Annotated in this window: 50 protein-coding genes and 1 pseudogene (1 of these 51 running past the window's edge); 16 read left to right on the top strand and 35 right to left on the bottom strand. The window is 68.7% G+C overall.

Annotation, left to right across the window (positions count from 1 at the left end; genetic code table 11):
- The 17 genes and pseudogenes from V8J36_RS17040 to V8J36_RS16965 form a co-directional block, all read right to left on the bottom strand.
- Positions 1-583: the start of a hydantoinase B/oxoprolinase family protein gene (locus V8J36_RS17040; RefSeq protein WP_336468522.1), read on the bottom strand. The gene continues 983 nt to the left of window position 1, outside the view; only the first 583 of its 1,566 coding nucleotides appear in the window; it begins with the start codon at positions 581-583; its stop codon lies off the left edge, out of view.
- A gap of 2 nt (positions 584-585) precedes the next feature.
- Positions 586-2,661, bottom strand: coding sequence for a hydantoinase/oxoprolinase family protein (locus V8J36_RS17035; protein WP_336468521.1), 2,076 nt, complete (start codon positions 2,659-2,661; stop codon positions 586-588).
- The gene (locus V8J36_RS17030) at positions 2,661-3,428 is read right to left on the bottom strand and encodes an IclR family transcriptional regulator (protein WP_336468520.1); all 768 of its coding nucleotides are present in this window, start codon (positions 3,426-3,428) and stop codon (positions 2,661-2,663) included. Before V8J36_RS17030 ends, V8J36_RS17035 begins: the two co-directional genes overlap by 1 nt.
- A 7-nt stretch (positions 3,429-3,435) precedes the next feature.
- On the bottom strand, positions 3,436-4,710 hold the full coding sequence (locus V8J36_RS17025; protein ID WP_336468519.1) for a TRAP transporter large permease: 1,275 nt from the start codon (positions 4,708-4,710) through the stop codon (positions 3,436-3,438).
- Positions 4,707-5,276 (bottom strand): TRAP transporter small permease, encoded by a 570-nt coding sequence (locus V8J36_RS17020; RefSeq protein WP_336468518.1) that lies wholly within the window; start codon positions 5,274-5,276, stop codon positions 4,707-4,709. The genes V8J36_RS17025 and V8J36_RS17020 overlap by 4 nt, the downstream gene beginning before the upstream one ends.
- A 68-nt stretch (positions 5,277-5,344) precedes the next feature.
- A complete protein-coding gene (locus tag V8J36_RS17015; protein ID WP_336468517.1) occupies positions 5,345-6,334 on the bottom strand; it encodes a TRAP transporter substrate-binding protein in 990 nt (329 codons plus the stop codon).
- A 275-nt stretch (positions 6,335-6,609) separates the two neighbouring features.
- Positions 6,610-7,161 (bottom strand): MFS transporter, encoded by a 552-nt coding sequence (locus tag V8J36_RS17010; protein ID WP_336468516.1) that lies wholly within the window; start codon positions 7,159-7,161, stop codon positions 6,610-6,612.
- An 82-nt stretch (positions 7,162-7,243) separates the two neighbouring features.
- A pseudogene (locus tag V8J36_RS22890) lies at positions 7,244-7,507 on the bottom strand (oligopeptide/dipeptide ABC transporter ATP-binding protein); the annotation flags it as partial.
- A gap of 142 nt (positions 7,508-7,649) precedes the next feature.
- The gene (locus tag V8J36_RS17005; protein ID WP_336468515.1) at positions 7,650-8,138 is read right to left on the bottom strand and encodes an ATP-binding cassette domain-containing protein; all 489 of its coding nucleotides are present in this window, start codon (positions 8,136-8,138) and stop codon (positions 7,650-7,652) included.
- A 21-nt stretch (positions 8,139-8,159) separates the two neighbouring features.
- Positions 8,160-8,411, bottom strand: a complete 252-nt coding sequence (locus tag V8J36_RS17000; protein WP_336468514.1) for a hypothetical protein — start codon at positions 8,409-8,411, stop codon at positions 8,160-8,162.
- A 109-nt stretch (positions 8,412-8,520) separates the two neighbouring features.
- Complete coding sequence (locus tag V8J36_RS16995) at positions 8,521-8,874, bottom strand: hypothetical protein (protein ID WP_336468513.1); 354 nt, start codon at positions 8,872-8,874, stop codon at positions 8,521-8,523.
- Positions 8,871-9,269, bottom strand: coding sequence for a nuclear transport factor 2 family protein (locus V8J36_RS16990; protein WP_336468512.1), 399 nt, complete (start codon positions 9,267-9,269; stop codon positions 8,871-8,873). Before V8J36_RS16990 ends, V8J36_RS16995 begins: the two co-directional genes overlap by 4 nt.
- Positions 9,270-9,273: 4 nt before the next feature.
- Entirely contained in the window at positions 9,274-10,743 is a 1,470-nt protein-coding gene (locus tag V8J36_RS16985) for a 4-hydroxyphenylacetate 3-hydroxylase N-terminal domain-containing protein (protein ID WP_336468511.1), read from the bottom strand.
- 10 nt (positions 10,744-10,753) lie between these two features.
- A complete protein-coding gene (locus V8J36_RS16980) occupies positions 10,754-11,689 on the bottom strand; it encodes an ABC transporter permease (RefSeq protein WP_336468510.1) in 936 nt (311 codons plus the stop codon).
- A gap of 1 nt (position 11,690) precedes the next feature.
- Positions 11,691-12,770 (bottom strand): putative B6 ABC transporter permease subunit 2, encoded by a 1,080-nt coding sequence (locus V8J36_RS16975; RefSeq protein WP_336468509.1) that lies wholly within the window; start codon positions 12,768-12,770, stop codon positions 11,691-11,693.
- Positions 12,767-14,323 (bottom strand): putative B6 ABC transporter ATP-binding protein, encoded by a 1,557-nt coding sequence (locus tag V8J36_RS16970; protein ID WP_336468508.1) that lies wholly within the window; start codon positions 14,321-14,323, stop codon positions 12,767-12,769. Before V8J36_RS16970 ends, V8J36_RS16975 begins: the two co-directional genes overlap by 4 nt.
- Positions 14,323-15,348: a putative B6 ABC transporter substrate-binding protein gene (locus V8J36_RS16965; protein ID WP_336468507.1), complete on the bottom strand. Its 1,026-nt coding sequence runs from the start codon at positions 15,346-15,348 to the stop codon at positions 14,323-14,325. The genes V8J36_RS16970 and V8J36_RS16965 overlap by 1 nt, the downstream gene beginning before the upstream one ends.
- Before the next feature lie 318 nt (positions 15,349-15,666).
- Between V8J36_RS16965 and V8J36_RS16960 the strand changes: the two genes are divergently transcribed.
- On the top strand, positions 15,667-16,320 hold the full coding sequence (locus V8J36_RS16960; RefSeq protein WP_336468506.1) for a FadR/GntR family transcriptional regulator: 654 nt from the start codon (positions 15,667-15,669) through the stop codon (positions 16,318-16,320).
- 33 nt (positions 16,321-16,353) lie between these two features.
- Here V8J36_RS16960 and V8J36_RS16955 read toward each other — a convergent pair whose 3' ends face one another.
- Together V8J36_RS16955 and V8J36_RS16950 are read right to left on the bottom strand one after the other, a co-directional pair.
- Entirely contained in the window at positions 16,354-16,860 is a 507-nt protein-coding gene (locus tag V8J36_RS16955; protein WP_336468505.1) for a flavin reductase family protein, read from the bottom strand.
- A 16-nt stretch (positions 16,861-16,876) separates the two neighbouring features.
- Entirely contained in the window at positions 16,877-17,533 is a 657-nt protein-coding gene (locus tag V8J36_RS16950; RefSeq protein ID WP_336468504.1) for a FadR/GntR family transcriptional regulator, read from the bottom strand.
- A 453-nt stretch (positions 17,534-17,986) separates the two neighbouring features.
- On the opposite strand from V8J36_RS16950, the gene V8J36_RS16945 reads away from it, so the two are divergent.
- The 11 genes from V8J36_RS16945 (at position 17,987) to V8J36_RS16895 (ending at position 31,365) form a co-directional block, all read left to right on the top strand.
- Positions 17,987-19,462, top strand: coding sequence for a 4-hydroxyphenylacetate 3-hydroxylase N-terminal domain-containing protein (locus V8J36_RS16945; protein ID WP_336468503.1), 1,476 nt, complete (start codon positions 17,987-17,989; stop codon positions 19,460-19,462).
- Positions 19,463-19,476: 14 nt separating this feature from the next.
- Positions 19,477-20,511, top strand: coding sequence for a leucyl aminopeptidase (locus V8J36_RS16940; RefSeq protein WP_336468502.1), 1,035 nt, complete (start codon positions 19,477-19,479; stop codon positions 20,509-20,511).
- Between the two features lie 13 nt (positions 20,512-20,524).
- Positions 20,525-21,439 carry an ABC transporter permease gene (locus V8J36_RS16935; RefSeq protein WP_336468501.1) on the top strand — a complete coding sequence of 305 codons (915 nt, stop codon included), beginning with the start codon at positions 20,525-20,527 and terminating at the stop codon, positions 21,437-21,439.
- Between the two features lies 1 nt (position 21,440).
- Complete coding sequence (locus V8J36_RS16930) at positions 21,441-23,477, top strand: ATP-binding cassette domain-containing protein (RefSeq protein WP_336468500.1); 2,037 nt, start codon at positions 21,441-21,443, stop codon at positions 23,475-23,477.
- Positions 23,478-23,554: 77 nt separating this feature from the next.
- Positions 23,555-24,637 (top strand): extracellular solute-binding protein, encoded by a 1,083-nt coding sequence (locus tag V8J36_RS16925; RefSeq protein ID WP_336468499.1) that lies wholly within the window; start codon positions 23,555-23,557, stop codon positions 24,635-24,637.
- Positions 24,638-24,885: 248 nt separating this feature from the next.
- Positions 24,886-25,995 (top strand): ABC transporter substrate-binding protein, encoded by a 1,110-nt coding sequence (locus V8J36_RS16920; protein WP_336468498.1) that lies wholly within the window; start codon positions 24,886-24,888, stop codon positions 25,993-25,995.
- Between the two features lie 56 nt (positions 25,996-26,051).
- Positions 26,052-26,711 carry an isochorismatase family protein gene (locus tag V8J36_RS16915; protein ID WP_336468497.1) on the top strand — a complete coding sequence of 220 codons (660 nt, stop codon included), beginning with the start codon at positions 26,052-26,054 and terminating at the stop codon, positions 26,709-26,711.
- On the top strand, positions 26,704-27,567 hold the full coding sequence (locus tag V8J36_RS16910) for a hypothetical protein (protein WP_336468496.1): 864 nt from the start codon (positions 26,704-26,706) through the stop codon (positions 27,565-27,567). Before V8J36_RS16915 ends, V8J36_RS16910 begins: the two co-directional genes overlap by 8 nt.
- On the top strand, positions 27,564-28,979 hold the full coding sequence (locus V8J36_RS16905; RefSeq protein ID WP_336468495.1) for an amidase: 1,416 nt from the start codon (positions 27,564-27,566) through the stop codon (positions 28,977-28,979). Before V8J36_RS16910 ends, V8J36_RS16905 begins: the two co-directional genes overlap by 4 nt.
- Positions 28,976-30,286, top strand: a complete 1,311-nt coding sequence (locus tag V8J36_RS16900; RefSeq protein ID WP_336468494.1) for an amidase — start codon at positions 28,976-28,978, stop codon at positions 30,284-30,286. The genes V8J36_RS16905 and V8J36_RS16900 overlap by 4 nt, the downstream gene beginning before the upstream one ends.
- Complete coding sequence (locus V8J36_RS16895; RefSeq protein WP_336468493.1) at positions 30,286-31,365, top strand: AbrB family transcriptional regulator; 1,080 nt, start codon at positions 30,286-30,288, stop codon at positions 31,363-31,365. The genes V8J36_RS16900 and V8J36_RS16895 overlap by 1 nt, the downstream gene beginning before the upstream one ends.
- 6 nt (positions 31,366-31,371) lie before the next feature.
- Here the strand turns inward: V8J36_RS16895 and V8J36_RS16890 are convergent, their stop codons facing one another.
- From V8J36_RS16890 to V8J36_RS16875, 4 genes are all read right to left on the bottom strand, one after another.
- A complete protein-coding gene (locus V8J36_RS16890; RefSeq protein WP_336468492.1) occupies positions 31,372-32,298 on the bottom strand; it encodes a LysR family transcriptional regulator in 927 nt (308 codons plus the stop codon).
- Positions 32,299-32,353: 55 nt separating this feature from the next.
- The gene (locus V8J36_RS16885; RefSeq protein ID WP_336468491.1) at positions 32,354-33,028 is read right to left on the bottom strand and encodes a DUF1028 domain-containing protein; all 675 of its coding nucleotides are present in this window, start codon (positions 33,026-33,028) and stop codon (positions 32,354-32,356) included.
- Between the two features lie 91 nt (positions 33,029-33,119).
- Entirely contained in the window at positions 33,120-33,536 is a 417-nt protein-coding gene (locus V8J36_RS16880; protein ID WP_336468490.1) for a RidA family protein, read from the bottom strand.
- A gap of 107 nt (positions 33,537-33,643) precedes the next feature.
- Positions 33,644-34,894 (bottom strand): flavin-containing monooxygenase, encoded by a 1,251-nt coding sequence (locus V8J36_RS16875; protein ID WP_336468489.1) that lies wholly within the window; start codon positions 34,892-34,894, stop codon positions 33,644-33,646.
- A 289-nt stretch (positions 34,895-35,183) separates the two neighbouring features.
- Between V8J36_RS16875 and V8J36_RS16870 the strand changes: the two genes are divergently transcribed.
- The gene (locus tag V8J36_RS16870; protein WP_336468488.1) at positions 35,184-36,188 is read left to right on the top strand and encodes a class I SAM-dependent methyltransferase; all 1,005 of its coding nucleotides are present in this window, start codon (positions 35,184-35,186) and stop codon (positions 36,186-36,188) included.
- A gap of 10 nt (positions 36,189-36,198) precedes the next feature.
- Here V8J36_RS16870 and V8J36_RS16865 read toward each other — a convergent pair whose 3' ends face one another.
- Positions 36,199-36,987 (bottom strand): acyltransferase, encoded by a 789-nt coding sequence (locus V8J36_RS16865; RefSeq protein WP_336468487.1) that lies wholly within the window; start codon positions 36,985-36,987, stop codon positions 36,199-36,201.
- Between the two features lie 55 nt (positions 36,988-37,042).
- Complete coding sequence (locus V8J36_RS16860) at positions 37,043-39,202, bottom strand: glycosyltransferase (protein ID WP_336468486.1); 2,160 nt, start codon at positions 39,200-39,202, stop codon at positions 37,043-37,045.
- Between the two features lie 221 nt (positions 39,203-39,423).
- Here V8J36_RS16860 and V8J36_RS16855 point away from each other — a divergent pair, with 221 nt between their 5' ends.
- Complete coding sequence (locus V8J36_RS16855; RefSeq protein ID WP_336468485.1) at positions 39,424-41,589, top strand: glycosyltransferase domain-containing protein; 2,166 nt, start codon at positions 39,424-39,426, stop codon at positions 41,587-41,589.
- Between the two features lie 12 nt (positions 41,590-41,601).
- On the opposite strand, the gene V8J36_RS16850 is transcribed toward V8J36_RS16855, so the two are convergent.
- From V8J36_RS16850 to dctP, 8 genes are all read right to left on the bottom strand, one after another.
- Entirely contained in the window at positions 41,602-42,483 is an 882-nt protein-coding gene (locus V8J36_RS16850; RefSeq protein WP_336468484.1) for a glycosyltransferase family 2 protein, read from the bottom strand.
- Positions 42,480-43,673 (bottom strand): hypothetical protein, encoded by a 1,194-nt coding sequence (locus V8J36_RS16845; RefSeq protein WP_336468483.1) that lies wholly within the window; start codon positions 43,671-43,673, stop codon positions 42,480-42,482. The genes V8J36_RS16850 and V8J36_RS16845 overlap by 4 nt, the downstream gene beginning before the upstream one ends.
- 109 nt (positions 43,674-43,782) lie before the next feature.
- A complete protein-coding gene (locus tag V8J36_RS16840) occupies positions 43,783-45,639 on the bottom strand; it encodes an ABC transporter ATP-binding protein (protein ID WP_336468482.1) in 1,857 nt (618 codons plus the stop codon).
- A 286-nt stretch (positions 45,640-45,925) separates the two neighbouring features.
- Positions 45,926-47,449: a malonate--CoA ligase gene (locus V8J36_RS16835; RefSeq protein WP_336468481.1), complete on the bottom strand. Its 1,524-nt coding sequence runs from the start codon at positions 47,447-47,449 to the stop codon at positions 45,926-45,928.
- A complete protein-coding gene (locus tag V8J36_RS16830) occupies positions 47,446-48,768 on the bottom strand; it encodes a malonyl-CoA decarboxylase (protein WP_336468537.1) in 1,323 nt (440 codons plus the stop codon). Before V8J36_RS16830 ends, V8J36_RS16835 begins: the two co-directional genes overlap by 4 nt.
- 42 nt (positions 48,769-48,810) lie before the next feature.
- A complete protein-coding gene (locus V8J36_RS16825) occupies positions 48,811-50,124 on the bottom strand; it encodes a TRAP transporter large permease (RefSeq protein ID WP_336468480.1) in 1,314 nt (437 codons plus the stop codon).
- Positions 50,124-50,672, bottom strand: coding sequence for a TRAP transporter small permease (locus tag V8J36_RS16820; protein WP_336468479.1), 549 nt, complete (start codon positions 50,670-50,672; stop codon positions 50,124-50,126). Before V8J36_RS16820 ends, V8J36_RS16825 begins: the two co-directional genes overlap by 1 nt.
- Before the next feature lie 81 nt (positions 50,673-50,753).
- On the bottom strand, positions 50,754-51,746 hold the full coding sequence (dctP, locus tag V8J36_RS16815) for a TRAP transporter substrate-binding protein DctP (protein WP_336468536.1): 993 nt from the start codon (positions 51,744-51,746) through the stop codon (positions 50,754-50,756).
- A gap of 155 nt (positions 51,747-51,901) precedes the next feature.
- Between dctP and V8J36_RS16810 the strand changes: the two genes are divergently transcribed.
- Positions 51,902-52,630 carry a GntR family transcriptional regulator gene (locus V8J36_RS16810; protein WP_336468478.1) on the top strand — a complete coding sequence of 243 codons (729 nt, stop codon included), beginning with the start codon at positions 51,902-51,904 and terminating at the stop codon, positions 52,628-52,630.
- Positions 52,631-52,661: 31 nt separating this feature from the next.
- Here the strand turns inward: V8J36_RS16810 and V8J36_RS16805 are convergent, their stop codons facing one another.
- The gene (locus V8J36_RS16805) at positions 52,662-53,759 is read right to left on the bottom strand and encodes a ParB/RepB/Spo0J family partition protein (RefSeq protein WP_336468477.1); all 1,098 of its coding nucleotides are present in this window, start codon (positions 53,757-53,759) and stop codon (positions 52,662-52,664) included.
- Between the two features lie 4 nt (positions 53,760-53,763).
- Positions 53,764-55,137, bottom strand: coding sequence for an AAA family ATPase (locus tag V8J36_RS16800; RefSeq protein WP_336468476.1), 1,374 nt, complete (start codon positions 55,135-55,137; stop codon positions 53,764-53,766).
- Positions 55,138-55,674: 537 nt separating this feature from the next.
- Here V8J36_RS16800 and V8J36_RS16795 point away from each other — a divergent pair.
- Complete coding sequence (locus V8J36_RS16795) at positions 55,675-56,853, top strand: replication initiation protein (protein ID WP_336468475.1); 1,179 nt, start codon at positions 55,675-55,677, stop codon at positions 56,851-56,853.
- Positions 56,854-56,889 lie beyond the last annotated feature (36 nt).

Below are 56,889 nucleotides of genomic sequence, written 5' to 3'. Positions count from 1 at the left end.
CGTTCAGCCGCTGCGAGGCGATCATCCCCGACGAGACCTGGGCCCCCAGATCGCCCAGCAGCGCATCGGGGGTGCGCACGTTGCGGGTGATCATCGAGAAGAGCGTCGCGTTCGGCACGCCGGCTTCGTAAAGCTTCAGCACCGGGATCCAGAGGCCTTCCTCGTGGATGTCCCGCGCGCCCGAGCCGATGCCGTAGCCGCCGATGTCGGTGTGATGGATGGTCGAGCCGGCGTAGCCGATCAGCCGCTCGCCGCGGAAGATCGGCGACAGCACGGTGATGTCGAAGAAATGCCCGGCCGACATCCACGGATCGTTGGTGATCAGCACGTCGCCGGGCTTCAGCGCGGCCACGTCAACATGGCCCAGCAGGTTGCGCGCCGCCGCGGCCAGCGAGTTGATGTGCCCCGGCGTCCCGGTCACCGCCTGCGCGACCATCCGCGCCCGGGCATCGAAGATGCCATTGGCAAGGTCGCCGGCCTCGCGCACGATCGGCGAAAAGGCGATGCGCTGCAGCGAGCGCGCCTGTTCCGAGACGATCCCGATCATGTTCGACCACAGGATCTGCAGTTCGACGCCATCCATGTTCAGTGCTCCATCATCTTGTCGGCAACGAGGCTGCCATTGGGGTGCAGGCGGACCGTCCAGCCGGGCAGGACGAAGATAGTGGTCTCGCGTTCCTCGACGATCACCGGACCGGTGATCGCCGCGCCCTCGACCAGCTCGGCCCGGGCATAGACGGCGGTCTCCATAGGCCTGCCGCGGAAATGCACGGTGCGGCTGCGCGGAAGCGGCGCGCTGCCGCCGCGGGCGGCGGTGGCGGCGCTGCGCTCGGGCAGGCGGCCGCGGGCGGTGACGTGCCAGTTCACCACCTCGATCCCCATGTCGTCGAGCTTCAGCCCGTATTGCGCGACATATTCGGTCTCGAAGATCCGGCGCATCGCCTCGGGGTCGAGGGCCGCGCGCGGGTCGAAGGGCAGCTCGATGCGCAGCTCGGACTGCTGGCCCTGATAGCGCAGGTCGGCGCCGAAGACGAAGCCGATGTCGGCGGGGGCAAGGCCCGCCTCGCCAAGCGCCGCCGCGCCTTCCTCGCCCATCTGGCCGACCAGCGCCGCGACGGCGGCAGGGTCCAGCGCGGCCAGCGGCGCCAGCTGGCTGCGCACGAGGTCGATCTGCGCGGGCGTCACCAGCGTGCCGAAGGCCGACAGCACCGAAGCCAGCGGCGGGTAGATCACCTGCCGGCTCTCGATCAGGTCGGCCACCAGACAGGCATGCACCGGGCCCGCGCCGCCGAAGGCCAGCATCGGCAGGCCGCGGTAATCGACTCCGCGGTCGGTGGCATGGGTGCGCGCTGCGCCCGCCATCTGCTCGCAGACCACCTCGTAGATGCCCCAGGCGGTCTCTTCGGGGGTCAGGCCGATCCGCGCGCCAAGCGCGCCGACCGCCGCCCGCGCGCCCTCGGCATCCAGCTTCATGTCGCCGCCCAGGAAGCGATCGGGGTCGAGAATGCCCAGCACCACGTCGGCATCGGTCACGCAGGGCTCGGTGCCGCCGCGGCCATAGCAGACCGGGCCGGGGATCGAGCCTGCGCTTTCCGGCCCGGTGCGCAAGAGGCCAAGCTCGTCGACCCAGGCGATCGAACCACCCCCTGCCCCGATCTCGATCATGTCGATCGAGGGCACGGTGATCGGCATCCCCGATCCGGGCTTGAAGCGATAGCGGCGGTCGACCTCGAAGGTGCCGGTGACCAGCGGTTCATGGTTCTGGATCAGGCAGGCCTTGGCGGTGGTGCCGCCCATGTCGAACGAGATCAGGTCGGGCATGTCGAACATGCGCGAGAAGTAGCAGGCGACCAGCGCCCCCGCGGCCGGGCCGCTTTCGATCATCCGGACCGGCAGGGTGCCGGCCTTGCCCGCGCCGATCACGCCGCCGTTCGACAGCATGATCAGCGGCTGCTGGGCAAAGCCGCGGCGATCGAGCTCGGCGATCAGCGCGTCCAGATAGGGTCGGGTGATCGGCACCGTGTACGCATTGATCGCCACGGTAGAGGTGCGCAGGTATTCGCGCATCTGCGGCGCGATCTCGGAAGAGAGCGAGACGAAGATCTCGGGCGCCTCGCGGGCGAAGACCTCGGCGATGCGGGCCTCGTTCTCGCCGTTGCGATACGCGTTCAGCAGGCTTACTGCCACCGACTGGATGCCGCGGTCGCGGCAGGTGCGGGCGATGGCGGCGATCTCCGCCTCGGCCGGGATGCGGCTGACGGTGCCGTCGGCCAGCACGCGCTCGTCCACGACCCAGGTGCGCTCGCGCGGGATCAGCGGCTCGGCGAATTCGATCTGCGGATCGTACATGTCATAGCGGTGCTCGTCCCGGATATAGAGGATGTCCGAGAAGCCCTTGGTCAGGATCAGGCCCACCGGCGGGCCCTTGCGCTCGATCAGGGCGTTGGTGACGACGGTGGTGGCATGGACCAGCACGTCGTTCACGTCGACCGGGCCGATGCCGGCGCGATCCATCACCAGCCCCACGCCGCGGAAGAAGCCGTCGAGCAGGTTGCCGTGGGTGGTCAGGGTCTTGTCTACGAAAGTCCGCCCGTCGTCGGCCAGAAGGACCGCGTCGGTGAAGGTGCCGCCGATGTCGATGGCGAGGGAATATCTGGTCATCACTTGGGATCCGTGTTGCCGAGTTGGATGGACAGCCTGCGCGTGACGTCGCGCAGCGCGGTGACGAAGGGCTCTTTCGCCGGGGCACCGATCGAGGCCGTGGGTCCGGCGATGGTCAGGGTCGCGGCCATGCGGCCGGTCATGTCGAAGACGGGGGCAGAGATCGCGGTGACCCCGGGCAGGGTCTGGTTCGGGGCCTCGGCCCAGCCACGGGCGTGGACCTCGGCGACCTCGGCGGCGAATCGGCCGGGGTCAAGCGGCGTTTCATCGGTCCAGGCGCGCAGCGCGCCTTCGGCCAGACGCGCCCCGCCGAAGGCCATCGCGACCTTGCCCTGCGCCGAGGCGTGGAAGTCCAGAAGCGCGCCGGGCCGGGTCACGATCTCGACCGGCTGCGACGAGCGCACCATGTCGAGAATCCGCATCCCTGTAGGCTCCATCTGCGACAGCGAGACGGTGAAGCCGGTGGCCTCGCTCAGCTCGACCATCAGCGGGCGGGCGTCGCGCAGAAGGTCGGTGCCGTCGGCCAGCGACTGCCCGAGGTGATAGAGCTTGTAGGACAGCCGGTAGCGGTCGGTCTCCAGGTCCTGCAGCACGTAGCCGAGCTGCAGGAGCGTGCGCAGGAAGCGGTGCACGCGCACCTTCTGGATATCAAGCTGGCGCGACAGGTCCGCCAGCGCGACCGGGCGGCCGATCTCGACCATCAGCTCTATGACCCGGAAGGCCATCTGCGTGGACTGGTTGCCCGACTTGTCGAATTCGAAGCTCATGCGGACCTCACTTCAGAAGGCTGGGAAGGAACAGGGTCAGCGGCGGCGCCGCGACCGTCAGGAACAGGACCAGCACCGCCAGCCCGATCAGCGGCAGCGCGGCGCGGGTGACCTCTTCAAGGCTGACGCGGGCGATGGCTCCGACGATGAACAGCACCAGCCCCACCGGCGGGGTCACCATGCCGATCATCAGGTTCAGCACGATCATGATGCCCATCTGCACCGGGTCGAGCCCCATCAGCGGTGTGACCTGCGCAAGGATCGGCATGATCAGGATCATCGCCGCCATCGGTTCGAGGAACAGGCCCAGCACCAGCAGCAGCAGGTTCAGCATCAGGATCAGCACTGCCGGGGTCTCGCTGACCGACAGCATCGCCGCGGCGACTTTCTGGGGGATGTTCTCGATTCCCATCACGAAGGCGGTGACGCTGGCCATGGCGATCACCAGCATGATCCCGGCCGACATCGTCGCGGTCTCGAAGAAGCTGCGCTCGATCTCGCGCAGCGACAGGCTGCGGTAGAGCAGCCCGCCGATCAGCAGCGCATAGACGCAGGCGACCGCCGCGGCCTCGGTCGGCGTGAAGATCCCGCCGCGGATGCCGCCGACGATGATCACCGGCAACAGCATCGCCGGGATCGCGCCCACGGTGGCGGCCCGCCGCTCGTGGCGCGGCAGAAGGGGCGCGGCGGGGTGGTTCTCGGCCCGCGCGCGCCACAGCACATAGAGCGTGAGCAGCCCCGCCAGCGCGAAGGCCGGGCCGATCCCGGCCAGGAACAGGTCCCCGATCGAGGTGCCCGTCAGCGCGCCATAGAGCACGAGGCTGAGCGAGGGCGGGATCATCGGTCCCAGCAGCGAGCCGACGGCGGTCAGCGCTGCCGCATAGGCAGGCCGGTAGCCGTCGCGCACCATCGCCGGCACCATCACGCTGCCGATCGCCGAGGCCTCGGCCGTCGCGGCACCCGAGACACCGGCAAAAAGCAGGCTCGAGATCACGTTGACCACGGCAAGCCCGCCACGCAGCCGGCCGACCAGCATCTGCGCGAAGCGGACGATCTGCTGGGTGAGATTGGCCGCATTCATCAGGTTGCCGGCGAGGATGAACAGCGGGATGGTCAGCAGCACGAAGCTGTCGATCCCCGCGATCATCCGCTGCGGCATCGCCAGCAGCAGGTGCAGATGGCCATGTGCCAGCAGGTAGCTGATCGACGACAGCCCGAGGCTGATCGCGACCGGAATCCCCAGCGCCAGCGCGAAGGTGAAGGTGGCAAGGATCAGGATCACAGCTCACCCCCCCGCACGGCATCGGCATCGGGGCCCTGCGGCGCGGGCAGTCCCTGCCCGCTGCGCCACAGCCCGAGCTGCCGGACGAGATCCACGCCGATGCGCAGCGCCAGCAGGCCCAGCCCCAGCGGCAGCGCGAGATAGACCCAGAACATCGACGGGATCGGCATCGCCGTGCCGAAGAGGTCGCCCAGCAGGAAGCGCAGTGCCGGGATTGGCTGGCGCCCGGTCTTGAGCGCGTATTTCACCCCGTAGAGCACCAACGTGCACAGCAGCGCACAGGAGGCCAGCGAGCCCGCGATGGCCATCGCCAGCGCCACCCGGCGCGAGACGGCGTCGCGCAGCATGGTGACGGCGACGATCTCGCCGCGTTCGTAGGCAAGGATCGCGGCCAGGAAACTGCCCCAGATCAGCAGGTAGCGGCAGACCTCTTCGGCCCAGATCAGCGAGGTGCCGAAGACGTAGCGCAGAACGACCTGGACGATCATCAGCGCCAGCAGGATGACGAGCATGGCCACCGTGACCGCGCGGATCGCGGTCCCGTGGAAGGTGCGGATGCCGGACAACGGCTCCTCCATCGATTTGGATCAGTTGCCGGGCCCGCGCGCGACGCGGGCACCGGGCCGGGCTTGGCTCAGTTCGTGCTCTGGGCGTGGACCGCCTCTGCGAACTTGCCGATCAGGGGGTCCTTGCCGATCCAGGCGTCGAGGACCGGCTGCATCTTCGCGCGCATGGCATCCGGGTCCTTGATTTCGGTGATCGTGACGCCGTTCTCTTCGAGGAACGCGCGCACGCCGTCCTCGTCGGCCTTGGCCATCGCGTATTGCTCGGCGATGACTTCGTGGCCGGACTCGGTCAGGGCGGTCTGGATGTCGGCGGGCAGACCGTCGAAGACGCTCTCGCTCATCATCAGGACGCCAGGCCAGAAGTAATGGCCGGTGAGCGTCACGCTCTTGGCCGCCTGATAGAGGCTTTCGGCCTTGATCGAGGACAGGTTCATTTCGACCGCGTCGATGGTCCCGGTCTCGAGCGCGGAATAGACCTCTCCGAAGGCCATGCCGATCGGTTGGGTGCCAACGGCCTCCCATGTCGCCTTGTGCAGCGGCGTGGGCACGATCCGCGTCTTCAGCCCGGCGAAGTCCGCGACCGAGGCGACGGGCTTGCCGCGGGTCAGGAAGTGGCGCTGCCCGGCCTCGATGTAGCCGAGCCCCTTGATGTCGCTGGTGGCCAGAGTATCCAGCATCTCCTGCCCGACGTCCGAGGCCAGGACCTTGGCCATGGTGTCGTAGCTGTCGACGAGGAACGGCAGTTGCAGCGCGTCGAACGCCGGCGCGTCCAGCGTCAGCGGGATCGTCGGCACCGAGACCAGCGCGCCGTCGATGGTTCCAAGCTGCACCCCCTCCAGAAGCTGCTTGTCGTCACCGAGCTGGCGGTCGCCGTAGACCTCGATCTTCACCTTGCCTCCGGTCTTCGCCGCGACCTTGTCCGCGAAAAGCTGGAGGCCGCCCTGGAACAGGTGGGTCGAGGCGGCCGCATGGCCGAATTTGAAGGAATAGTCCTGCGCTTGGCCCGCTGCTGGCAACAACAGAGCCATCGCGGCGAAGACGCCGCAACGAATGTTCATGGTATCTCCTCCCTTGCGTTACGATATTCGTAATGCTATTTCAAAATACGTTATGACTATGATTCGTGTCAACGCGCGCCCCGTGCCGCGGCTGCCGACATGACGGCGCGTCCCACCGGAAATGTCAGATCTTTGCTCCCCGCCGATCCGCGCGGGTCGCGGCGGATTTTCGTCCCGTTTCCGGGCGATGGCCGCCCACGGCTGTGGCGGCCTCGCCGGCCGGTAGCCGCGGTAGCGCAGCACCACCTCATACTTTCGGATGAATGTCGGGGACCTCAGCCGCGTCGACGGACATAGACGGCGACGCCGCCCATCGCCGCGCGAAGCACCGCGCCCACGCCAAGGAAGGCCGCGCCCAACCCGAGGCTGTGGCCCATACGTCCGAAGACCGCCGGGCTGACGAAGGCGATGCGGTGCCCTGAACACCGCGCAAGCCAGACGATGGCGCCGCCAATCAGCCGCCCGATCGTGCTGCCCCCCGACATCCACATCGCGCAGCGCGTGATCGCCTCGTTGCGCTTGGGCCCCGCACCCTCGGAGACGAGGACTTGGAAGGACGAGGCCATGATGATGATCGCCGCCCCCATCAGCGCCTGCGACATGGCCTGAAGCGGGGTCGCGGCAAAGAAGACCGTGAGCCCGATTGTGGCCATGAGGAACAGCGATCCGGCCTGCAGCATCCGCATCGGCCCGATGGCGTCGATCCTCTGGCCGAGCGGCATCGCGATGACCAGCGGCAGCGCCGCCTTCAGCGTGACCATCTGCCCGATCAACGCAGTCGAGGCGCCAAGCTCGTCGGTGTAAAGCGGGAAATAGGGCTGCGCCACGCCGACGACGCCGAAGAAGACCTCGCCGCCATGGACGCCAAACCGGGTGAATCGTTCTGTCGACCTGGCGGCAGTCGGCCTCGCGGGTCTTCGAATGGGCGGCGAGCACGGGCTTGCGCTCGCGGCAGAGCGCGGTGGCCCTAAGGCAGCGCGAGCTCAAGGCGCAGCCCGCCGGCAGGTCGAGCGGGCTTGGCAGTTCACCCTGCAGCGGCGTCGCGACACGCGCATCCTCGATCATCGGATCGGGCACCGGGGCCGCGGCGATCAGCGCCTGGGTGTAGGAATGCGCCCGGTCGCGGAGGATCTCGTCGGCAGGGCCGCATTCGACGATCTCGCCCGGGTGCATGACCTTGATCCGGTCCGAGATGTAGCTGACCGTCAGCGGGTCGTGCGAGATGAAGACGAAGCGGACGCCGAGGTCACACTTCAGGTCCACCGTCAGGTTTACGATCTGCGCGCGCGCCGAGATGTCCAGCGCCGAGGTCGGCTCATCCGCGACGACGACCACCGGTTCCAGTGCCAGCGCGCTCGATGGCCACGCGCTGGCGCTGCCCGCCCGAAAGCTGACCCGGGCAGCGCCCGACATAGAACGGATCGAGCCCGACCTGAGCCAGCAGCCGGCCCACCCTCCCGACCCGCTCGGCCCGGGTGCCGCGCCCGCGCACCTCGAGCGGCTCGGACAGGATGCGGTCGACAGTCATCTCAGGATTGAACGAGGCAACCGGGTCCTGGAAGATCATCTGCGCCATCCCCTCGACGAAGACGTCGCCAGACGTCGCGGGGTCGAGCCCCAGCAGCCGCCGCGCGAGCGTGCTCTTGCCGCAGCCGCTCTGGCCGACGATGCCCAGCGTCTCGGCCCGGCGAAGGCAGCACGCGGCGTCACCGACAGCCTGCACGGTGCCGGTGTCGGTGGCGAAGCGGGTCCGCAGGTTGGGCACCTGCAGCAGGGCGTCATCGACGGGCCGAAAGAAGGTCATGGCAGGGGGCTCTGTCCGGGATCACTTGCGGGAGCGGGGGGCAAGCACCTGGCGGATGCCGTCCGACAGGAAGTGAAGGGCGACGGCAATCGGCAGGACGATCAGCTCGGGCAGGGTCGAGATCCACCAAGCCTGTCCCAGGTGCATCTGCCCGTCGCGGATGACGTCGCCCAGAGAGCGCGCGGGCGGCATGATCCAGAGCCTCAGGAAAGAGAGCCCTGGCTCGACGAGGATCGTGTCCACCGTGAACAGCCGTGACGCGCCGTCTTCCAAGGCGGCTTTCCTGCCCCATCGGCCCTCGCGACCACGGACTCCTTATCCGGCACGACCCAGGCACAGTCTCGACCACGGGTGTAGCGCCGGGCGGAACCGTCCCGGGCGGTCACCCCGCCGCCGCGCGCATCGCCAGCGCGCGAAAATCGAGACGCCGTCCTTCGGCGTGCAGCCGCGGCTCGGGCCCGCAGAGCAACCCCTCGACCGCCATCTCGACCCCGCGCGTGTTCAGGATCGAGACCGTCTGAGTCGCCGCATCGAAGCGCAGCGGCAGCGCGACCTGCCCGTCCTCGGCGGCAAAGCGCAGCACGTACCAATGGGCCAGCGTCACCTCACAGGCCACGCCCGCGGGTTGGGCGATGGTGACCGGGGCCGCCACGGGCCCCGCCAGCGACAACGCGGGTGCCCCGAGCAATCCGGCAAAGCCAAGCGTGCGCGCGATCGGACGCAGGCACCGGATCATGCCGCCACCTGCGCGCGAAGCTCGTCGAAGTCCCAGAAGTCGGTGCTGCGCCGGATGCGGCCGGCCTCGATCTCGAAGAGATGCACGCCACGCAGCGCCACGCGGCGGCCTGCAGCCTTCAGCGGCCCCAGATCGCGGACCAGCGTTCCGGTCATCAGGTAGGTCACGACGACCTGCGACCCGGCGCGGACCGGGCGCTCGGTCTCGAACCGCAGGTCCCTGAACATCGCCAGGAACCCCTCGAGCCCCGCGCGCAGGGCCTCGGGCCCGCTGCGCGCCTTGCCCGATGCCGCCTCGACATGCGTGCCGTCCCCGGCATACAGCGCCACCGCTGCCCCGGCATCGCCCGCGTTGTAGGCCCGGTAGAAGGCCGCGATCAGCGCGTCCTGCTCCACGGCCTCAGATCCCCGCCAGATCGCGGGCCAGACGCACATGGTCGGCGCGCTCGTATTCGTTGAACAGCCGCAGCCGCAGGCTGGGCGCGGCACCTGCGTTCACATTCTCGAACAACGCCACACGGCCGGCATGGGACGAGGTCGTCAGGTCCCAGACGAAGTTCATCACCCGCTCCTTCTCCATCCCGGTGACGCCATGGCCGGGCAGAAGTTCCGCCAGGTGGTGGCCGATGTCGGGATTGCCGAAGGCCTTCTTGCCGAAACGCATCACCAGCCCCTGCCCGCACAGCTCCTGCAGCGTGTGGATGATGTTGGGATAGTGCTGGATCGAATACATCCGGCCCGCGGTCAGCAGCGGGATGTCGGGCGCCATCACCCCGTTCTCGGTCGGGCGGGCCTGCGCCTCGGCCGCCAGCACGAAGGCGCGCAGAGTCTGGGCATACTGGATGATATCGGCCACCAGCGACTGAACCGGCTGGATCTTCCCGGTGCCCAGCACGTCAAGCACCAGCTGCGCCGTGCCCACGAACAGCTGCGCCTTGACCATCAGCCGGGTCAGGATGTGCCAATGCGCCCAGTTGCAGGTCTTGCCGTACATCGTGACCAGCTGCGGATCGCCAAGGTTGAAGATCCGCTCCTTCGGCACGAAGACGTTGTCGAAGATGCAAAGCTGGTCGGCCTCTTCTCCCTTGTGGTTCAGCGGGTGGTCGAACGGGTCCGCGCCCGGGTTCGACAGGCATTCGCGACTGACCAGCTTAAGCCCGTCGGTCGCCATCGGGACCGATCCCCAGATGCAGCTTTCCGGCGGCGTGCCCTCGTAGGCGAGATTGGTGAAGAACAGCTCGTTGGTCTGCGCCGCGATCGAGCCCACGGATTTCGCGCCAGAGATCCAGACGCCGTCCTTCGACACCTTCTTCACCCGCAGAAGCGAGGCCGCCTGCGCCAGCGGCTGCGAGCGGTCGTTCTGCGGCCCGGTCAGGCTTTCGGCGCAGGTGATGTTGTTCAGTCGCCCGTATTCCATGTACCGCTCGATGTTCTCGGCGAAATCGGGCTGGCAGCCGTCGAAGGCCGAGACGCGGGACTTGAAGGTCGGCAGGAAGGCCCATAGCCCCATCGCGATGGTCGGGCCCAGATCCGGTGGGCGGCCATAGGTGCCCGCGGTCTTCTTCGCCGTGTATTCGATCATCATCCGCCGCTCGACCAGCTCTTCGGGCGACATCGGCGCCTGCCACGAGCGGGTGACGATTTTGCCGACCTTCGGTTCGTAATAGGTCGTCGCCTCGGCATGGGCGGCGTCGAACTGGTCGTCGAACATCTCGGCCAGCGTGTCGATGCCCGCGGCAAGATGCGGCGCCTCGAAGACGTCGCCCAGCAGCTCGCCGTCCAGCCAGACCCTGCGGCCGTCCTTCAACGAGGCCTTGTATTCCGCGCCGGTGCGCAGCTGCTTCTCGGGCGTCTTGCTCATGTCGTTCATGGGGCTCTCCTCAGCGTTGGCCGCGGTGGTAGGGCTGCCCCAGCGCGCGCGGCAGACGGGCGCTGCGTCCGAAAAGGATCAGCACCGCCATCACGGCGAGGAAGGGCAGCATCTGGATGAAATCGGTGGGCACCTCGATGCCGGCGACCTGCAGTGCGGTCGTGGCGGCAAGGCAGAGCCCGAACAACAGCCCGCCCCCCACCACCCAGGTGGCGCGGTCGCGGGCCAGCATGGCCAGCACGATGGCGATGTAGCCCGCGCCGCCGGTCATGTGCGGCACGAAGATGCCAGAGCCTATGACCGCCATGTAGCTTCCGCCAAGACCCGCCATCGCGCCCGCCACCAGCACCGCCACGCTGCGCGTGCGGGTCACGTCGATGCCGGCCGCGTCCAGCGCGTCGGGCTTTTCGCCCGCAGAGGCAAGGTTGAGGCCAAGGAAGCTGCACCGGTAGACCAGCACGAAGACCCCGGCCAGCGCGAGCCCCGCCCAGGTCGCCGGGTGATGGGTGAAAAGGCCAGGGCCCAGCACCGGGATCTGCGACAGGCCGGGCAGCGCCAGCTTTTCGGCCGCGTCGAGGCGGGGGTAGCTGCGCGCATACCAAGCGTCGTGCATCAGCGAGGTGATCCCGGTCGCGCCCAGGGTGATCGCGATGCCGACGATGATCTGGTTCATCCCCTGCCGCACACAGAACATCACCATGATCACCGCGACCGCGGCACCAACCACTCCACCTGCCAGAAGCCCGCCCCAGACGCCCCAGCCCGCCAGCGTGGCCGAGAAGCCGCCGAAGGCCCCGGCCAGCATCATCCCTTCAAGCCCGATGTTCATCACGCCCGCGCGTTCCGACATCTGCTCGCCCAAGCCCGCAAGGATCAGCGGCACCGCGGCGACCACGGCCCCGGACAGCAGCGCGGCCAGGAAGGCTTCGTTGAAGATCGCGAGCATCTCAGCGCCTCCGGGCACGCAGGCGCTCGCCGGCGTATTCCGACAGCGCGAGGAACAGGAGAAGGAAGCCTATGAGGACCAGCGTGAAGTCCTGCGGCACGCCCAGCCGCGTCGCCGCCGAGGCCGAGCCGATCTGCAGTACAGAGAAGGCGAAGACGAACAGGATCAGCGCCCAGCCGTTCATTCGCGCCAGGAACACCAGCGGCACGATCGCGAAGCCGTAGCCGGGATGCCAGCTGGCCTGCATCTTGCCCAGCACCCCCGTCAGCTCGACCGCGCCGGCCAGCCCGCCCAGCGCGCCCGACAGGCACAGCACCGCCACCGTCAGCCGCGGCACCCGGAAGCCGGCATGGGTCGCGGCCAGCGGGTTCAGCCCGAGGATGCGGAACCGCAGCCCCGGCGCGGTGCGCATCATCAGCAGGTGGCAGGCGATCAGCACCGCCAGCGCCAGCACGATGCCGACGTTCACATCGCTTCCCGCGATCAGCGGCAGCCGGTCTCCCACCGCCAGCGTCAGGGTCTGCGGCTCCTGCGAGGCGGGGTCCTTCAGCCACAGCTTGATCGCCGCCGCCGCCAGCGACTGCGCGATCAGCGACATCATCAGCCCCGAGATCACCTCGTTCAGACCGGCGGTCGCGCGCAGGATCGCGGGCGGCAGCGCCCAGGCCGCGCCGACGGCGGCGCCCAACACCATCGCCAGCGGCAGCGCCAGCCACAGCGACAGATGCGCGGCCAGCACCGGCGCCGCGGCCCCGGCCGCCAGCGTGCCCAGCAGGTATTGCCCGTCGATCCCCAGATTCCACAGTCCCGAACGGAAGCTGACGATCAGCGCCCCGCCCAGGATCAGCAACGGCACCATGTTCACGAGCGTCGCCTGCAGCCCGCGCCAGCGCAGCAGCCCGCGCTCGACCACGTAGCCGTAATATTCGACCGGGTCCGAGCCCAACGCGTAAAGCACCAGCCCCGCCGCGACCAGCGCCGCGACCACCGGCAGCAGCGTCATACCCAGCGGCAAGAGCGCGCCGGGGCGCAGGCGGCGCGGGGCCGCGCTCCCGGCCGCAACATCGGTGCTGTCGGTCATGCCGCCTCTCCTTCGGTGACGCCGGCCATCAGCCGCCCGACCTCGAGCCGCGCCTCGGGCCCGTTCTCGACCACGCCGACCATGCGCCCGCGCACCATCACGCCGATGCGATCCGACAGGGCCAGCACCTCGCCGAGATCGGTCGAGATCAGCACCGTGGCGACCCCGGCCTCGGCGGTTTCGCGGATGCGGGCGCGGGTGGTCTCGATGTTGCGCAGGTCGAGCCCGTGGGTGGGTTTCGAATAGACGATGACCTTGGGGCTGCCCGACAGCTCGCGTGCCAGCAGCACCTTCTGAATGTTGCCGCCGGACAGCCGTCCGACCGGCGTCGCGATCGAGGGCGCGCGCACGTCGAAGGCCGCGAACAGCGCCCGCGCATGCGCGTCGATCGCCGCCCGCCGCTCGAACCCGCGGCGCCAGAACGGCGCGGCGCCGATCTCCTTCAGCACCATGTTGGTGGCGATCGGCAGCTGGCCGACCATGCCTTCGCCGTTGCGGTCGTCGCTGGCATAGCGCAGGCCGCGGCGATAGCGCTCGCCCACCCCCGCCGCGCCAAGCTCGCGCCCGCCCAGCACGACCGACCCGGTCGCGGGGATCTGCCCGGCCAGTGCCTCGGCCAGCGGGGTCTGGCCATTGCCGTCGACGCCCGCGATCCCGAACACCTCGCCGCGGCGCACCGTGAAGGACACGTCGTCGAAACGCGCCCCCGACCGCGGCGAGCGGCCCGAGAGCCCGATCACCTCGAGCATCCGCGCCCCTGCAGCGGGGCGCGCCCGCCGCCCCCCGTCGCCCGGCCCTTCGCCGGCCGCCGCAAGCCCGGTGCCGAACATCAGCCGCACCACCTCGGCCATCGCCGCCGGCCGGTCGAGCCGAGACAGCGCCTCGGGCGCGATCCCGCCCACGGACCGGCCGCCCCGCAGCACCGACACCCGGTCGCCGAAGTCCAGCGCCTCGTTCAGGTGATGGGTGATGAAGACGATGCCGATGCCCTGCGCCTTCATCCGCCCCATCATCGCGCCCAATTCCTCGACTCCCTTCGGCGACAGCATCGCCGTGGGCTCGTCCAGCACCAGCAACCGGCCACCGCGCCAGAGCGCACGGATGATCTCGACCTGCTGCTGCTCGCCCAGGCTCAGGTCCTCGACCCGGGCGTCGGGATCGACCTGCACGCCGAAGGCGGCCGCGGCCTCGCGGAACCGCGTCCGGACCCCGGCCAGCGCCGGGCGGCGCCACCAGCGCGCGCCCAGCATCAGGTTCTCGGCCACGCTCAGCGTCGGCACCAGCATCCGGTGCTGGTAGACTGTGCCGATCCCCAGCGACAGCGCATGGCGCGGCGAGGCGATGGCGACGGTCTGCCCGCCAACCGCGATCTCTCCCTCGTCCGGGCGCTGCACGCCGGCCAGCATCGAGATCAGCGTGGACTTGCCCGCGCCGTTCTCGCCCAGCAGCGCATGCACCTCGCCCGCGTGGAACGCGAGCGAGACCCGGTCATTGGCCACCACGCCCGGAAAGCGCTTGGTGACCTCGCGCAGAGAGACGATCGCGTCGGGCATCACTCGGCCGCCGCCACCGTCGAGGACATCATCGCCCGGGTGTCCGCCGGCTCGAGCACGACCTTCACCGCGATCTCGCCCGACATGATCTTGGCCTTAACCGCCTCGACCTCGGTCCAGACATCGGCGGGGATGTGGTCGGTCTTCAGCAGCCGCTGGCTGCCATCCTCCAGCTGCAGGGCGTATTCCTTGGTGCCGAAGGTGTCGGCCCGCACGTCTTCGACCATCTGGGTAAAGACCGGCGCCATGTCCCAGATCACCGAGGACAGCAGGTGGCCCTTGTCGATCGAGGACTTGTCGCCGATCACGTCGATGAACCAGACCTTCTCGCCCGAGGGCGGGCTCACCGTCTCGACCGCCTGGATCATCCCGAAGGACGACCCGTTGCCCTGCCCGAAGATCACGTCGGCGTTCGAGGCGATGACGCTTTCGGTCACGCGCTTGGCACCGGCGACATCGGCATAGGCGGCCGGGCCGATGATGGCATAGCGCAGCTCGATGTCGGGCGAGACATAGCGCACGCCCTGCGCGAAGCCGGCCGACTGCGCGTTCCAGTTCGGGCTTTCCGACGACACGACGATCCCGATCACCTTGGTCTTGGTCATCTTCGCCGCCAGCACGCCTGCCAGGAACGAGCCCTTTTCGGCCAGCAGTTCATACTTTCCGACCAGCGGCGGTTCGGACGGATTGCCGGTCGCGACATGCACGCCCATCTCCTTGCCGACCTCGACCGCCTCTGTGGTGTAGCCCGAGGCATGCGCGATGATCAGCTGCGCGCCGTCCTCTGCCAGTTCGCGCAAAGTGGGCCGGACGTTGCCGTAGCCAAGGCCCTGCGCGACGATCGCCTCGGTGCCGGTCGCCTTGGCAGCGGCCTCGAGCCCCTCGATCCCCTGCTGGTTCCAGCCGAAGTCGGTGCCCTGTTCGGGGGTGACGATGGCGATGGTCTCGACCTCGGCGGCAAGGCCCGGGGTCAGCGGCGCAAGCAGCGCCAGGACCGCGACGGAGGCGCGGAGCATGCTGGTCATGTCGGATGTATCCCTGTCTGGTGGCCGGCGCGATCATTGGGCGTCGCTGCCGTTGTCCCAAGCCCAGTATGGTTCCAACCCGCGGTCAATGGTCATCTAAACCAGTTTTTTGGTTGTCAATTTGGTTGATCCCCCCGCGAAGGTCACTGCATAGATTTGAAGCACAGGCTGCGCGATTTGATCGCGCCGCGATAGAATCGCCCATGCACCTCGCGAATCATCTCAGGCCGGATTTTCAGGCAACCACTCAACCAACATTTTTTGGTTGAATCGGCTCAGGAGATCTGGCAAGGGCCCCCATCGGCAACAGGAGCTGGCATGACGGCAGGACGGCAGGGGGTCGCGGCAGGCGGCGGGGCGGCGGGCGACGCGGCGGACGAGATCGACCGCGTGGCGCGCGCGGTGCTCAGGATCCGCGAGCGCGAAGGCGCCCTGCCGGCCGAGCGGCAATTGGCCGAGCGGCTCGAGATCAAGCGCCACCTGCTGCGCAGGGCGCTTCTGGACCTGCGCGCGCGGGGGGCGCTGCCCACGCCGTCACCGCGGTTGCGCCGGGTTCAGCTGGGGGCCGAGCGGGCGCAGGATCTGGCTCGCGACACGAACCCCATCGAGGTGATGGAGATGCGGCTGATGATCGAGCCCACGCTGGCGCGGCTGGCGGCGGTGCGCGCGACGCCGAACCAGATCGCCGGCATGCAGGCCGCGATCGCGGACCGCGCGCCCGAAGACCTGCACCGGCTGATCGCCGCCGCGGCGGGCAACGGGCTGGCGCGGGTGCTGCATGACATGGTCCGGGTGATCGAGCAGGACGTCCGCGTCGACCGTCATGTCGAACACATGCACCCGCCCGATGACGCCGAGCAGCACCGCCGGATCGTCGCCGCGATCGCGCGGCGCGACGCAGAGGCGGCCGAGGCCGAGATGCGCACGCATCTGCAGGCGATCCACCGCATCCTGTCCTCTGCCCTCGGCTGAGGCCGGCCCACCGCCACGGCGGCGGCGCGCGGGTCAGAGCGCGAGCGCGGCGGGATAGGCGAAGCTGCCGGCCGAATAGACCAGGCTGCGGCGCGTCTCGTTGCGCAGCATCCCCTGCACGCGCCCGATCAGGATCGCATGGGTCGGGCTGTCATGCTCGCGCTCCAGCGTGCAGTCGAAGACCGACAGCGCGTCGGTCAGCACCGGCGCGCCGGTCGTCAGCACCCGCCAGTCGCCCTCGTCGAAGCGTTCGGCGCCATAGACGCGGGTGCGCCCGGCGAAACGCTCGGCCACGTGGCTCTGGCCGTCGGTCAGGAAGTTGGCACTGAAGCAGCCGGTGGCCCGGATGACCGGCAGCGCCGGCGAGTTCAGGTTGACGCAGGCCAGAATCATCGGCGGCGCATCCGACAGCGAGCAGACCGCCGAGGCGGTCAGCCCGCAGCGGGCATCGCCCTGCCCCGCCGCGATCACGGTGACCGAGGTGGCGGGCAGCCGCATCGCGGCGCGGAAGTCGGGCGGGGTCGGCAGGGTATCGGACATCGGGATCTCCGGACCGTCACTTGAGGGCATAGCGGGCCGGGTCGGCGCCGCCGTTGAGCCATTGCAGGATCGCGGCAAGGTGCAGGCGCATCGCCTCCTCCGCCTCTGTCGCGTGGCGCGCGCGGATCGCGTCGACCAGCATCTGGTGATGGCGCCAGCCGGTCTCGGCCGTGAAAGCCGGGAACTTGGCGCGGAAGCCCGGGTCGCGGGTCATGTCCATCACCTGCTCCATCAGGTGCAGCGCCAGCGCGTTGTGGCTGGCGACCGCGATGGCGCGGTGGAACGCGATATCGGTCTCGAGATCGAAGACCGTAGGGGTCGAGCGCGCATGCACCGCCTCGATCGCGTCGATCTCGGCGGCGGTGCCGCGCACCGCGGCCAGCCGCGCGATCTCGGGCTCGAGCGAGAGGCGCACCTCCCACATCTCGGCCGGGCTGGTCAGATCGGCGATCGCGCCGGGCGCGGAGCCGGCGGCGCGGCGCTTGCCGCGGTTGCGCGGCTGGCTGGCCGGAATCTCGTCGCCCGCGCGCAGCTGGCCAAGCGCCTTGCGCAGGATGTAGCGGTTCACCCCCAATTGGTCGGCCAGCACGCGCTCGGCCGGAAGCCGGCCCTCGCCCGAGATCCTGCGGATCCGTTCCACCACATCGTCGATCATCGCCTGGCCTTCGCTCATCCGCTCGGTCATCCGTGTGCTGCCGCCGCCCCGCGGGGCCCGTGTCGCGGCGACCGCCGCGCCGCCGGCCCCGGGGTCGCGCGGCTTCCACCAAGTCTTCAACCAGCCGCCGCCCAAAAGGCAAACCAATTTGGCACATTCAACCAATAACTTTGGTTGAAACCGGATGACGGACTTGGTTCATGCCTTGGTCGTCCCCCAAAACCTATGGCGCAGAGTCCCGATTGCACGAATTTAAGGCACGATTGAAACGCTAATTCTGTTTGTTTTTCATAGGATAGGGGCCAAGCCCATGGCCACCCACAGGCTTTCTGCCGCGTGTCACAAGACAATCTGCGAAAACTCTCCGCTTTTTTGAAACGCGAAACCAGACCTATGGTTGGCCAAGAAGACGGTTTGGTTGATGCCGAATCGCTCAACCAAACCCCTCCGGACCAGACGGAAGATCCCAGCATGAACAGCATCGTCACCGAGACGAAACCCGCCCACGCGCTGAAGACCGGCGCCGAATTCAAGGCCTCGCTCGATGACGGCCGCCAGCTCTGGGTCAACGGCCGCAAGCTGGCCCGCGTCACCGACGAGCCGGCGCTGAACGCGGGCATCGACCTGATGGCCTCGATGTTCGACGACCAGTTCGACCCGGCCTACGAGGCGGCGACGACCACGCTCGATCCCAAGACCGGGCTGCGCGTCGGCCGCTCGTGGCAGGTCCCCGCGACGATGGAGGACCTCAAGGGCCGCCGCGCGATGATGGAATACACCGCGCTGAAGACGGTGGGCACCTTCGGCCGGCCGATGGACCTCGGCCCGACGCTGGCGGTGGGGATCCTCGCGCATCTGCACATGTTCAAGGGCTTCAAGTCGGCCTTCGACGACTGCCAGCCCGACTTCGCCGAAAACGTGCAGGCCTATGTCGAGTTCGGCCGCATGAATTCGATCACCTGCGCCGAAAGCCTCACCGGCCCGCAGAACGACCGTTCGTCGCCGATGGCGCAGGCCGCCTCGCTGCTGCGGGTGAAATCGGTCGAGAAGGACGGGATCCGGATCTCGGGCGCGAAATCCGTGGGCTCGATCGCGGCGCAGACCAACGAGATCTTCTTCTCGAACCTCGGCTACCCGGGCACCCCGCCCGAGGCCTGCGTCTGGGGCGCCGTGCCGATCAACTCGGACGGGATCAAGCTCGTCTCGCGCGAGATGCTGTCGAACCCCGGTGCCGATCCCTTCGACCATCCCCTGACCCACAAGGGCGAGGAAGCCGACCAGCTGGTGATCTTCGACAACGTCTGGGTGCCGAAGGAGCGCATCTTCAACCTCGGCTCGGAACACGGGCTCGCGATCTCGGGCAAGGCCACGATCTTTGCCCATTGGCACGTCCTGACCCGCCTGAAGGTCAAATCCGAGATCTTCGTGGGTTGCGCCCAGATGGTGACCGAGATCCTCGGCACCGACCAGATCCCCGCCGTCCGCTCGATGCTGGCCGAGATCATCGAATACAACCGCACGCTCGAGGCCTTCGTGCTGGCGGCCGAGGCCGGGGCCTTCGTCAACGACTCGGGCGTGATGGTGCCCGACGTGATGATGCTGACCACCGGCCGGCTCTACGCGATCCGCAACTACCCCCACATCATCCACGTCCTGCAGGAGATGTGCGGCCAGGGCCTGGTGATGCGCTTCGGCAAGGCCGCCTTCGAGAACCCCGAGATCGGTCACCACCTTGCCGAGCTTCTGCCCGGCAAGGGCGTCAGCGGCATGCAGAAAGAGCAGCTGATGAACTTCATCTGGGACCTGACCTGCTCGTCCCTCGCCGGCCGCGTCGCCCTCTTCGAGAACGTGAACGCAAGCCCCGCGCCGCGCATGCGCGAACGTCTCGTCACCGAATTCGACCGCTCGGACCTGGTCGGCAAGGCCCGGATCGCGGCCGGCCTCTGAAGGAACATAGGGTCATGGCAAGCCAGGTGGAAATGGTGCGGCTGTTCGGCGAACAGCTGAAACTGTGCAAGATGCAGCCGCACGAGACGGTGATCGTGCTCTGCGAGGACGACATCCGCGCCGATTACGCGCAGGCCTTCATGCTGGCCGCACAAGAGCTGGGGGCGACGCCCTTCCAGATCACGCTTCCGCTGCGCTCGCGCCGCACGGCCCGCCAGACGACCGGCAAGAACGCCCTCGCCGGCAACCGTCCCGCGATCGAGGCGCTGAAGAAGGCCGACCTGATCGTCGACGTGATGGGCACGCTGTTCTCGCCCGAACAGGACGAGATCACCGCCGCCGGGGCGCGCATGCTCTTCGTGCGCGAACCCTTCGACATCCTCGTGCAGAACTTCCCCAACCCCGACCTGCGCCGCCGGATCGAGTTCGGCGAACAGCTGCTGGGCAAGGCCGAGACGCTGCGGATCTGGTCCGACGCCGGCACCGACTGCACCTTCGAGATGGGCGGCTACCGGGTGATGACCCAGTACGGCTACACCGACACGCCCGGCCGCTGGGACCACATGGGCACCGGCCAAGTGCTGAGCCAGGCCCATGACGGCCGCGTCAACGGCACGGTCATGGTCATGCCCGGCGACACCGTCACCGCCTTCCAGCGGATGATCGAAAGCCCGGTGAAGCTGACGATCCGCGACGGCTTCGTCACCGCGATCGACGGCGACGGCATGGATGCCGCGCTGCTGTCGGATTACATGGAAAGCTTCAAGGACCCGCGCGCCTACGCGATCAGCCACATCGGCTGGGGCCTGCTGGACAGCGCGACCTGGTATCACCGCGCCATCACCCGCACCCGCCCGGCCGAGATCAGCGTCAACTCGCTATCCTACTACGGCAACGTCCTGTTCTCGACCGGCCCGAACACCGAGCTCGGCGGCAAGAACGACACGATGTGCCACATGGACATCCCGCTGCGGAAGACCTCGCTGTCGCTCGACGGCGTGACGATCGTCGACCGCGGCCGCGTCGTCATTCCCGAAATGGCTGTCTGAGAAAGGGGGCGCAATGGCGCAGGTCGACCTCACCGGCGGCATCGGCAGCCTGCGTCCCTCGGGACGCAGCGAGCTGACCGCCTGGGACCGGCAGCGGCGCGGGCTCACGCTCTCGCTGATGGCGGCCCCGATGATCGCGATGGTGGTGCTGTTCGTGGCACCGATCCTGGTGCTGGTCTGGATGAGCTTCGGGGGCGGCAGCACGAACCCCCCGCTGGCCGGCTATCAGGCGCTGATGCAGCCGGTCTACCTGCGCCTGCTGGGCTTCACCCTGCAGCTGGCGGTGATCACCACCGTGATCTGCGCGGTGATGGCCTATCCGATCGCCTACCTGATGGTGAACATCCCCTCGAAGTTCAACCAGTGGATGGCCGTCACGCTGTTCATCGCGCTTTGGCTGTCCTTCCTCGCGCGGACCTTCAGCTGGATCATCATCCTGCAGCGCCGCGGCATCGTGAACAACTTCCTGGTCTCGACCGGGATCACCGACCAGCCGCTGGAGCTGGTCTACAACCAGTTCGGCGTCTATGTCGGGATGATCCACATCCTGCTGCCCTTCATGGTCGTGACCCTGATCCCGGCGATGAAGGCGATCGACCCGGCCTATGTCCGCGCGGCGCTGAGCCTGGGCGCGACCCCGGCGATGGTCTTCCGCCAGATCTACCTGCCGCTGTCGCTGCCCGGCCTCGTGGCGGGCTCGATGCTGGTCTTCACGCTGGCCTTCGGCTTCTTCATCACCCCCGCGATCCTCGGCGGCGGCCGCGCGCCGACCATCGTGCTGGCGATCCGCGACCAGATCCAGCAGCTGGGCAACCTGCAGCTGGCGGCGGCGACCTCGATGGTGCTGCTGGTGATCTGCCTCGGGCTTCTCATCGTCTACGACCGGGTCTCGGGCGTCGACCGGCTGTATGACAAGGGAGGGCGCTGAGATGGAGCTTCTCGCCAAGGGCCGCGCCCTGACCGCGCTGAAGATCTACGGCTGGATCGCGCTGATCCTGCTGGCGCTGCCGGTGGTCTTCCTGGTGCCGATCTCGTTCGGGCAGGGACAGGCCATTACCTTCCCCCCGCGCGAGCTGTCCTTCGAATGGTACACCGGGCTGGTCGAGGATCCGCGCTGGGGCCGCACCGCGCTGCTGTCGCTGCAGGTCGCGGCGCTGGCCACGCTGATGGCCACCGTCATCGGCACCGCCGCGGCGATCGGCATCCACCGGGTCGAAAACCCGAAGCTCGCCAAGTTCCTGAAGATGTTCTTCATCGCGCCGATGATCGTGCCGCTGATGGTGATCGGCGTCGGGCTCTACATCGTTTTCGCCAAGATGAAGCTGCTGGGCGCGGTCTGGCCCCTGGCGATGGCCCATGCCATCGTCGTGCTGCCCTTCGTGGTCATGCCGGTGATGAGCCGCCTCGCCTCGCTCGATGCCGCGCTCGAACGGGCCTCGGCCTCGCTCGGGGCCGGGCAGTGGCGCACGCTGGTCTTCGTGACCCTGCCGCTGCTGGTGCCCGCGATCATCGCCGCCGCCGTCTTCGCCTTCGTCTTCTCCTTCGACGAGGTGGTGCTGGCCCAGCTTCTGGCCGGCCCGCGGTTCGAGACGCTGCCCCGCAAGATCTACGAAAGCCTCACCCAGAACGGCCTCGACAAGTCGATCACCTCGATCGCCTCGCTGCAGCTCTACCTCGTGCTGGCCTTCCTCGGCATCTACGCGCTCTGGCAGCGCCGGGCCCGCCGGCTCGCCGCCGTCCCCCGCTCGCTGTCGGCCGCCGCCACGGCCGAGACGTTCTCCCCCGACACGATCGGCCTGCCACCCTCCCCCGCGAGCTTCCCCGCGACCCAGGCGGCCCCGCCGATCCCGACTGGAAAGACGCCCCCCATGAAAGACACGATCTCGCCGGCCCCCGCTCCCGCCCCCGCGACCCTCGGCGGCCAGCGCGGCTTCGGCATCCAGTTCCAGCGCCTGACCAAGTTCTACGGCGACAAGGCCGCGGTCGAAGAGGCGGACTTCGCCGTCGAACCCGGCGAGTTCCTGACCATCCTCGGGCCCTCGGGCTCTGGCAAGACCACGCTGCTGATGCTGATCGCGGGCTTCATCTCGCCCGATGCCGGCCGCCTGATGCTGGGCGAGCGCGACATCAGCCGGGTGCCGCCGCACCAGCGCGACATCGGCGTCGTCTTCCAGTCCTACGCGCTCTTCCCGCACATGACCGTGGCGCAGAACGTGGCCTATCCGCTGAAGGCCCGCGGCGTCCAGAAGGCCGAAATCGCGCGGCTGGTGACCTGGGCGCTGGACCGCGTGCACATGTCCGCCTTCGCCGACCGCCGCATCCCGCAGCTTTCGGGCGGCCAGCAGCAGCGCATCGCGCTGGCCCGCGCCATCGCCTTCTCGCCCCGCGCGCTTCTGATGGACGAGCCGCTCTCGGCGCTGGACCGCAACCTGCGCGTCGACATGCAGCGCGAGATCCGCAGCCTGCAGCGCGAACTGGGCCAGACGGTGATCTTCGTCACCCATGACCAGGAAGAGGCGCTGAACATGTCCGACCGGGTCGCGGTGATGAACCACGGCCGGATCCAGCAGGTGGCGACGCCCAAGGACCTGTATCTGGCGCCGGCGAACAGTTTCGTGGCCGATTTCTTCGGCGAATCCAACCTGTTCCGCGGCACCGCGCAGGGCAGCAGCCTGTCGCTCGGCGGCCGCAGCCTGCCGCTGCCCGCCGCCCGCGCCGGGGCCGCCGTGCTCTGCGTCCGCCCCGAGGTGATCCGCATGGACGACCCCGACGCGCCGGGCTGGGCGCTGACCGGGACCGTCACCGACGCCCGCTTCCTCGGCTCGCTGCTGCGGATCCAGTTCCAGACCGAGCTGGGCCCGATGGTCGTGACCCGCCAGACCGACGGCCTGTCGGTCGCCCCCGGCATCGGCGACACCCGCCGGCTGTCCTGGGTCCCGGCGATGAGCCACGCCATGGCCAGCTGAGCCGCGGCCCCTTCGACGACGTGCCCATGCAACACGAGGCCGAAAACGGCCCGCATCCCCGACAGGAGTGACGACAGATGACCACCAAGCACATCGCGCTTGCGGTCTGGGCGGCCCTCGGCCTTGCCCTGCCCGCCGCCGCCCCCGCCCTCGCGCAGGACAGTGTTCCCGAAGCCTTCAAGGGCTCGGGCACGTTGATCGTGAACAACTGGGGCGGCCCGACCGTCGAGAAGATGCACAAGGCCTGGTACGGGGACTTCCCCGAGGCCACCGGCATCGACATCGCCTTCACCTCGGTCCCCGACGTGGCCAAGCTCAAGATCATGGAGCAGGTCGGCAACGTCGAATGGGACATGGTCGACTTCGAGGGCAACCAGATGCTGATGGCGATGCAGGACGACCTGCTCGAGCCCATAGACTACGACCTGCTGTTCTCGCTGGTGCCCAAGGAAGATCTCGACCAGGCGGTGCTGACCAAGTACGGCGTCGGCTCGGTCGCCTTCTCGACGGTCATGGCCTGGAACAAGGAGATGTTCCCCGACGGCGGGCCGCAGACCTGGGCCGAGTTCTTCGACACCGAAAAGTATCCCGGCCGCCGCGCGCTTTACGCCAACCCCAAGCCCGCGCTCGAGATCGCGATGCTGGCCGCAGGCCACAAGCCGAACGAGCTTTATCCGATGGACATCGACGAGGCCTTCAAGGCGCTCGACGCGATCGGGCCGAAGGTGGACCTCTGGGTCGAGAAGACCTCGCAATGGGACGTGCTGATCCAGAACCACGAGGTCGACCTGATGGGGTCGAGCCTCGCGCGGACCATGGCGCAGATCCTGGCGGGCGAACCCTATGACCTGACCTACAGCCAGTCGATTTCGGAACAGTCCTACTGGACGATCCCGAAGGGCGCGCCGAACGTCGCCGATGCGCAGAAGCTGGTGGCCTGGACGGTGCGCGAACAGGGCGCCAAGGCCGCGCTCGAGCTGCTGCCCTATTACGGCATGACCAACACCGCGGTCTATGCCGAGCTCGACCCGGCCCTGACCGCCAAGCTGCCCGGCGCCCCCGAAAACGCCGCGACCGCCCACAAGATAGATGCCCAGTGGTGGCTCGACAACGGCCAAGCGGTGCGCACCCGCTGGCTCGACTGGCTGAGCAAGCAGTGACCGCAGCCGCGGCAGGCTGAGCCGCCGCGCGCGGCCTGCCCCCTGCCCGGCCCGTCTGAACCTTCCCGCGGGCCGCCTGCGGCCTGTGCCACCGAACCCCTCGCGCGGGCCGCCCCCGGCCCGCGCCACAAGGATCCCCGCCCCGGCGCCGCGCCCCTTCCGCGCGGCCCCCCCGGGGCGGGTCTGCACCGGCCGGCCCCGGCCGGTGATCGCCCCGACCGCCTCCCCCTCCCAGATGGAGCACCGCGATGATCCTGAAATCCCCCTCCCGCCGCCAGATCCTCGGCGGTCTCGGCGCCGCCGCCGGGCTTGGCCTGACCGGCCTGCCGCTGCGCCCCGCCTTCGCCCAATCCGCCACCCGATCCGCGGCCGAGGCCCTGAAGGGCGACGGCTCGGTGATCGTCTGCACCTGGGGCGGCGGCTATTCCGACACGATGCAGCGCATCTGGTTCGATCCCTTCGCCAAGGCGACCGGCATCGACGTCTCGACCACCTCGATCCCCGACATGGCCAAGCTCGAGGTGATGGAGGGCGTCGGCAATGTCGAATGGGACCTGATCGACACCGAGGGCGTGCAGATGCAGATCGCCATCCAGAAGGGCCTGCTGCAGAAGATCGACTACGACCTCGTCTTCTCGATCGTGCCGAAAGAGCAGATCGACCCGAAGGTGATCACCGACTACGGCATCGGCTCGGTCGCCTTCTCGACGGTGATCGCCTGGAACTCGGATCTCTTCGGCAAGGACGGCCCGCAGACCTGGGCCGAGTGGATGGACACCGCGAAGTTCAAGGGCCGCCGCGCGCTCTATGCCCAGCCGCGCCCCAGCTTCGAGATCGCGCTGATGGCCGCCGGCGTCGCCCCCGCGGACATCTACCCGATCAAGATCGACGAGGCGTTCGAGGCGCTGGACGCGATCCGCTCGAAGATCGACCTCTGGGTGCAGAAGACCTCGCAATGGGCGGTGCTGATGCAGAACGGCGAGGTGGACCTGATGGGGTCGAGCCTCGCGCGGACGCTGGAAGAGAAGAAGCGCGCCGGCAAGATCGACTTCACCTTCAACCAGTCGATCGTTGAACAGTCCTACTGGACGGTCCCGAAATCCGCGCCCTCGGCCGAACAGGCGCAGAAGCTGATCGCCTGGATGATGCAGGCGCAAGGCATGCTCGAATACGCCTCGGCCCTGCCCTTCAACGTCGCCAACACCTCGATCTACGGCGCGATCCCGCCCGAGATGCAGAGCCAGCTGCCCGGCTTCCCCGAGAACGCCGCCAAGAACATGCACATCGACGAGGCCTGGTGGGCCGAGAACACTGCAGAGGTCCAGCCCCGCTGGCTCGAATGGATGTCGAAGAGCTGAGATCCAAGCCCAAGGCGCGGGCGGCCCTCGCCCGCGCGTCCTGACCCGGAGACGACATGGAACTGTCCAACCTGACCGCGCGGCAGATGTTCGAGAAGCTCGCCGCCAATCCCCGCAAGCGTTACGGCTTCGGCACGCGCCCGATGCTGATCAACGTCGACATGCAATGCGCCTATACCCAGCCCGGCACCTATGTGACGGCCTACGAGACCGATCCCCGCCAGATCGAGTACACCAACCGCCTTGCCAGCTATGTGCGGGCGATGGGCCTGCCGGTGATCTGGACCTATGTCGCCTTCTCGCCCTCGGGCGACGACTGCGGCGTCTTCGGCACCCGCGGCGACGATCCCGACGCGCTGAAGATGATCAAGATCGGCTCCGACCGCGCCGCCATCGACCCGCGCGCCGAAATCGGCCCCGAGGACGTGCTCCTGAACAAGAAGATGCCCTCGGCCTTCTTCGAAACGCATGTCGACAGCCTCGCCCGCTTCCACAAGATCGACACCGTGATCGTCACCGGCGGTTCGACCTCGGGCTGCGTGCGCGCGACGGTGGTCGACGCGCTCTCGCGCAGCTTCCGCACCATCGTGCCGATCGAATGCGTGGCGGACCTGCACGAAAGCCCCCATTTCGCCAACCTCTACGACATGCACAAGAAATACGCCGACTGCATCGCCGTGCAGGAAGTCTTCGACTGGCTGGAAACCCTTGCGTGACCTTGCCCATCCCGTCGCCATGCGTCCCGTCGTGACGGATGGCAGCGCGCCGCTGCCCGAAGGGCTGGCGGGCGCGGTGATGCTGCTGGGCAGCTTCGACGGGATGCACCGCGGCCATGCCGCGCTGGTCGCGGCGGCCACGGCCGAGGCCCGCCGCCGCGACGCGCCCCTTGCCGTCCTGCAATGCGACCCGCATCCGCGGCTCTGGTTCGGCGGCCCCGCGCGGTTCCGGATCTCGACCGGATCGGCACAGCGGGCGCTGCTGGCCGCGGCCGGCGTCGGGCTGGTCTATGCCCCGCGCTTCGACGCGGCCTTCGCCGCCACCCCGGCCGAGACCTTCGTGACCGCGATCCTGCACGGCCGCCTGCGCCTTGGCGCGGTGGTCGTCGGGCGCGACTTCCGCTTCGGCCGCGGGCGCGAGGGCGACGTGGCGCTGCTGTCCGCCACCGCCGCGCGCCACGCCATCGCCACCCTCGTCGTGCCCGACCAGTGCGAGGGCGCCGGCCGCATCTCGTCCTCGCGCGTGCGCGCCACCCTGCGCGCGGGCCGCATCGCCGAGGCGACCCGGCTGCTTGGCCACGGCTGGGAAACCGAGATCACCGCCGCCGGTCCAGAATTCGACCCGAACCCCTGCCGCTGGCGCTTCGACGCGGGCCAGCTGCTGCCGCCGCCGGGGCTCTGGCCGGTCGCGGCCCGCGGCGCGGGCGGCGCATGGCTGGGCCGCGCCCGGCTCGCGCTCGGGCCCGACGGGCTGGCCGGCGCCGCGCTGCCCCCCGCCACCGACCGCATCGAATGGCTGGTGCCCGACGGCCCCGCCGCCTGTTCCGACCCGCTCTCCGAGGAAGACCGCAGATGACCGAGTACGAGGCGCTCGACGCGCTGGCGATGGCAGAGATGGTGCGCCGCGGCGATGTCGCCCCCGACCATTTCGTGACCGAGGCGAAGACCCGCGCCGCCGCGCTGAACCCGGCGCTGAACGCCATCGTCCACGACTTCGCGCCGATGGCGGCGCCGACGACCGGCCCCTTCGCCGGGGTGCCGCTGTGGCTGAAGGACACCGGCGCCGCGATCGCGGGCGAACCGATCACCTCGGGCGCGCGCCTGCACGAGGGGCTGCGCGCCCCGGCCGACAACACCGTCGGCGCGCGGCTGCGCCGGGCGGGCTTCGTGCTGATGGGCCGCACCAACACGCCAGAGCTTGCCCTATCCTTCACCACCGAAGGCCCGTTCCACGGCCCTGCCCGCAATCCCTGGGACCTGACGCGCACCCCCGGCGGCTCGTCGGGCGGCGCGGCGGCGCTGGTCGCGGCCGGGGTCGTGCCGCTGACCCAGGCCTCGGACGGCGCCGGCTCGATCCGCGTCCCCTGCGCCCATACCGGCACCTTCGGCTTCAAGCCCTCGCGACTGCGCACCCCCGCCGGCCCCGCCCAGGCCGAGGGGATGGCCGGCATGTCCACCCTGCACGGCATCTCGCGCTCGGTCCGCGACAGCGCCGCGCTGCTCGATGCGATCCACGGCCCTGACCGAGGCGATCCCTGGGCCTGCCCCCCGCCCGCGGGCCGCTTCCTCGACGCGGTGGCGCGCCCGCCGGGGCGGCTCAGGATCGGGATGCAGCTTGCGGGCCCCGCGGGCTTCCCGCTGTCGCCAGAGGTCGTCGCCGCGACCGAAGAGGCCGCACGCCTGCTGGCCGACCTCGGTCACGAGGTGACGCTCGCCACCCCCGCCTATGACACCGAGGCGCTGCGCGCCGCCTGGTTCACCGTGGCCGCGGTGAATGTCGCCAAGGGCGTCAAGGGCCTGGCCGCCGCGCGCGGCCTGCCCGACCCGCTGGCGCTGATGGAGCCGGTGAACGCCGAATGGGTCCGCCGCTCGGCCGGGATCAGCGGCGAGGACTATCTTGCCGCGCTGCAGGTGCTGCACGGCACCTCGCGCGCGATGGGCGCCTTCTTCGCCGACCACGACATCTACCTTTCGCCCGTCACCGCCGAGGTCGCGCCCAAACTCGGCGTGCTGACCGGCGCGGGTCTTGGGCCGGAACAGTTCTTCCACCGCTTCTGGTCGCATGCCCCGCTCACCGCGGTGTTCAACGCCTCGGGCTGCCCGGCGATGTCGGTGCCGCTGCACTGGACACCCGGCGGCCTGCCGGTCGGCATCCACTTCGGGGCCGCCTACGGTGCCGAGGAACTGCTCTTCTCTCTCGCCGGCCAGCTCGAGGCCGCCTGTCCCTGGGCCGCCCGCCGCCCCGCGCTGGAGGCGCTGGAAGCATGACCGAACTCGATCCCAGGACCCTCACCGCCCGCGGCATCGCCGCCGCGGTCCGCGCCGGGACGCTGGCCCCCGAAGCGGTGGCCGAGGCCTATCTCGACCGCATCGCGACGCTGGAGCCGCAGGTGCGCGCCTTCGCCTTCCACGACCCTGCCGCCGTGCGCGCCGAGGCCGGCCGCGCGGCGGCGACCCGGCGCGACGGCCTGCTGGCCGGGGTGCCGATCGGCATCAAGGACGTGCTCGACACCGGCGACATGCCGACCGAATACGGCTCGCGCGCCTATCCGGGCCTGCGCCCGGCCCGCGACGCGGGCGCCGTGCACATCGTGCGCCGCGCCGGCGCGGTGGGCATCGGCAAGACCGTGACCACCGAGTTCGCCACCGCCGCCCCGGGCGCCACGCTGAACCCCTTCGATGCGACACGCACCCCGGGCGGATCCTCGTCCGGCTCGGCGGCCGGGCTGGGCGCCGCCTTCTTCCCGCTGGCCTTCGGCACCCAGACCTCGGGCTCGACCGTCCGTCCGGCCTCGTTCTGCGGGGTCGTCGGCTACAAGGCCTCGCGCCACCTGATTGACCGCACCGGGGTGAAACCGCTGGCCGAAAGCCTCGACGTGGTCGGCCTCATGGCCCGCGACACCCGCGACGTGGCGCTGCTCGCCGCCGCCGCGATGCGCCGCCCCGAGCTGCTGCCGGCCGACGAGCCGCCTGCCCTGCCGCAGATCGCCCTCTTCGCCCCGGACGAGGCCGTCGCACCTTCGGCCACGTCGCTGGCGGTGCTCGAGACGGTGGCGGGCCTGCTGGGCCGAGTCACCGCCAACACCGCGGTCCCCGACTGGTGGCTGCCGCTGATCGAGGCGCAGTCCGACGTCTTCGCCTGGGAAGGCTCGGCCTGCCTCGCGCCCGAACGCGACCTGCACTGGGACCGGCTGCACCCGGCGACGCATGATTTCCTGCGCCGGCAGGACGGGATCACCTTCGAGCGCTGGCAGGCCGGGATCGCGGCGCGCGACGCGGGCCTTGCCGATCTCGACACCCTCTTCGCCGGGGCCGACCTGCTGCTGACCCAGGCCGCCCCGGGCGAGGCGCCGGTCGGGCTCGGCTCGACCGGGCAGGCGCAGTACAACAGCCGCTGGACGCTGCTCGGCACGCCCTCGCTCAGCCTGCCCGCCGGCCTCGGTCCGGACGGGATGCCGGTGGGCGTGCAGCTGGTGGCGCGGCCCGGACAGGATGCGCTGCTTCTGGCCCTTGCCCCCGTCATCGAGGACAGGCTACGCGCAGCGGGTCTTCCTGCGAGGCCGGAACGCCCCTGATGATACCCTCCATTCCCCGCGACCCCTCGCGGCTTGGCCAATGGGCCCTGATGCTGGCCGGCGGGCTGCTGCTTGGCCTCGGGCTCGAAAGACTGCATGTCCCGGCGGCGCTGATGCTGGGCCCGATCCTGATGGGCGCCACGCTGGCGCTGCGCGGCGTCGCGATCCGCGTCGGGCGGATCCCGCACCAGTTCGGGCAGGCCATCGCCGGCACGCTGATCGCGCTGAACCTCGACCCCTCGGTGCTGGGCCAGACCCTGCAGCTGTGGCCGGTGGTGATCTTCTTCGTCGTGGTCACCCTGGCGCTGGCCTGCGTCACCGGCCTCGTCGCGGCCCGGCTCACCCGGCTGGATCAGGAGGTCGCGGTCTGGGGCTTCATGCCCGGCATGGCCGGCACGATGATCGCCATGGCCCATGACCGCGGCATCGACAGCCGGATGGTCGCCTTCATCCAGATCCTGCGGCTGCTGATGGTGATCGGCACGATGATCGCCGTCGGCGCGGCGCTGGTCGGGGCAGCGCAGCCGCACGGCGCCGGCGCCCCGGCCGCCGATGCCGCCTCGACCGCGCTGGTGCTCGGGCTCGGGCTCCTCGGCATCGCCGCCGCGCGCTACCTGCCGATGCTGCCCGCCGGCGCGACGCTGGTGCCGCTGGTGCTGGCCTGCCTGCTGTGGGTCAACGGCGTGAACATCGCGATCCCGCATTGGCTGGTCGCGCTTGGCTACCTGTTCATCGGCGCGCAGGCCGGGCTGCGCTTCACGCCCGATCTGCTGCGCACCGGGGCGCGGGCACTGCCGATGCTGGTGGTCTCGGTGCTGCTGCTGCTGGGGCTCTGCGCGCTGTCGGGCGTGCTGCTGTCGCTGGTCGCCGGCGTCGACCTGATGAGCGCGATGCTCGCCACCGTGCCGGGCTCGATCGACTCGATCGCGCTGATCGCGATCTCCACCGGCAGCGACATCTCGTTCATCATGGCGCTGCAGACCGTGCGGCTCTTCGCGGTGGTGCTGCTTGGCCCGCCGCTGGCGCGGGCGGTGCTGCACCTGTGCGACCGCTCGGTCGCGGCGGCCCGCCGCGGCTGAGCCGGCTCAGGGCGCCAGACCCGCAAGCGCGCCCGCCTCGGCCGCCTCGCGGCAATGGTCGATGAAGGCCTGCACCGTGCGCGGCACATGCGCCGCGCGCGGCATCGCAAGGCCAAGCCGCAGCGGCGGCAGCTCGGTGCGCAGCGGCACGAACACCAGCGGCCGGCCGTCCATCGCGGTGGTCGAGACGGTGCGCATGTTCAGGATCCCGAAGCCGTAGCCATTGGCCACGAGGCTGCGCTGCACCGCGATCTCGGTCGTGCGCTCGGCGATCCGCGGGCGGCGGCCCTCGGCGCGGAACAGCGACAGGAAGTAGTCGTTGCTGTGCGGCAGGTCGAGCATCACCATGTCATGCCCGACCAGATCCGCGGCACTCACCGACGCGTGCCCGGCCAGCGGATGGTCGGGATTGACCATCACATGCGGCGGCAGGCTGCGCAGCGCGTGGAAGCTGATGTCGCTTGGCAGCGCGAGATCGTAGGTGATCGCCAGATCGATCCGCGCGGCCCCCAGCGCGTCGAGGATCTGCGCCTGGTCCAGCTCGACCTGGCTGAAGGCGACGCCGGCATAGCGCCGCTCGAAGCTGCGGCGCAGCTGCGGCACCAGCAGCGGCACGAAGGTACGCAGGCAGCCGACCCGCAGCGAGCCCTGCACAAGCCCGGTGTGCAGGCTGGCAAGGTCGTTCAGCTTGGCCGCGCTCTCCAGCACCTGCCGCGCCTGCGCGAGGAAGCGCTCGCCCGCCGGCGTCAGGACCGAACCCTGCGCATGGCGGCGGGTGAACAGCTGCACGCCGAACCCGGCCTCGAGCTGCGCGATCGCCGCGGACATCGAGGGCGCGGTGACATTCACCTTGTCGGCGGCCAGCGCGATGCTGCCCGCCTCGCCGACGGCGATGAAGTATTCCAGCTGTCGCAGGGTGAAGCGAAGCGGCATTCCGGGTCCCCTCTGCCCGGGCCGCAACCCGCGCCGCCCGGTGCGCGAAGGCTAGCTATTCGTCGCCGGGAACACCATATGACGGCGCCGCCCCGGGATCGAGCGCGCGGGTCACATAGGCCTCGGCCTGCGGATGATAGACCTCCCAGGCGCGCTCCAGCGCCGCGATCGGGCAGGTCTCGGACCAGTCGATGCGCAGCTCGGCGAAGGGCCAACTCTGCCGGTCGACGACCAGAAGCCCCGCCGAATGCACCGGCCCGGCCTCGCCCCCCGCGTCGAGCCCCGCACGCAGCGCCGCCAGCAGCCGCGCGCCCAGCGGCCCGCTCGCCGCCGCGAACCGCCGCACCATCGCATCGGGCACCCCGGTGTCGGCCAGCAGGTTGCCCGCCGCCGCGGTGCCGGGCCCGCGCGCCTCGGCCCATTGGCCCAGCACATGGCTGCCCGACAGGATCGCGCTCTCCCCATCGGTCCCGACCGCCAGCACCTGCCGATAGGCCATCTGCGGACCGTTGCGCCGCAGGATCTCCAGCGCCTCGGCCGCGCGCGCCCCCCGCGCCATCAGGTCGAGCGCCTGCGGCCCCAGCCGCGGATCGGTGACGTTCTGAGTCGCCACCGCGCCGACGCCGGCACGGGCGAAGGAACAGCGCGCCGCCACCGCGGGCGAGGAAGACGAGATCGCGATGCCGAACTGGCCGCTCTCGGGGCAATGGCCGATGATCGAGAAGGTCATGGAACTCCCGCGGCACCGCGCGCCGCCCTTGCAGGGGATTGCCGGCGGGCGCTGGCGCCCGTCCGGTCGGTTGGTCGGTCGCGCCGGCGCGTCAGTCCGGGATCACCGCGGTCGCGTCGATCTCGACCAGCCATTCGGGGCGGGCCAGCGCAACGACGGTCAGCCCGGTGCAGACCGGGAACACGCCCTTGATGTATTCGCCCATGGTCCGATAGACCGGCTCGCGGTGGCGCACGTCGGTCAGATAGACGACCAGCTTCGTCACATGCTCCATCCGGCCGCCGCATTCCTCGACCAGCTGGCGGATGTTCTGCATCACCTTGTGGGTCTGCTCGACCGGATCGCTGCTGGCAAGGTTCACCGCGGTGTCCAGATCCTGCGGGCACTGGCCGCGCAGGAAGATCGTGGTCCCGCCCTTGGCGACCACCGCCTGCGACAGGTCGTTGTCGAGCCGCTGCTCGGGATAGGTGTCCTTGGTGTTGAACTTGCGGTGCCGGTAATGCGCCATGGGTCGGTCTTTCTGGCTCGGGGATGGGTCGGACGCGGCGATCATGCCGAAGTTTCCGCGGCATTCCAGCGCCGGCGTCGCCGGCCGCGCGGAACGCCGCGGCGCGGTCAGGTCTTTTCGTAGGCGACATACATCCGCTGCACCCCGATATGGGTCGCGATGTATTTCGCGTCGTAATAGCAGCCGTAGATGAAGGACGAGGCGCGGTTGGTCAGCTCCGGCAGGCCCAGGAAATAGACCCCCGGCTCGGCCGAGATCCCGCGGCGATGCAGCGGCTGCCCGGTCTCGTCGAAGGCCGCGACCTGCAGCCAGCCGAAGTCGAAGCGGAAGCCCGTCGCCCAGATGATCGTGCCGACGCCCTCCGCCGCGAGGTCGAGGCTGCGCAACGGCGCGCGGATGCAGGCCGGGTCGGGCAGCATCTCCCAGGCCTCGGGCTCGGGCGGCAGGTCCAGCCCGTTGCGCGCGACATAGGCATCGGCCTCGGCCAGCACCTCGAGATAGGCGCGGTCGCCCTCTGCGATGTTGGCGGCCAGATCGTCCGCGATGCGCAGCACGCCGTCGTCACAGCCTTCGGTCAGGCCCAGCACGGTGATCCCGGCATGGCCCAGCCGGCGGAAGTCCACGGTCTTGCCGCCGTCATAGCCGCTGACCGCGAAGGCGACATGGCGCTTCTTGGCCTGCGGGCGGAACTCGTCCCACTTGCCCAGCACCCCCAGCCACCAGCAGTAGTCGCGCTGGCGATAGGCGCGCGGCGGCCGGTAATGCTCGCCGATCGACAGGAACACCCGGCGCCCGGCGCGCTGCAGCTCCTCGGCGATCTGCGAGCCCGAGGCCCCGCCCCCCACGACCAGCACCGCGCCCTCGGGCAGCTGCCCGGGGTTGCGGTAGGCCGAGGAATGGATCTGCAGGAGCCCCGCGGTCTCGGGCACGATCTTCGGGACCGAGGGCACCTGGAACGGGCCGGTGGCCACGACGACGCGCTGGGCCTCGATCTCGCCCTGCGAGGTCGAGACGGTGAACCCTGGCCGCCCCTCGCAACGGCGCACCCGCGTCACCTCGACCCCGGTGCGGACCGGCGCGGCGATCTGGGCGGCATAGTCCTCGAAATAGCGCGCCATGCGCTCTTTCGCCGGGAAGCTCTCGGGCGGGATGTCGTCGAAGGCCAGCCCCGGGAAGCGGTCATGCCAGGCCGGGCCGTTGGCGACCAGCGAATCCCAGCGCTGGCTGCGCCAGGCCTCGGCGATGCGGTTGCGCTCGAGCACCAGATGCGGGACGCCCTCGCGGCTCAGGTGCTCGCTCATCGCGATCCCGGCCTGCCCGGCGCCGACGACCAGCGTGTCGATCTTCTCGGCAGTCATGTCCGTCCCCGCGCCCCCTGCGCCACTGCGTTCCGTCCCCCAGACCTGCACCGCGCAGCGCCGCCGGAAAAGACGGAAGTTCCGAAGCACTGCACAGGAAAAACCCGTGGAAGGAACAGGTGGTCCTGATCACGCGGCAAAGGCCGGATTGGCCCTCCGTCCCTGCGAGGAATGCACGGGCAGGCGAAAAGAACCGCTGGCAATCGGTCGGTGAACAGGACAGAAGAACCGGATGCGACCGTCCGCGGCAACGGGTCGGTCAGGCTGCATTGGACGATGGGGACTTCCGATGGCACTGTCATTCCTTGGCCAGTCATTCGACGCGCCGACCTATGTACCGCCCACGACGGCATGGACCCGCCACGGCCCCTTTGCCAACTGGATCGTCAAGGCCGCACGTCCCAGCACGATCGTCGAACTCGGCAGCCATTACGGCTTCTCCTATTTCGCCTTCTGTCAGGCCGTCGTCGAAGCCGGCCTGCCGACCCGTTGCTACGCGGTCGACACCTGGCAGGGTGACGAACATGCCGGGCATTACGAATCCACGGTCCATGATCACGTCTCGAAAGCCAATGAAGGCTACGCAGGATTTAGCGCGCTGCTGAGAAAGACCTTCGCCGAGGCGCTTGCGGATATCGAGGACGGGAGCGTCGACCTGCTGCATGTCGATGGCCGCCATTTCTACGAGGACGTGCGCGAGGATTTCGAAAGCTGGATCCCCAAGCTCGCCCCAAGCGCCATCGTCCTGTTCCACGACACCGAGGTGCGTGACCGCGACTTCGGCGTCTATCGTTACTGGGCCGAACTGCGGCAGACCCACCCCGGGCTCAACTTCACCTACCAACACGGCCTCGGGGTCCTGTTCTGGGGCGAGCCGCAGACCGCGACGATCGCCCGACTGCGCGAAATGGTCGCCACGCCCGACGGAGAAGCGCTGGTCAACGACTTCTTCTTCGCGGCCAGCGAGGCTTACGTGCGGGCAACCCAGGCGGTCACGTTCAGCCGACAGGCGCGCGAGACCGGCAAGCAACTCGAGGCGGACGGCGCCCGGCTGGCAAGCCTACGCGACAAGCTCTCAAAGCTGGAGCCCGAGCATCTGCGCCTGCGTTCCGAACATCGCGCGCTGAAGGAAAACCTGCAGGTCGCCCGTCGATTGCTGCGCAAGCCGCTTCGGACCGCCCTGCACCGAGGCACCGCGCGCCTCGCGCTTGCCGTGCTGCCCTGGCTGCCCGAGCGTCGCAAGGAAAGCCTGCGCCAGATCATCGCCAAACGCGAACTGCGGCCAGAGACCTGACCGCCCGGACTCACTCCGGGTCCTTGGCCCTGCTTGAAACCTCGCGACGGAAGCGCTTCAGCGCTTCGTCATGCACGGACCCGGGCGCGATCTTTGTCCGGTTCCGCACCCATTCCACGTTGTGCTTCACCACCTTCGCGGGATTGCCGGCCAGAACCGTGTTGGTCTCGTCGAAGCGCTTGGTGACCACGGCACAGGCCGCGACGATGCAGCCATCGGGGACCGTCGCGCGCTTGGTGACATAGGACCGCTCGCCGACCCAGACGTGATCGCCGATGAAGAGCCCTTCGGTGCGGTCCAGATATTCGCCGGTCTCGCGGTCGAAGATGAGATGCGGCGAGTCCCCTGCCCTGAAGGTGATCGTGTTCGATATCAGGCAGTTCGAGCCGATACGAACGATGTTGCCGTGGTTCGGCGCCAGGATCTTGCACTGCGGCTCGAAGCTGGTGCCGCTGCCCACGGTGACCGAACAGCCACTGGCCGGCACATGGTTGCCGATCGAGATGTAGGTGTCCTTGGTGATGCAGCCGCGGCCGAGCTCGAGGACATTGTCATCGCCATTGATGAGGATGGTCAGCGTCGAGGCCGCATGCGCGTCGCCGACGATCAGCCGGTTGCGATTGCCGGTGATCCTGCCCTTGATCCGGATCTTGGCGCCGACCTCGATCACGGTGTCCGTGCCGGCGTCGACGAGTTCGGCGATCGCGGGATCGACCACGGGCGCCGGCGGCTCAGGCGCGGGCGGCGGCGGCGGTTCCGGCTTGCGCCAGAAGAACCAGAGGCGCTTCAAGCCGCGCATTTTCTTGTCCCGCTTCATCGCCGCGCCCTTCGCACTGATCTCTCCGCGCCAGACCTCACGCGCTTCTGGCCGCAGAGACGCCCTCGGCATCCGGACCGGGGATGATCCGCGCCTCAGGGACCTGCGCGCCCCACTGCCCGAAAAGCATCAGCTCGCTCAGCGCCGCCGCATGCGTCGAATATCCGATCGCCGTCTTCAGTGCCTCGACCTGCATCGCGCGCAGACCCGCCGGGTCCTCGAGATGCGCCGTGATCTTCGACACGCAGGCCTCGAGATCACTGGTGTCGAGCACGATCGCGTTCACGCCATCGACAGCGTACTCATCGGCACCACCCTCGCGCGGAACCGCCGCGACGGCCCCGCAGGCCATGGCCTCGAGGCCGGTTCGCCCGAAGGCCTGATAGGTCGACATGTCGATGAACAGGTCGCTCCAGCCCAGCACCTTGGCGACCTCCGTCCGGGTCAGGATGCCAAGGTTGCGCAGCTCGAACTCGCGTGCCAGCCCGTGCTCCGCCATCGCCTGATCCGTGCACCCGAATATCCGGATCTCCAGGGCCTCGCCGAACCGCGACTTCAGCCGGGCCAATGCAGCCATCGTCTCGGCGGCGCCACGGCGCGGCGTGTTCGGCCGGATCATCGCCGAGATGTTGAACTGTCCGCCATCGCGCTTCTGCTTGACGCCCGGGCGGTAGCACGCATGGTCGATGCTCGCCTTCACGCGATGCACCGGAACGCCATGGCTCTCGGAGACCGTCCGGCAGAGCCAGTCCGTCTTGGCGAAAAGCAGGGTGTTCGGCACCAGCGCATAGGACTCGTGCGCTTCCTGCCAGCGATCGGTGCCCTGCTCGAAGAACATCGGCTCATAGTCCTGAACGTAATAGGCTGGCCGGACATGCGGGTGGGCCGCCACGATGTCACGCAGCAATCGGGCCGAACTGAAGATCGTCGCCACGACGATATCGAACCCTCCGCCGATCTCGACGACGGTGTCATCGTCGATGCCGACGAAGAGCTCGGCATTTTCCGGAATGTCGCTGTATTGCTGGCGCAGCCGCTCGATCGCGTTCTGCCGAACGGCAACCCTCGCCTCCACGCCCATCCGCCGCATCGCCGTCACTTCCTGGATGACCGAATGCGCGCCACCGCCGCCGCCCTTGACCGGCAGCAGGAAAAGGATGCGCTGCCCCATCAGGCCATCCGCGGATCGCGCCCAGTCGGCCGCGGTCACGCCCGCGACCGCACCGGCCCGCACCAGCGCCGCCTCGACGCGGCGCCGAACCGCGTCCATCGGCGCGGTCTCCTTCGACCGGGCGACGAGGTCCAGGAAGTGCTTCTCGCCGTGCTTCGCCCGAAGTGCAAGGTTGCCCGCTTTCGACAGCGTCTTGCGCCGCTCCGACCCGAAGCTCTTGGATTTCGCATGGAAGACATAGACGTCGTCGGCATAGGCGAGGGTGAAGCCCGCCTTCGCCGCGCGGATGCAGAGGTCGTTCTCTTCCCCGTAACCCTGCGGGAAGGTCCGTTCGTCCAGGATGCCGATCTTCCGGATCACCGCGCGCGAGATCATGAAGCAGAACCCGTTGACGAAGTGAGCTTCCGGATAGCAACGGGCGCTCGATCGGCGCACGAGCTCCGCCATCTGATCCGCCGTCATGCCCTCGGGGAGTGCGTTGATCGCATAGCTGCCGTCGGCCGCGTAAAGGCGCGGCACGTTCTGCCAGCTTGCCGCGTTCGAAAGCGGCCCGACGATCCCGCGCGTCCGGTCGGCGATCATGCAGCGGATAAGCCCCTCGACCCAGCCCTCCGTGACGATCGTGTCGCTGTTCAGGGTCACGACAAAATCACCGGTGCCGCGGCGCAATCCGGCATTCACAGCCTTGGTATAGCCGACGTTCCGCGCATGGTCGATCAGCTCGAAGCTGGTTCCGCCCGACCGTGGAGCCTGCGCGACGAAACTGCGCAACCACTCCGAGGTCTCGGCATCCGAACCGTCATTGACGACGATCACGCGGGGCGGGAAGCGGCCCGGGTGGGCTGCCAGCGACGCAAGGCAGCGCTGCACATCCTCAAGCGCGTTGTGCACCGGCACGATCACATCGCAGCTGAAATTCCCTGCCGCGAAAGCCTCCAGCGTCCGCCGCCGCGGCTTGCGGTCCGGCCCGGCGTTCCGCTTCGAGAGGTAGGACTTCAGCTTGCGAAACTGTCTCCGCAGACCCATGGTCGACCCTCTTCCCGAAACCTGAATTGCCTGCCTGATGTATCCGCAGCTCAAGTTGCTGGCAAGCGACCCCCCTGTCGGCCTCCGAATCGCGGCGGGACCAGGGATCGGTCCAACAGACGCTTCTCGCAGCGCGCGAAGGCTGTTATTCGGCCTTCGACGACCCGCCCCGCCGCCTGTTCCGGCGCATCCGAGAGGGGCCAGCGACTGCGCGAGGACAGATGACGAAAAAGACCGGCGACGCCATCGAGGACGTCTTCAAGGCCAGCGAGCAGCTCGAGCACGTGACATTGCAGCGTGACCGGCTGCTGCGGGAATATCTCAACGTCGCCCGTCATCTCGAAAAGCAGGATCGGCTCGTCGAGGACCTGCGGGGCAAGCTCACCGACGCGCGAAGCCGCCCAACAGCCCAGCTGACCCGCAAGCACAAGAGCCGCCTCTACAAGTCGCTTGCCAGCCTCGAGGGCGTGCTGCCGGAAAAGCTCGCCACCCGCCTGCGCGAGAAGGCAGAACGGCTGGACCCCAGGCGTTTCGCGGCCGTGCCCGAGAACACGCCCCAGCGCAAGGTGCCGGCAGTGGTCGCCACACTGACCGCGCCGCCACCCGAACCTCCGAACCCGGATGCCGAGCTGGCGGCAGCGATGGCGCGGGTGTCGTCCGAAGGCTTCCGCGCCGCTCGGGCCGAGCTGGCATCGCTTGCGGCCCGGACCGACCTTGACGAGGTCGAATGGCCCGAGATCGTTTCGGACCTCTATGGCTGGGAAAGGCACCCTGATCCTGCGATGCCGCGGGTGTCGGGACCGGATCTCGGGCAATTGCCGCAGCGGGTCGCCATCTACACGACCCTGTTCGGACCTTTCGAGGATCTTCCCCCGGTCATGTCCCATGACCCGAACCTCAGCTTCCTGTGTTTCACCGATCAGGACATCTCGCCCGCCGGCTGGACGGTCATCAAGTGCGAACCGCTTGCGGACGACGGGAACCTTTCCGCCAAGCGCTACAAGGTCCGCCCCCACCTGTACCTCTCCGAATTCGACGCCTCGATGTTCGTGGATGCCAACACCGTCCTATGGGGGCGGATCGAAGCCTTCGTGCGCAAATGGTTGCTGCACGAGGACTTCGTGATGTGGCGCCACCCAGAGCGCGGCACCATCGCGGAAGAGGCATGGGCGGTGGTCCGGATGGGCAAGATCGGGCTCGAGGCGCCGATCGCGCAGGTCACGGCCTACGAGGACGAAGGGCTGGGGTTCCGCTGCGGTCTCTTCGAAGCCTCCTTCATCTGGCGGCGTCACAACACCCCCCGCATGATCGCCTTCGCCGATGCCTGGTGGCATGAAATCACCACGCGCACCAAGCGCGATCAGCTGAGCCTGCCCTACGTCGCGGAAAAGCTCGACACGCTGCCCAAGGTCCTGCCCTCCTGTCTCGGCACCTCACGGCGCAACCATTACTTCGCCAAGCTGCCCCACAAGCCGATGGCGACGACCCGCATCAGCCGGTCGTCCGATCGACGGATCACGCTGCTTTACGACGAGGCGTCGAAGGCTTTCGGCTCTACGAGGATGCGGGTCTTCCAGCTGGCCGACATCCTGCGGTCGCAGATCGGCGGCAGTGTCTCTGTCGAGGTGTCGGCGGATCCCGCCACGGTGCGCGACTCGCTTGTGATCGTCCACAAGCGGTCCATCGAGCGCCTGCCGGCGGAGCAGCTTGCAGATCTGCGACAGCGGAACGACGCCGTCTTCCTGGACCCGGTCGACATGGATCACCGCAAGGTCATCGAGATCCCCTGCGACGGGATCATCGCCTGCAGCCTGCAGGCCTACCGCATCTATCGCTACCAGCGCGAGGTCGGGCACGTCCACATGGTGACGCACCATGCCGACCCGAGGATCCGGCCCTCTGGAGAACATTTCGACAGGCCGCGGATCGGTTATTTCGGCGAGCTGGCAAATACGGCCCTTCCCGAGCACCATGAAGGGCTCATCGATGTCCACGCCGTCGACACCAAGAATGTCAACGACGCTTGGCTCGACCAACTGACCCATTACAATGCCCATTACGCAGTCCGTCGGCGCCGCGGCATCGACGGCCAGAAGCCCTTCACGAAGGCCTTCAACGCCGCGCGGTCCGGTGCGGTCATCGTCTGCGACAAGGACGAAGGCGACAACCTGCACTATCTCGGCGAGGATTACCCCTACTTCGCCGAACGCGGGGCGGATCCCCGGTCGCTGCAGGAGGTCTGCTTCAAGCTGATCGAGACCTTCGGCACGGCCGACTGGCGCTATGCGCAAGAGATCATGCGGAATGTCGGCGAGCGGTCGTCGGACGCCTGGATCGGACGCGAGGTGCTCGACCTGCTGCGCGAGGTCTATGGTCCGGACGTCTAGGTCCGGACCCGCCTATTCCTCTGGCAGCAGCCAGCCGTTGCGGATGAAGACCGCCTTCGCCTCGTGCCGGATGCGGGTCAGGGTCGGGTGGCTGCGCGAGTTCTCGAGCGCGGCACGCACCCGCTGGCGGCCGTGCAGCCGATCCACGGCAGCGCGGCCCTTCTGGATCAGCGCCGCACGTCTCTTGTGCGAATAGCTCTTGGTCTTGTCATGGTAGACGAAGCAGTCGATCGCGACGGCGCAGAGGAACCCGGCATCCTGTGCCCTGAGGTTGAAGTCGACCTCCTCGCCATAGCCCATCGGGAAATTGACGTCATCGAGCAGCCCGATGCTGTCCAGGACTTCGGCCCGGATCGCCAGGCAGAAGCCGTTCACCTGCTCGATGATCGGCGGCTCGAGCTGATCGGCGAGCGTCACGCAAAGCCGCTGGATCTGTTCCAGTGTCCTGTCATCGCTGGGGATGCGATTGCTGGGCGGCGATCCTTCCGACCCGAACCCCGGGATCGACTGCCATCCCCCCGCGTTGGAGAGAGGCCCGACGATGCCGATGCGCGGATGGCGCGCGAAGCAGCCTGCCAGCCGGTCCAGCCAGCCGGGCAGGACGACAGTATCGCTGTTCAGAAGCACCACCATTGCGGCGCGCCGCAGCGCAAGACCGGCATTGGCCGCCCGTGTGAAGCCGCTGCCCGTCTCGCGGCGGATCAGAACCACACGGGCGGAATCGCGGTCCCGAGCCGCGACGCAGATCTCCTGCGTCTCGGGCTCGGAACCGTCGTCGACCACGATCATCCGGTCCGCCGGTCCCAGCGTCGCCAGGACCGAGGCCAGGCATCGCCGCACGTCTTCGGGACTGTTGTGGACGCAAATCACCACATCCGCGCGCAGACGGCTCATCGGCAGTATTTCCCCCCCGCGCGCCCCTGAAACCTCAGCGGCGAATCCGGTGCAGCCGGCGAAGCGAGCGCCCGCCAGCGCAGCCGTGGCGTGCGTGCGAGTGCAAGCGGCAGCGAAAGGGCGTCGTTCGCGACGCCATTGGCCACGAGCTGCCACCAGGCCGACGACAGGGCCTGAACCTCGGCTGCACCCGGCCGCAAGGCCAGAAAGCCGGTGTCGTAGCTTTCGGCCGTCTGGAAATCGGGCGACCCGCCGATCGTCGCGAGATGCCGCGCCAGCGTGAACGAGGGTTCGCGCCGCTCGATCACGCAGGCCAGGAACTCGTCGCGCAGACTGTTGCCCGCGGCGTCCTGTGCGACGACGAAGTCGACGCTGCCGCTCAGGGCGAGATCGACCCCGTCCGGTTCGCGCAGGCCAAGGATGCCGTCTGTCCAGACGATCCAGTCGTAATCGCCGAAGAACGTCGGCAGGTGGCACTTGTAGTAGGCAGCCCGGCGGCGCGGGTCGTGATGGAAGAAATTCGCCTCGACACGTCGCCAGGGCCCGGCTACGGGCCCGACGTGATCGGTGATCAGGTAGTGGTCGGCCGTGTCGGCAAAGCCGGCGAGCGGCGGCACCGCCGATGCGTCGCGGCCGAAGATCGCGGTGACCACCGCGACGCGCCGGCCCATCGTGTTGCGGATGCACAGGTCGCTCAACGGCGGCACCGTCAGCGGCGGCTCGGTCGCGACCCGGCACAGCGCTCCAATCGGAAAGTCGAGGCTCTGCAGGAAGGCCATCGCCCAAGGCTGCAGCGTGAGACGGCCCGAGGAGGCATAGGGCCGGGCCGGCGCCAAGCGCTGCGACAGACCTTCCGTCAGGAAATGTTCCAAGGATTCTGCCGGACGGGGCAACTTGTGACGCTCGGCATACCAGTCGGCCTCGACGAGGTCGCGCGCGATGGCCACCAGCCGGTAGCAGCGGCGCATGTCCGGGCCGCAGCGGTCTCGCAGTCTGCGGGCCAGACGACGGTAGCGAAGCCGGAAGAGCAGGCTGCGAGCGGTCTGGTCGGCCGTGAGCCGTCCCCAGGACTCGCCCAGCGTCACGCTGCGCCGCTTGTCACGCGTTCCGAAGATGACCAGCAAGGCTTCGCGGGGCGCAAAGTTTCTCGACAGCGAGAAACGCTTGGCGATCGACTTCAACATCCCCATGACACGATCCTGCAACCTTGGGACGCAACTGCGTCTCCGGGTGGTCGACTACCAGCACTTGCAGTGCACATCCATCCCGATCTTCGCGTGCCTCCGCGCAGCGCCTCGGCTAGCCGTGACCGGCCAGCCGTGTCCAGTCTGCCGGCGCCGCCCCTTCTGCCGCCGCCGCAGCCGCGGGCTCGCTGTCCCGGTCGGGCCCTCCCGGGGCCGCAAACTGCTGCAGGTAGAGGTCGCGGAAGGCGCCGGGTGCCTCGACCAGATCGGACGGCGCGCCCTGCTGGACGACCCGCCCGGCCTCGAGCACGAAGATCCGGTCGGCCTGCATCACCGTCGACAGCCGGTGCGCGATGATCACCGTGGTCACGTCGCGGGTGATCTCGGCCAGCGCCTCCTTGATCAGCCGCTCCGAGGTCGCGTCCAGCGCCGAGGTCGCCTCGTCCAGAAGCAGGATCGGCGCGCCCTTCAGCACCGCGCGCGCGATCGACAGCCGCTGGCGCTGACCGCCCGACAGGAACTGGCCGTTCTCGCCGACCGGGGTCTGGTAGCCCTGCGGCATCTCCGAGATGAAGTCATGGGCATGCGCGACCTTGGCCGCGGCGATCACCTCGTCGTCGCTGGACTGAGGCCGGCTGGCGCGGATGTTCTCGAGGATCGAGTTCGAGAACAGGAAGGTCTCCTGCCCGACATAGGAGATGGCGCCGCGCAGGCTCTCCAGCGTCGCGTCGCGCACGTCGGTGCCGTCGATGCGGATCGCGCCGCCCGTCACGTCGTAGAAGCGCATCAGCAGGTTCATGATCGTAGACTTGCCGCCCCCCGAGGCGCCGACCAGCGCGATGGTGTTGCGCGCCGGGATCGAGATCGACAGGTCGTTCAGCGTCGGCGTGCCGGACTTGTAGTGGAAGCTGACGTTCTCCAGCTCGATCGCGCCGTCCCGGACCGTGATCGGCCGGGCGGTGTCGCGGTCGACCATGGTGATCGGGGCGTCGATCAGCTGGAACAGCATCTTCACGCCGATCATGCTCGATTCGATCGAGACCCGCATCCGGCTCAGCCGCTTGGCGGGCTCGTAGGCCATGATCAGCGCGGTCACGAAGCTCATCAGCTGCCCCGGAGAGGCGGTGGCCCCGCCCAGCATCCGGGTGCCCGAGATCACCACGACCGCCGAGATGATCAGCCCGGTGACGATCTCCATCAGCGGCATGGTGATCGCCTCGAGCCGGTTGATCGCGTTCGAGCGCTTCTCGACCGCGTTCACCGCGCGCTGCATCCGCGCCTCGAGCCGGTCCTCGAGACCGAAGATCTTGATCACCCGGATCCCCATCGAGGTCTCCTGGATCACCTTGATGATCTCGGCCAGCGACGAGTATTCCTTGTGCATGATGTCGCGCACCTTCACCAGCAAGACGCGCAGGCCGAAGAAGATCGCGGGCACCATGATCAGGCTGAACAGCGACAGCTGCGGCTGCTGGTAGAACATCACGACCAGCAGGCCGATCAGGGTGATCAGGTCGCGGGCGAAGCTGGTGACGATCGTGTTGATCACGGTGCGCGCGGCATTCGCCCCGTTCGAGATCCGGGTAAGCAGGTCCGAGGTCTCGTGCGTGTTGTAGAAGGCGATCCCCTGCGCCAGCAGCTTGCGGTAGAGCCGCATCTGCTGGCTGGCGACGATGCGGTTGCCGGCCCGCGCCAGCGTGACCATCTGGACGTACATCGACACGCCCTTGACCACGAAGACCCCCAGCACCAGCGCGCCCACGCCCAGCACATAGCTGCGGCTGGCGCCGGTCATGGCGTTGACGATCATCTCCATCGAGAACGCGGTCATCGCCGACGAGGCGCCGACCACGAACATCGAGATGATCGCGGGAATGTAGAGATGGAGCAGCCCGCCCATCCCCTCGCGCAGCAGCCGCCACAGCAGCGACTTGTCGAGGCTCTTGCCGATGAAGGTGTCTTTGACGGCCATTCAGGAATCCGTGGGGCTCGGGGCGCGCCTGTCTAGCCCGCGGGCCCGCCCTTGGCAATCTCACCCCCCGGCGGTTGCCGGGGGTGAGCCGCTAGATGGGGGCGCGGGGGGCGAAAGGCAACCGTCGGCCGGCCGGGCAGCGCAAAGGGGGCGGAGAGAGGGGGCGCTGCCCCCTCGCCCCCGGGATATTTGGGCCAATGCGAAAAGGGGCAAGAGGGGGCCCTGCCCCCGCCCCTGCGGGCCCCCCGGGATATCCGGGCACAGTCGAGGGGGGCGCGGGGGCGCCTCAGGCCGAGGCGGGGGCGAAGAGGGTGGCGAAGTCCTTGCGCAGCAGGTTCTTCTGCACCTTGCCCATCGTGTTGCGCGGCAGCTCGGACAGCAGTTCGATATGCTTGGGCTGCTTGAACTTCGCGAGGCTCGCGGCCATCGCGGCGCGCAGCGCCTCGGGCGTGGGCGATTGGCCCGGCAGGGGCACGATCACCGCCACCACCGCCTCGCCGAAATCGGGATGCGGCACGCCGATCACTGCGCTTTCCAGCACGCCCGGCTGCTCGTCCAGCACCAGCTCGATTTCCTTGGGATAGACGTTGTAGCCGCCGGTGATGATCAGGTCCTTCTGCCGCCCGACGATCGAGACGTAGCCATCGGCATCGACCACCCCGATGTCGCCGGTGAGGAAGAAGCCGTCCGCGCGCAGCTCCTCGCGGGTCTTTTCCGGCATCTCCCAGTAGCCGGCGAAGACATTGGGGCCGCGGACCTCGATCATGCCGGGCTCTCCCTCCGGCAGGGTCGCGCCGGTCTGCGGATCGGTGATCTTCAGCTCGACCCCCGGCAGCGGGAAGCCCACGGTGCCGGCGCGGCGCTCGCCGTCATAGGGGTTCGAGGTGTTCATGTTGGTCTCGGTCATGCCGTAGCGCTCGAGGATCCGGTGGCCGGTGCGGTTCTCGAACTGGACATGCGTTTCCGCCAGAAGCGGGGCGGAGCCGGAGGTGAAGAGCCGCATATGCGCGACGAGGTCCCGGTCGAAGCGGGGATCGTCCAGAAGCCTCGTGTAGAAGGTGGGCACGCCCATCATCGTGGTGGCCTTCGGCAGCCAGACGATCGCCTGCTCGGCCTTGAAGCCCGGCAGGAAGATCATCGCGCCCCCCGACAGCAGCACCACGTTCGAGGCGACGAAAAGCCCGTGGGTGTGGAAGATCGGCAGCGCGTGCAGCAGCACGTCGCGGTCGGTGAAGCGCCATTCCTTCACCAGCACCTCGGCATTCGACAGGAGGTTGTCCTGCGTCAGCATCGCCCCCTTCGAGCGGCCGGTCGTGCCCGAGGTGTAGAGGATCGCCGCAAGGTCCGAACCCGCGCGCGCCACCGGCTGGAAGCCCGGGCCCGACAGGCGGGCAAGCTCGACAAGGCTGCCCTCCCCTGCCCCGTCGAGGGTTTCGAAGAGCGCGCCGTGGCGGGCGGCGACCGCGCGCAGGCTGTCGGCCCTGGCCGGGTCGCCGACCAGCAGCGCCGCGCGGGCATTGCCGACGAAATAGTCGACCTCGTCGGCGGTATAGGCGGTGTTCAGCGGCAGGAACACGACGCCCGCCGCCACCGCGGCGAGGTAGAGCGCCAGCGCCCGCGGGCTCTTCTCGATCTGCACCGCCATCCGGTCGCCGGGCTTCAGCCCCAGCCCCGCCAGCGCCGAGGCCAGCGACATCGCCATCGCATGCAGCTTCGCACCCGAGAGCGTCTCGCCCGCGGCATCGGTCAGCACCGCCGAGGTCCGGGCGGCAAGGGGGGCGGCGATCGCGTCGTAAAGCGGGTTGGTCATGTCTTGCGTCCTGTCTTCTGGCCGGCCTTCGTCCCCGGCTTCGGGGGGTCGGGCAGCAGCGCCTGCACCTGTTTCGACGCCGCGACGGCCTTCGCCGTCACGAAGCGCTCGTTGTTCCGTTCAACCTCGGCAAGGTCGTAGAGGTAGTTCACCATCGCCCCGCAGGACTGTTTCAGCCCGTTCGGGCTGACATCGGCCCCGGCATGGATGTCATGCAGCAGCGCGCCATTGCCAAGGTGGAACCGCGCCACCGGGTCGGCGGGCAGGCCGTCGCGGCGCTTGGCCTTCAGCAGGTATTCCGCCGTCAGACGGCGCAGCACCGGGTGGTCGGGCTCCAGCGCCGAGGCGGCGCCCGAGGCCGCGAGGTCGAGCAGCGCCTTCGCCTCGGGCCGCTCGGCCGCGACCGAGCCGAGCCAGCGCGCGAGGCCCGGGACCGGCGAGAGGGTCACGAAGGTCTGCAGGCCGGGCAGGTCGCGGTGCAGCTCCTCGACCACCTGCTTGATCAGCGAGTTGCCGAACGAGATGCCGCGCAGACCCTCCTGGCAGTTCGAGATCGAGTAGAAGACGGCGGTGTCGCACTCGGCCTCGGCCAGCGGCGCGCGGCCCTCGGCCAGCAGCGCCTGCACCGAGCCGGGGATGCCCTTGGTTAGCGCCACCTCGACGAAGATCAGCGGCTCTTCCGGCATCGAGGGGTGGAAGAAGGCGAAGCAGCGCCGGTCGGCGGGGCGCAGGCGGCGCTGCAGGTCGTCCCAGGAGCCGATGGCATGGACGGCCTCGTACTGGATGATCTTTTCCAGGATGTTGGCGGGCGTCCGCCAGTCGATGTGGCGCAGCACCAGGAAGCCGCGGTTGAACCAGCTGGCGAAGAGATGCTGGAAATCGGTATCGATCACCGCCAGCTCCGGCGCGCCGGGCAGAAGCTTCAGCAGGTCGAGCCGCATCCGCACCAGTTCCTCGGTCGCGCCGGGGGCCTGGTTCAGGCGGCGCAGCAGTTCTTGCCGGGGCGGCTCTGCCTGCGCCAGCATCTCGGCCAGCGCGGCGGGATCGGCTGTCTCGCGGTAGCGGGTCGCGGCCTCGATCACCCGGGTCACGTCGGGGTCGAGGGCGCGGGCGAGATGGGCGAAGAAGGCCAGCCTCTCCTCTGGCGTCATCGCGCGGTAATGCGAGAGGATGTCGCGCGACAGCTTCATCCCCGAGACCTCGCCCCGGGCAGAGAGAAGCTGGCTGCACAGGGTCTCGATCGGGACCCGGCTGGGCAGAAGCGCCCGGGCCGGGCGCCGCTCGAACAGCGTGCCCATCAGGTCTGCGAAAAAGGCCATCCGGCTCATGTCGTCACCTTTGCGCTGGGGAGGGAGGGTGCGTCATGCCGGCCCCATGACCAGGTCGGGAAGCCAGGTCGCGAGTCCGGGCACGAAACAGAGTATCACGATGGCCAGGAACATGCAGGCGACGAACGGCGCCGATCCCCACAGGATCGTCTTCAGCTTGATGTCAGGAGAGATGGAATTGATCACGAAGAGGTTGAGACCGACCGGCGGCGTGATCAGCCCGACCTCCATGTTGATCGTCAGGATCACCGCGAACCAGTAGGGGTCGAACTGCGCCGCCTGCAGGATCGGCAAGAGGATCGGCGCGGTCATCAGGATCACCGCCACCGGGGGCAGGAAGAAGCCCGCGACCAGCAGGAAGACGTTGATCACCGCCATCAGCACCCAGCGGTTCACGTCCAGCGCCGCGATCCACTGCGCGACCGACTGGGTGATGAAGAGCGAGGACATCATGTAGGAAAACACCCCCGCCGCCGCCATGATGAACAGGATCATCACGCTTTCGCGGGTCGAATCGCGCAGCACCCCCCAGATCGCGCCGGGGCGCCACAGCCGGTAGATCACCACCGCCATGCCAAGGCACAGCACCGCCCCCACCGCCGCGGTTTCCGAGGTCGTGGCGACGCCGCCGTACATCGCGTAGAGCACCCCCGCGATCACCAGCAGGAAGGGCACGACGCGGGGCAGGATCTCGAACCGCTCGCGGATCGAGTAGTGGCGCGGCGAAAGCACCGCGGTGTTGCCCGAGGCCCAGGTGGCATAGATCGCCCAGGCCATGAACAGAAGCATCAGCAGGATGCCGGGCACGATCCCGGCCAGGAACAGCCGCCCGATCGAGGTTTCGGTGGCGATGCCGTAGACGATCATCGTGACCGAGGGCGGGATCAGGATCCCCAGCGTGCCGCCCGCGGCGATGGCGCCGGCGGCGACCCCGTCGGGATAGCCGCGCTTCTGCATCTCGGGGATGCCCATCTTGCCGATCGCCGCGCAGGTCGCGGGGCTGGAGCCCGACATCGCGGCGAAGAGCGCGCAGGCCCCGAGGTTCGAGACCACCAGCCCGCCCGGCACCCGGGTCAGCCAGCGCTCCAGCGCCTCGAAGAGGTCGGCCCCGGCGCGGGTCGAGGCGATGGCCGCGCCCATGATGATGAACATCGGGATCGACAGGATGGTGAAGCTGTTGAGGTCGGCGAAGAAGATCTCCGGCAGCATCTCGAGCGAGCGGGGACCGTCGAAGGCCAGCAGGAAGCCGGCGGCGACGATCAAGAGGCCCACGGCGACCGAAACGCCGGAGAACAGCACCACGATGGTGGCCAGCGCCACCAGAAGGCCAAGAAGCAGCGGGTCCATCAGGTGTCCTTGATGCCGAAGGGCGGCTCGGCCCCGGTGATCAGGCCGATCAGGTCGGCCAGCAGTTGCAGCAGGAACAGCACGAAGCCGAGCGGCAGCGCGAGGTAGGGGATCCAGAGCGGCGGCGCCCAGACGGTCGAGCTTTTCCAGTTGCGCTGGAAGGCCTGGTGCCAGACGTCATAGGAATACCAGGCGATGACGGCGGTGACGGCGATGGTCGCGGCCAGCGTCACCAGCGCCAGCACCCGGCGGGCGCCGATCGGCAGGGCATGGGGCAGCAGGTCGACGTTCACATGGCCGCGCAGGCGCTGGACGTAAGGCAGGCCGATCGTGGTCGCGGCGATCATCAGGTAGATCACCGCCTCGGTCTGCCAGATCGTCGACTGCTTCAGGACGGCGCGCACGAAGATCATGTGGCAGGTGACCAGCAGCGCCGCGACGGTGAAGCCGGCGGCGATCCAGCCGCAGAGGGTCGAGATCGCGTGCACGGCCCGGATGAAGGCGTTGCCGCCCGAGCGGGCCGGCGCGGCGGTGAGGGGGACGGACATCTGGGGAACTCCGGAGAGCCTCGGGGTGGGCGCCGGGTGGGGCAAGCCCCCTGCCCCGGCGCCTGCGGCATCAGGCGGCGGTCACTCGACCGACAGCGCCATGTCGAGAAGCTTCTGCCCGTCGGGCACATCCTTCACGAAATGCGCATAGGAGCTTTCCTGCGCCAGCGCCTTCCAGGCGTCGAAATCGGCCTGGGTCATCGCCGCGATCTGCACGCCCGCGTCCTCGAACACCTTCTTCGAGGCGTCGTCCTCTTTCTTCGCCTCTTCGAGGTAATAGGCCTCGGCCTTGGCGGCGGCGGTCTTCAGCGCCTCTTGCTGGGCGGGTTCTAGCCCGTCGAAGGTGGTCTTGTTGATCAGCAGCGGCTGATACATGAACCACAGCGCGATCTCGCCCGCGGGCGTGTAGCATTTCGACTGTTCCTGCAGCCGGTAGCTGACGAAGGACGAGGACGAGGTGTTCAGCGCCTGCAGGACGTTCTGCTGCATGGCGTTGTAGGTCTCGGACGAGGGCATCGACGAGATCGAGGCGCCTGCGGCCTGCAGCATCTCTTCGAAGCCCTTGCCGGCGGCGCGCACGGTCAGGCCCTTCACGTCCTCAGGCTTGGTGATGCAGGCGCCGGTCGAGGCGAAGCCGCCCGCCAGATAGCCGTGCACGAGGGTCATCACGTCATCGTCGTTCAGGATCGTCTCGATCTCGCCCATGAAGGGCGAGGCGTTCATCCGCGCGGCATGGTCGTGGCTCTTGATCAGGCCCGGCATCAGCGTGAGGTTGTATTCCGGGTGCTGGCCGCCGGCATAGCTGAGAGGCAGCACGGTCATGTCGAGCTGGCCGCGGGTCAGCGGCAGGTACTGCTCGGTCGCCTTGAAGAGCGAGGCCGAGGGGAAAATCTTGATCGTCAGGTCGACATCGGCCGCGGCCACGTCGTCGGCGACCATCTGGGCGACCTTGTGGCGCAGGTCTCCGGGGGCGAACTGATGCGACAGGCGCAGTTCCTCGGCCCCTGCCCCGGTCACTGTCACGGTCGCGGCGAGCGCGGACAGGGCAAGGAAGGGCAGCACGGCGCGGGGCATCGCGCGGGGGACGGCGCGGGCCGCCAGCTTGGCAAGTTTCATCGAAGACCTCCTCCCAAAGGTGTTCGTATCGAACAATGTCGGCAAGGCTGGCGTTGAATGCATCACGAGTCAACGCTATTGTATGCAAGAATGCCATTTCGGGGATGCAGGCGATGACCGGGGACCTGGGAGACGATCACGAGACCGCGCAGGAGGCCGCGGCCGGGGGGCTCGACCGGCGCACCGACCAGATCCGCGAGGCGCTGGAGGAAATGATCGTCGAGGGGCATTTCGCCGATGGCGCGAGGCTCGACGAGGTGAGCCTGGCCGAGCAGTTCGGCGTCTCGCGCACGCCGCTGCGCGAGGCCTTCCAGGCGCTGGCCGCCTCTGGCCTGGTCGAGCTGCGCCACCGCCGCGGCGCCTTCGTGCGCTTCCCGACGCTGGAGGACGTGGTCGAGATGTTCGACGTCATGGCCGAGATCGAGGCGCTCTGCGGTCGCTATGCCGCGCGGCGGATGACCGCCGAGGACCAGGTGGCGATCGAGCGGGCGCTGCTGGACTGCGAAGCCGCGGCGGCCCGGCGCGACACCGAAGGCTATTACCGCGCCAACCACGCCTTCCACCACCGGATCTACGCGGCCGGCGGCAACCGCTTTCTGACCGGCGAGGCCGAGCGGCTGCACCGTCGGCTGAAGCCGTTCCGGCGACTGCAGCTGCGGGTGCGGGGCCGGATGGACGAAAGCCTGCGCCAGCACCGGGCGATCTTCGAGGCGCTGGTGGCGGGCGACGAGGCCTGGGTGACGAAGGTGATGCGCGCCCATATCGCGGTGCAGGGCGACCGGTTCAACGACCTGGCCGCGAATTACCGCACCGCGATCCGGGGCAAGCGCAGCGTCGCCTGAGGTTTCGCGGCGAAACCTCGGTGCGGTGGGGTCAGGCGGGGCCGAGCAGGTGCTCCAGCTCGCGCATCGCGGTCTCGACCAGCTCGCCGCTGACCCGATCGCCTTCGAAGCGGATGTACCAGCCCTTGGCATCGCAGCCCGAGTGCAGGGTGAAGCCGGTGGGCAGCGTGGCGCTGCGGCTGCGGGTCGGGCGCGGCTGCGACGGGGCCTTGGGGCGGCCGCCGCGGGCGGGGTCGCGCTCGGGCGGGGCGAGCAGCGTCAGCGCCTCGTCGATGGCGGCAAGCTCTTCGGTCGCGGTGTCGAGCGTCAGGTCGGCCAGCGCCTCGCGCAGCGCGGGCCCGTGACCCTCGCGGAGCGCGGTGGCGATCCGCAGCCCGTCCTTCTCGCGCAGCGCCTCGGGGTAGGACAGCATGTCGCCGAGTTCCTCGAAGATCACCGCGAAGGAGCGGATCTTCGAGCGCTTGGCCTTCGACGCGACCGAGAACAGCGCGTCGACCGCCGCCTCGACATTGGCGAAGGCGCCCTGGTGGGCGGCGAGCACCGCGATGCGCCCGCGCTCGTATTGCGAGAGGTTGGCGCGGACCTCGTTCTCTTCGACCATGGCGACGAAGGTGCCGCCCATCGCCTCGGGGTCGCGGACCAGTGCCTTGATCCGGTCATAGCGCGGGTTGCGCGACAGGCCGCGCAGCGCATGGAAGGCGCGCAGGCGGCGGTAACCCGAGATCAGCCCGTAGCGCGGCCCCGACTGGCCGTCGCGGAACTCGAAGACCTCGATCGGCAGGCGCAGGCCCTTTTCCGAGATCGAGAGCTGCAGTTCGGTCATCTCGGCCTCGTCCAGCGCCATGCGGTCGCGGACGATGGCATCGGCGTCGATCTCTTCCAGCGGGATCTCGATCATGACGAGCCCGGCCGCCTCGGCTCCGCGCAGGCGTTCGGCATCGGCGCGGTCGCGGGCGATCTCGGCGCGGGCCTCGGCGCCGCGGGGATCGTGCTGGGCGGCACTGTCCGCCGCGACCTGCGCGATCGGGGCCGCCAGCGGATTGCGCGGCGAGGTTTCGCGGCGAAACTCGTCTTCGAGCCGGGCAAGGTCGTCGGCGCTGGGGGCTTCCAGCCGGGGTCGTTTCGCCATGGGGTCAGCCCTCCTTCTCGGCCAGTTTCATGTCGCGCCACCAGGTGCCAAGGATCACCTCCTTCACCTCGGCCCAGGTGCGGTCGAAGGTCTCGCGCCCGCGGACATAGGTGTCGCGGTTGAAGTTGCGGTAGTCCGTCTCGTAGATGCCCGAGACCTGCTCGCCGGCCTGGCCGACCATCGCGGTGACCTCCTGGCGGAAGGTGGTCATGAAGTCGCCGAAATAGGCCTGGACGACATTGGCGAGGTCGGTCTGCTGCGCCGGGTCGAAGCGGGTGATCAGGGCCCGCACCGCGTCCCATTGGAAGCCGATCTCGGGCAGGCCGGCGTCGCGCCGCGCCCGGTTCTCGCCTTCCTCGATCGAGGCGAAGGTCGAGTAGATCATGTCGAAGAACCGCCCCGTTGAATCGAATTCGAGGAAGGACGCGCCCAGCGGCACCAGCAGGATGTCGGCCGCCGCCAGCGCGTTGATGGTGAGATAACCAAGCGCCGGCGGCGTATCGAGCAGCACGATGTCGTAGTCGTCAAGGATCCCGCCCTCCGTCAGCGCATTGCCCAAAGAGTCCCACAGCGCCCAGCTGCGCATCTGCATCCGCCAGACCGGCACCTGGAACTCGGCCCAATAAAGGTTCAGCTGCGCGCCGATCAGGTCGATGTTCGGCCAGTGGGTCTTCTGGATGAGGTTTCGCGGCGAAACCTGCAGCGCCTCGGTTAACGTTTCGTCAAGCGGGAGTTCGGGCTGGCCGGCGGCGGCGCGCACCGCGTTCTCGCGGGTCAGGTGCAGGGCGAAATCGCGGGCGAGCATCGGGAAGGCGGTCTGCCATTCGTCGGCCACCTGCCCGCCCATGATCGAGGTCATCGAGCCTTGGGAATCCAGGTCGATCACCAGCACCCGGTAGCCGTCGAGTGCCGCCGACATCGCCAGATGCGCGCAGGTCGAGGTCTTGCCCACGCCGCCCTTGAAGTTCGCGACCGCCACGACCTTGGCCGGCAGCCCCTCGGGCCGCCAGGCCTTGTACTCGCGCCAGCCCGCGCCCTCGGTCGCGAAATGGTCACGCAGCACCATCACCTCTTCGAGGGTGAACCATTTCGCGCCGCCTTCGCCCGAGCCCTGCGGCAGATCGGGGTTCGACTTCAGCACCCGACGCAGGTGGGCGGGCGCGACGGGGATCAGGTACTTGGTGACCTCCCAGGTCGAGAACTTCCGCAGCCGCTTCTGCCCGTCGGGCGCATAGCCGCGGCGGGCGAGGTCATCGCGGCCGCGGGTCGCAAAGGCCGCGGCCTTGGCGAATCGCTGGGTGTCGATAGGTTGGGTCAGCTGCTTCGCGGCCTCGGCCGGATCGATGCCGAAATAGGGGGGAAGGTCGGCCTTGTTCATGCTCGCTCCTGCCTCGCGCATTGGGATGTGCGCGGATCTTTCCGATATTCGCGTTTTTCTCGCACATCCGCCGCGCATTGGGAATCACGGATCCGTCCAGGCCCCTGAAATCCAAGGTTTCGTGACAAAACCGGCCGGCGCTGCTTTGCTTTCTTTATCGAGTATAGAGTCTTTGCCAGCACGGAATCGCTCCATCTCAGAGGCTTAGCGGCAGATAGGTGCCCGGATGCAGGATCAGGGGCGCCCGGCGGCAGGGGGAAGGGTGCCCGATTCCGGGATATCGGGCCCCGATTCGCGGGAGACGACCCCGATTGGGCCGGAATAGGGCCTTTTGCGCAGCGCGCAGATCCGCAGCGCGCCGGGGTCATCCCGGAAACGGGTCCCTGTCGCAGCCTCGTCGGTGTGGGGCCTCCTGTAAACGGGTTCCTTTGCAGGTGCCCGACCCATGCGTTGCCCGCAGGTACCTGAACCGCTAGACTGTCCGCAACGACGCCCGCGCGAAGCGGGCGCGGCCAGAAGCGGGCAGAGGGGCGACAGGTGGACGAGGACATTCCGCGCGAGAAGCTGACGGGCGCGCTGCGCCGGGGGGCGGTGAAGAAGCATGTCGCGGCGATCCATGTCTCGGGCAAGCTCACGCTGCTGCAGCGGCGGCTGTCGAACGTGCTGCTGCTCAACGCCTATGACACCTTGGTCAGCCAGGCCGTGCACCGGATCGACGCGCGCACGCTCTGCCTGATGATCGGCTACAACTCGAACGACATGGAGACCCTGAAACAGTCTCTGCGCGGGCTTGCAGAGACTGTGGCCGAGTGGGACATGCTCGATGCGCAGGGCCGGCAGGAGTGGGGGGTGTCGAGCCTTCTGAGCTATGCCAAGCTGAAGGGCGGGGTCTGCGAATACGCCTATTCCCCGGCACTGGCGGAGAAGCTGCACGACCCGAAGGTCTTCGCGCTGATCAACCTCAACATCCAGCGCCGCTTCACCTCCGGTCACGCGCTGGCGCTCTATGAGAACTGCTACCGCTTCGTGCGCACCGGCTCGACCGGGTGGTGGTCGCTCGACACCTTCCGGCGGCTGATGGGGGTCAGCGACAGTGCCTATTACGAGGTGTTCAAGCAGCTGAACGCCAAGATCATCAAGCCGGCGGTCGAAGAGGTGAACCGCTCGTCGAACATCATCGTCACGCCCGAGACCCGGAAGATGGGCCGCACCGTCACCGACATCCGCTTCCGGATCGAAGAGAACCCGCAGCTGGCGATCCTCGACCTCGACGATGGCGAGGGGGTGCGGAAGTCCGAGATCTATGCGCGGCTGGTGAAGCTTGGCGCCTCGGACCGGCTGGCGCGGCAGTGGATCGCCGAACATGGCGAGGGGACGCTGGGCGCGAAGCTCGACTATGTCGATGCGCAGGACGGGGTGCGCAATCCGGTGCGCTATCTCTCGGCGGCGCTGAAGGGCGATTTCGGAACGGCGGCGGCGACGACCGGGGCAGGGGAGGGGGCGCCGCTGTCCGACCGGGCCGAGCGGCTGAAACGTCTGCAGGCGCTGGTCGCCGCCCGCTCGCCCACCCAGCGCGATGCCGACCGGCGGATGGTCCTCAGCCGGCTGTCGGGGGCTGCGCGCGACGATTTCGAGCGGCACGGCTGGATGAGCGCGCTGAACGCCGAGGCGATCCGCACCTTCTGGGAAGAGCTGCATCCCGGCGCCTTCGACTGACCGGGCCGCCGGAACGGTTGTCTTTGCAACAAAAGA

Origin of the sequence: Frigidibacter sp. MR17.14, from assembly GCF_037095735.1 — a bacterium.
Classification (GTDB): Bacteria; Pseudomonadota; Alphaproteobacteria; order Rhodobacterales; family Rhodobacteraceae; genus Frigidibacter.
The sequence above is the reverse complement of the archived record's forward strand: the minus strand, read 5'-3'. Positions and strand labels throughout refer to the sequence as shown.

What these genes read in the sequence shown, in the direction of transcription:
- dctP (WP_336468536.1), bottom strand. Translation starts at nt 51,746, where the DNA reads ATGCCCCGCGCCGTGCTGCCCTTCCTTGCCCTGTCCGCGCTCGCCGCG.
- V8J36_RS16820 (WP_336468479.1), bottom strand. Translation starts at nt 50,672, where the DNA reads ATGTCCGTCCCCCTCACCGCCGCGCCGGCCCGCTCGGGCGGCAACGCC.
- V8J36_RS17005 (WP_336468515.1), bottom strand. Translation starts at nt 8,138, where the DNA reads ATGACCTTCTTTCGGCCCGTCGATGACGCCCTGCTGCAGGTGCCCAAC.
- V8J36_RS16860 (WP_336468486.1), bottom strand. Translation starts at nt 39,202, where the DNA reads ATGGGTCTGCGGAGACAGTTTCGCAAGCTGAAGTCCTACCTCTCGAAG.
- V8J36_RS16800 (WP_336468476.1), bottom strand. Translation starts at nt 55,137, where the DNA reads ATGAACAAGGCCGACCTTCCCCCCTATTTCGGCATCGATCCGGCCGAG.
- V8J36_RS16905 (WP_336468495.1), top strand. Translation starts at nt 27,564, where the DNA reads ATGACCGAGTACGAGGCGCTCGACGCGCTGGCGATGGCAGAGATGGTG.
- V8J36_RS16825 (WP_336468480.1), bottom strand. Translation starts at nt 50,124, where the DNA reads ATGGACCCGCTGCTTCTTGGCCTTCTGGTGGCGCTGGCCACCATCGTG.
- V8J36_RS16915 (WP_336468497.1), top strand. Translation starts at nt 26,052, where the DNA reads ATGGAACTGTCCAACCTGACCGCGCGGCAGATGTTCGAGAAGCTCGCC.
- V8J36_RS16880 (WP_336468490.1), bottom strand. Translation starts at nt 33,536, where the DNA reads ATGGCGCATTACCGGCACCGCAAGTTCAACACCAAGGACACCTATCCC.
- V8J36_RS16920 (WP_336468498.1), top strand. Translation starts at nt 24,886, where the DNA reads ATGATCCTGAAATCCCCCTCCCGCCGCCAGATCCTCGGCGGTCTCGGC.
- V8J36_RS16995 (WP_336468513.1), bottom strand. Translation starts at nt 8,874, where the DNA reads ATGATCCGGTGCCTGCGTCCGATCGCGCGCACGCTTGGCTTTGCCGGA.
- V8J36_RS17030 (WP_336468520.1), bottom strand. Translation starts at nt 3,428, where the DNA reads ATGAGCTTCGAATTCGACAAGTCGGGCAACCAGTCCACGCAGATGGCC.
- V8J36_RS16890 (WP_336468492.1), bottom strand. Translation starts at nt 32,298, where the DNA reads ATGCCGCTTCGCTTCACCCTGCGACAGCTGGAATACTTCATCGCCGTC.
- V8J36_RS16980 (WP_336468510.1), bottom strand. Translation starts at nt 11,689, where the DNA reads ATGCTCGCGATCTTCAACGAAGCCTTCCTGGCCGCGCTGCTGTCCGGG.
- V8J36_RS17035 (WP_336468521.1), bottom strand. Translation starts at nt 2,661, where the DNA reads ATGACCAGATATTCCCTCGCCATCGACATCGGCGGCACCTTCACCGAC.
- V8J36_RS17015 (WP_336468517.1), bottom strand. Translation starts at nt 6,334, where the DNA reads ATGAACATTCGTTGCGGCGTCTTCGCCGCGATGGCTCTGTTGTTGCCA.
- V8J36_RS16805 (WP_336468477.1), bottom strand. Translation starts at nt 53,759, where the DNA reads ATGGCGAAACGACCCCGGCTGGAAGCCCCCAGCGCCGACGACCTTGCC.
- V8J36_RS16840 (WP_336468482.1), bottom strand. Translation starts at nt 45,639, where the DNA reads ATGGCCGTCAAAGACACCTTCATCGGCAAGAGCCTCGACAAGTCGCTG.
- V8J36_RS16850 (WP_336468484.1), bottom strand. Translation starts at nt 42,483, where the DNA reads ATGAGCCGTCTGCGCGCGGATGTGGTGATTTGCGTCCACAACAGTCCC.
- V8J36_RS16960 (WP_336468506.1), top strand. Translation starts at nt 15,667, where the DNA reads ATGACGGCAGGACGGCAGGGGGTCGCGGCAGGCGGCGGGGCGGCGGGC.
- V8J36_RS16925 (WP_336468499.1), top strand. Translation starts at nt 23,555, where the DNA reads ATGACCACCAAGCACATCGCGCTTGCGGTCTGGGCGGCCCTCGGCCTT.
- V8J36_RS16945 (WP_336468503.1), top strand. Translation starts at nt 17,987, where the DNA reads ATGAACAGCATCGTCACCGAGACGAAACCCGCCCACGCGCTGAAGACC.
- V8J36_RS16955 (WP_336468505.1), bottom strand. Translation starts at nt 16,860, where the DNA reads ATGTCCGATACCCTGCCGACCCCGCCCGACTTCCGCGCCGCGATGCGG.
- V8J36_RS16900 (WP_336468494.1), top strand. Translation starts at nt 28,976, where the DNA reads ATGACCGAACTCGATCCCAGGACCCTCACCGCCCGCGGCATCGCCGCC.
- V8J36_RS16845 (WP_336468483.1), bottom strand. Translation starts at nt 43,673, where the DNA reads ATGGGGATGTTGAAGTCGATCGCCAAGCGTTTCTCGCTGTCGAGAAAC.
- V8J36_RS16830 (WP_336468537.1), bottom strand. Translation starts at nt 48,768, where the DNA reads ATGGCCTTTTTCGCAGACCTGATGGGCACGCTGTTCGAGCGGCGCCCG.
- V8J36_RS16950 (WP_336468504.1), bottom strand. Translation starts at nt 17,533, where the DNA reads ATGAGCGAAGGCCAGGCGATGATCGACGATGTGGTGGAACGGATCCGC.
- V8J36_RS16970 (WP_336468508.1), bottom strand. Translation starts at nt 14,323, where the DNA reads ATGCCCGACGCGATCGTCTCTCTGCGCGAGGTCACCAAGCGCTTTCCG.
- V8J36_RS16965 (WP_336468507.1), bottom strand. Translation starts at nt 15,348, where the DNA reads ATGACCAGCATGCTCCGCGCCTCCGTCGCGGTCCTGGCGCTGCTTGCG.
- V8J36_RS16985 (WP_336468511.1), bottom strand. Translation starts at nt 10,743, where the DNA reads ATGAACGACATGAGCAAGACGCCCGAGAAGCAGCTGCGCACCGGCGCG.
- V8J36_RS16930 (WP_336468500.1), top strand. Translation starts at nt 21,441, where the DNA reads ATGGAGCTTCTCGCCAAGGGCCGCGCCCTGACCGCGCTGAAGATCTAC.
- V8J36_RS16835 (WP_336468481.1), bottom strand. Translation starts at nt 47,449, where the DNA reads ATGACCAACCCGCTTTACGACGCGATCGCCGCCCCCCTTGCCGCCCGG.
- V8J36_RS16895 (WP_336468493.1), top strand. Translation starts at nt 30,286, where the DNA reads ATGATACCCTCCATTCCCCGCGACCCCTCGCGGCTTGGCCAATGGGCC.
- V8J36_RS16870 (WP_336468488.1), top strand. Translation starts at nt 35,184, where the DNA reads ATGGCACTGTCATTCCTTGGCCAGTCATTCGACGCGCCGACCTATGTA.
- V8J36_RS16875 (WP_336468489.1), bottom strand. Translation starts at nt 34,894, where the DNA reads ATGACTGCCGAGAAGATCGACACGCTGGTCGTCGGCGCCGGGCAGGCC.
- V8J36_RS16975 (WP_336468509.1), bottom strand. Translation starts at nt 12,770, where the DNA reads ATGACCGACAGCACCGATGTTGCGGCCGGGAGCGCGGCCCCGCGCCGC.
- V8J36_RS16865 (WP_336468487.1), bottom strand. Translation starts at nt 36,987, where the DNA reads ATGCGCGGCTTGAAGCGCCTCTGGTTCTTCTGGCGCAAGCCGGAACCG.
- V8J36_RS16940 (WP_336468502.1), top strand. Translation starts at nt 19,477, where the DNA reads ATGGCAAGCCAGGTGGAAATGGTGCGGCTGTTCGGCGAACAGCTGAAA.
- V8J36_RS16855 (WP_336468485.1), top strand. Translation starts at nt 39,424, where the DNA reads ATGACGAAAAAGACCGGCGACGCCATCGAGGACGTCTTCAAGGCCAGC.
- V8J36_RS16885 (WP_336468491.1), bottom strand. Translation starts at nt 33,028, where the DNA reads ATGACCTTCTCGATCATCGGCCATTGCCCCGAGAGCGGCCAGTTCGGC.
- V8J36_RS16810 (WP_336468478.1), top strand. Translation starts at nt 51,902, where the DNA reads ATGACCGGGGACCTGGGAGACGATCACGAGACCGCGCAGGAGGCCGCG.
- V8J36_RS16935 (WP_336468501.1), top strand. Translation starts at nt 20,525, where the DNA reads ATGGCGCAGGTCGACCTCACCGGCGGCATCGGCAGCCTGCGTCCCTCG.